The 57,671-nt window shown below is 40.7% G+C and carries 52 protein-coding genes and 1 other RNA gene (2 of these 53 only partly in view); 24 read left to right on the top strand and 29 right to left on the bottom strand.

The genetic code is table 11. From position 1 onward, the window contains the following. Window positions 1-522, top strand: the end of a protein-coding gene (locus tag ACE1CA_RS26290) for a chloride channel protein (protein WP_413277922.1). Its footprint begins 1,404 nt before the window's first position; 522 of the gene's 1,926 nt are visible here — the last part of the coding sequence; its start codon lies off the left edge, out of view; the stop codon is at window positions 520-522. 347 nt (window positions 523-869) lie between these two features. Here ACE1CA_RS26290 and ACE1CA_RS26285 read toward each other — a convergent pair whose 3' ends face one another. Further along, a complete protein-coding gene (locus tag ACE1CA_RS26285; protein WP_413277923.1) occupies window positions 870-1,268 on the bottom strand; it encodes an AbrB family transcriptional regulator in 399 nt (132 codons plus the stop codon). A gap of 327 nt (window positions 1,269-1,595) precedes the next feature. Here ACE1CA_RS26285 and ACE1CA_RS26280 point away from each other — a divergent pair, with 327 nt between their 5' ends. The 4 genes from ACE1CA_RS26280 (at window position 1,596) to ACE1CA_RS26265 (ending at window position 5,459) form a co-directional block, all read left to right on the top strand. After that, on the top strand, window positions 1,596-2,039 hold the full coding sequence (locus tag ACE1CA_RS26280) for an Rrf2 family transcriptional regulator (protein ID WP_413277924.1): 444 nt from the start codon (window positions 1,596-1,598) through the stop codon (window positions 2,037-2,039). 11 nt (window positions 2,040-2,050) lie between these two features. Then, complete coding sequence (gene cbiB, locus ACE1CA_RS26275; RefSeq protein ID WP_413277925.1) at window positions 2,051-3,013, top strand: adenosylcobinamide-phosphate synthase CbiB; 963 nt, start codon at window positions 2,051-2,053, stop codon at window positions 3,011-3,013. Window positions 3,014-3,117: 104 nt separating this feature from the next. Continuing rightward, window positions 3,118-3,339, top strand: a complete 222-nt coding sequence (locus ACE1CA_RS26270; protein WP_413277926.1) for a hypothetical protein — start codon at window positions 3,118-3,120, stop codon at window positions 3,337-3,339. A 50-nt stretch (window positions 3,340-3,389) separates the two neighbouring features. Further along, complete coding sequence (locus tag ACE1CA_RS26265; protein ID WP_413277927.1) at window positions 3,390-5,459, top strand: thioredoxin domain-containing protein; 2,070 nt, start codon at window positions 3,390-3,392, stop codon at window positions 5,457-5,459. A 142-nt stretch (window positions 5,460-5,601) separates the two neighbouring features. Here ACE1CA_RS26265 and ACE1CA_RS26260 read toward each other — a convergent pair whose 3' ends face one another. From ACE1CA_RS26260 to ACE1CA_RS26250, 3 genes are all read right to left on the bottom strand, one after another. Next, complete coding sequence (locus ACE1CA_RS26260) at window positions 5,602-5,991, bottom strand: four helix bundle protein (RefSeq protein ID WP_486517546.1); 390 nt, start codon at window positions 5,989-5,991, stop codon at window positions 5,602-5,604. A 167-nt stretch (window positions 5,992-6,158) separates the two neighbouring features. Beyond that, window positions 6,159-7,988, bottom strand: a complete 1,830-nt coding sequence (locus ACE1CA_RS26255) for a peptidoglycan D,D-transpeptidase FtsI family protein (protein ID WP_486517545.1) — start codon at window positions 7,986-7,988, stop codon at window positions 6,159-6,161. A 57-nt stretch (window positions 7,989-8,045) separates the two neighbouring features. After that, window positions 8,046-8,504 (bottom strand): hypothetical protein, encoded by a 459-nt coding sequence (locus tag ACE1CA_RS26250; protein WP_413279982.1) that lies wholly within the window; start codon window positions 8,502-8,504, stop codon window positions 8,046-8,048. Window positions 8,505-8,843: 339 nt separating this feature from the next. Between ACE1CA_RS26250 and ACE1CA_RS26245 the strand changes: the two genes are divergently transcribed. The 4 genes from ACE1CA_RS26245 to glgB all read left to right on the top strand — a co-directional run bounded on the left by ACE1CA_RS26245 (window position 8,844) and on the right by glgB (window position 13,171). Further along, window positions 8,844-9,062: a hypothetical protein gene (locus tag ACE1CA_RS26245; RefSeq protein ID WP_413279981.1), complete on the top strand. Its 219-nt coding sequence runs from the start codon at window positions 8,844-8,846 to the stop codon at window positions 9,060-9,062. Between the two features lie 206 nt (window positions 9,063-9,268). Further along, the gene (locus ACE1CA_RS26240) at window positions 9,269-9,934 is read left to right on the top strand and encodes a glutathione S-transferase family protein (RefSeq protein WP_413279980.1); all 666 of its coding nucleotides are present in this window, start codon (window positions 9,269-9,271) and stop codon (window positions 9,932-9,934) included. A gap of 454 nt (window positions 9,935-10,388) precedes the next feature. Continuing rightward, the gene (locus ACE1CA_RS26235; protein ID WP_413279979.1) at window positions 10,389-10,640 is read left to right on the top strand and encodes a glutathione S-transferase; all 252 of its coding nucleotides are present in this window, start codon (window positions 10,389-10,391) and stop codon (window positions 10,638-10,640) included. Between the two features lie 215 nt (window positions 10,641-10,855). Beyond that, a complete protein-coding gene (glgB, locus tag ACE1CA_RS26230) occupies window positions 10,856-13,171 on the top strand; it encodes a 1,4-alpha-glucan branching enzyme (protein WP_413279978.1) in 2,316 nt (771 codons plus the stop codon). A 152-nt stretch (window positions 13,172-13,323) separates the two neighbouring features. On the opposite strand, the gene ACE1CA_RS26225 is transcribed toward glgB, so the two are convergent. The 7 genes from ACE1CA_RS26225 to htpG form a co-directional block, all read right to left on the bottom strand. After that, entirely contained in the window at window positions 13,324-13,842 is a 519-nt protein-coding gene (locus ACE1CA_RS26225; protein ID WP_486517544.1) for a pilus assembly FimT family protein, read from the bottom strand. Window positions 13,843-13,959: 117 nt separating this feature from the next. Next, window positions 13,960-14,517, bottom strand: coding sequence for a pilus assembly FimT family protein (locus ACE1CA_RS26220; RefSeq protein ID WP_413279976.1), 558 nt, complete (start codon window positions 14,515-14,517; stop codon window positions 13,960-13,962). Between the two features lie 49 nt (window positions 14,518-14,566). Continuing rightward, window positions 14,567-15,595 (bottom strand): prepilin-type N-terminal cleavage/methylation domain-containing protein, encoded by a 1,029-nt coding sequence (locus ACE1CA_RS26215; RefSeq protein ID WP_413279975.1) that lies wholly within the window; start codon window positions 15,593-15,595, stop codon window positions 14,567-14,569. Window positions 15,596-15,633: 38 nt separating this feature from the next. After that, window positions 15,634-16,332 carry a hypothetical protein gene (locus tag ACE1CA_RS26210; protein WP_413279974.1) on the bottom strand — a complete coding sequence of 233 codons (699 nt, stop codon included), beginning with the start codon at window positions 16,330-16,332 and terminating at the stop codon, window positions 15,634-15,636. Window positions 16,333-16,346: 14 nt separating this feature from the next. After that, a complete protein-coding gene (hpsA, locus tag ACE1CA_RS26205) occupies window positions 16,347-20,930 on the bottom strand; it encodes a hormogonium polysaccharide biosynthesis protein HpsA (protein ID WP_413279973.1) in 4,584 nt (1,527 codons plus the stop codon). Between the two features lie 758 nt (window positions 20,931-21,688). Then, the gene (rpmB, locus tag ACE1CA_RS26200) at window positions 21,689-21,925 is read right to left on the bottom strand and encodes a 50S ribosomal protein L28 (protein WP_413264900.1); all 237 of its coding nucleotides are present in this window, start codon (window positions 21,923-21,925) and stop codon (window positions 21,689-21,691) included. 134 nt (window positions 21,926-22,059) lie between these two features. Beyond that, the gene (htpG, locus tag ACE1CA_RS26195; RefSeq protein ID WP_459563677.1) at window positions 22,060-24,039 is read right to left on the bottom strand and encodes a molecular chaperone HtpG; all 1,980 of its coding nucleotides are present in this window, start codon (window positions 24,037-24,039) and stop codon (window positions 22,060-22,062) included. Window positions 24,040-24,237: 198 nt separating this feature from the next. On the opposite strand from htpG, the gene ACE1CA_RS26190 reads away from it, so the two are divergent. The 3 genes from ACE1CA_RS26190 to ACE1CA_RS26180 are packed head-to-tail and all read left to right on the top strand — an operon-like array spanning window position 24,238 to window position 27,239. Next, entirely contained in the window at window positions 24,238-25,224 is a 987-nt protein-coding gene (locus ACE1CA_RS26190; RefSeq protein WP_413279971.1) for a glycosyltransferase, read from the top strand. Window positions 25,225-25,228: 4 nt separating this feature from the next. Beyond that, the gene (locus ACE1CA_RS26185) at window positions 25,229-26,230 is read left to right on the top strand and encodes a glycosyltransferase (protein WP_413279970.1); all 1,002 of its coding nucleotides are present in this window, start codon (window positions 25,229-25,231) and stop codon (window positions 26,228-26,230) included. A 25-nt stretch (window positions 26,231-26,255) separates the two neighbouring features. Beyond that, complete coding sequence (locus tag ACE1CA_RS26180; RefSeq protein WP_413279969.1) at window positions 26,256-27,239, top strand: glycosyltransferase; 984 nt, start codon at window positions 26,256-26,258, stop codon at window positions 27,237-27,239. 5 nt (window positions 27,240-27,244) lie between these two features. Here ACE1CA_RS26180 and ACE1CA_RS26175 read toward each other — a convergent pair whose 3' ends face one another. From ACE1CA_RS26175 to ACE1CA_RS26155, 5 genes are all read right to left on the bottom strand, one after another. Next, window positions 27,245-28,411 carry a glycosyltransferase gene (locus tag ACE1CA_RS26175; protein WP_413279968.1) on the bottom strand — a complete coding sequence of 389 codons (1,167 nt, stop codon included), beginning with the start codon at window positions 28,409-28,411 and terminating at the stop codon, window positions 27,245-27,247. 1 nt (window position 28,412) lies between these two features. Then, window positions 28,413-29,369 (bottom strand): hormogonium polysaccharide biosynthesis glycosyltransferase HpsE, encoded by a 957-nt coding sequence (gene hpsE, locus ACE1CA_RS26170; protein ID WP_413279967.1) that lies wholly within the window; start codon window positions 29,367-29,369, stop codon window positions 28,413-28,415. A 1-nt stretch (window position 29,370) separates the two neighbouring features. Then, a complete protein-coding gene (hpsE, locus tag ACE1CA_RS26165; protein ID WP_413279966.1) occupies window positions 29,371-30,348 on the bottom strand; it encodes a hormogonium polysaccharide biosynthesis glycosyltransferase HpsE in 978 nt (325 codons plus the stop codon). A gap of 53 nt (window positions 30,349-30,401) precedes the next feature. Further along, the gene (clpB, locus tag ACE1CA_RS26160; protein ID WP_413279965.1) at window positions 30,402-33,035 is read right to left on the bottom strand and encodes an ATP-dependent chaperone ClpB; all 2,634 of its coding nucleotides are present in this window, start codon (window positions 33,033-33,035) and stop codon (window positions 30,402-30,404) included. A gap of 236 nt (window positions 33,036-33,271) precedes the next feature. Further along, complete coding sequence (locus ACE1CA_RS26155) at window positions 33,272-33,538, bottom strand: YciI family protein (RefSeq protein ID WP_413279964.1); 267 nt, start codon at window positions 33,536-33,538, stop codon at window positions 33,272-33,274. A 38-nt stretch (window positions 33,539-33,576) separates the two neighbouring features. Here ACE1CA_RS26155 and ACE1CA_RS26150 point away from each other — a divergent pair, with 38 nt between their 5' ends. From ACE1CA_RS26150 to ACE1CA_RS26140, 3 genes are all read left to right on the top strand, one after another. Further along, the gene (locus ACE1CA_RS26150) at window positions 33,577-34,125 is read left to right on the top strand and encodes a 2'-5' RNA ligase family protein (protein WP_413279963.1); all 549 of its coding nucleotides are present in this window, start codon (window positions 33,577-33,579) and stop codon (window positions 34,123-34,125) included. A gap of 53 nt (window positions 34,126-34,178) precedes the next feature. Further along, on the top strand, window positions 34,179-34,661 hold the full coding sequence (locus ACE1CA_RS26145; RefSeq protein WP_413279962.1) for a DUF29 domain-containing protein: 483 nt from the start codon (window positions 34,179-34,181) through the stop codon (window positions 34,659-34,661). A 135-nt stretch (window positions 34,662-34,796) separates the two neighbouring features. Continuing rightward, complete coding sequence (locus ACE1CA_RS26140) at window positions 34,797-35,537, top strand: DUF429 domain-containing protein (protein WP_413279961.1); 741 nt, start codon at window positions 34,797-34,799, stop codon at window positions 35,535-35,537. A gap of 66 nt (window positions 35,538-35,603) precedes the next feature. On the opposite strand, the gene glgP is transcribed toward ACE1CA_RS26140, so the two are convergent. The 3 genes from glgP to ACE1CA_RS26125 all read right to left on the bottom strand — a co-directional run bounded on the left by glgP (window position 35,604) and on the right by ACE1CA_RS26125 (window position 39,741). Then, window positions 35,604-38,243, bottom strand: a complete 2,640-nt coding sequence (glgP, locus tag ACE1CA_RS26135) for an alpha-glucan family phosphorylase (protein WP_413279960.1) — start codon at window positions 38,241-38,243, stop codon at window positions 35,604-35,606. Between the two features lie 114 nt (window positions 38,244-38,357). Next, the gene (locus ACE1CA_RS26130) at window positions 38,358-39,422 is read right to left on the bottom strand and encodes a pentapeptide repeat-containing protein (RefSeq protein ID WP_413279959.1); all 1,065 of its coding nucleotides are present in this window, start codon (window positions 39,420-39,422) and stop codon (window positions 38,358-38,360) included. Window positions 39,423-39,540: 118 nt separating this feature from the next. Continuing rightward, a complete protein-coding gene (locus ACE1CA_RS26125) occupies window positions 39,541-39,741 on the bottom strand; it encodes a ribbon-helix-helix domain-containing protein (protein ID WP_413279958.1) in 201 nt (66 codons plus the stop codon). Window positions 39,742-39,867: 126 nt separating this feature from the next. Here ACE1CA_RS26125 and ACE1CA_RS26120 point away from each other — a divergent pair, with 126 nt between their 5' ends. Next, a complete protein-coding gene (locus tag ACE1CA_RS26120; protein ID WP_413279957.1) occupies window positions 39,868-40,203 on the top strand; it encodes a hypothetical protein in 336 nt (111 codons plus the stop codon). 122 nt (window positions 40,204-40,325) lie between these two features. Here ACE1CA_RS26120 and ssrA read toward each other — a convergent pair. Beyond that, window positions 40,326-40,718, bottom strand: a transfer-messenger RNA (tmRNA) gene (ssrA, locus tag ACE1CA_RS26115). 182 nt (window positions 40,719-40,900) lie between these two features. Beyond that, window positions 40,901-41,113 carry a hypothetical protein gene (locus ACE1CA_RS26110; RefSeq protein ID WP_413279956.1) on the bottom strand — a complete coding sequence of 71 codons (213 nt, stop codon included), beginning with the start codon at window positions 41,111-41,113 and terminating at the stop codon, window positions 40,901-40,903. Window positions 41,114-41,289: 176 nt separating this feature from the next. Here ACE1CA_RS26110 and ACE1CA_RS26105 point away from each other — a divergent pair, with 176 nt between their 5' ends. From ACE1CA_RS26105 to ACE1CA_RS26095, 3 genes are all read left to right on the top strand, one after another. Continuing rightward, on the top strand, window positions 41,290-42,453 hold the full coding sequence (locus ACE1CA_RS26105) for a GNAT family N-acetyltransferase (protein WP_486517543.1): 1,164 nt from the start codon (window positions 41,290-41,292) through the stop codon (window positions 42,451-42,453). 95 nt (window positions 42,454-42,548) lie between these two features. Next, complete coding sequence (locus tag ACE1CA_RS26100; RefSeq protein WP_413276076.1) at window positions 42,549-43,247, top strand: metallophosphoesterase family protein; 699 nt, start codon at window positions 42,549-42,551, stop codon at window positions 43,245-43,247. Between the two features lie 39 nt (window positions 43,248-43,286). Further along, window positions 43,287-43,928: a type I restriction endonuclease gene (locus ACE1CA_RS26095; protein WP_413276075.1), complete on the top strand. Its 642-nt coding sequence runs from the start codon at window positions 43,287-43,289 to the stop codon at window positions 43,926-43,928. Window positions 43,929-44,037: 109 nt separating this feature from the next. Here the strand turns inward: ACE1CA_RS26095 and mutS are convergent, their stop codons facing one another. The 4 genes from mutS to ACE1CA_RS26075 form a co-directional block, all read right to left on the bottom strand. Continuing rightward, window positions 44,038-46,728 (bottom strand): DNA mismatch repair protein MutS, encoded by a 2,691-nt coding sequence (gene mutS, locus ACE1CA_RS26090; RefSeq protein WP_413276074.1) that lies wholly within the window; start codon window positions 46,726-46,728, stop codon window positions 44,038-44,040. A gap of 120 nt (window positions 46,729-46,848) precedes the next feature. Beyond that, complete coding sequence (locus ACE1CA_RS26085) at window positions 46,849-47,016, bottom strand: hypothetical protein (protein WP_413276073.1); 168 nt, start codon at window positions 47,014-47,016, stop codon at window positions 46,849-46,851. A gap of 45 nt (window positions 47,017-47,061) precedes the next feature. Next, on the bottom strand, window positions 47,062-47,502 hold the full coding sequence (locus ACE1CA_RS26080) for an NUDIX hydrolase (protein WP_413276072.1): 441 nt from the start codon (window positions 47,500-47,502) through the stop codon (window positions 47,062-47,064). Beyond that, complete coding sequence (locus ACE1CA_RS26075; protein WP_413276071.1) at window positions 47,499-47,885, bottom strand: hypothetical protein; 387 nt, start codon at window positions 47,883-47,885, stop codon at window positions 47,499-47,501. The genes ACE1CA_RS26080 and ACE1CA_RS26075 overlap by 4 nt, the downstream gene beginning before the upstream one ends. Window positions 47,886-48,136: 251 nt before the next feature. Here ACE1CA_RS26075 and folD point away from each other — a divergent pair, with 251 nt between their 5' ends. Next, window positions 48,137-49,000: a bifunctional methylenetetrahydrofolate dehydrogenase/methenyltetrahydrofolate cyclohydrolase FolD gene (gene folD, locus ACE1CA_RS26070; RefSeq protein ID WP_413276070.1), complete on the top strand. Its 864-nt coding sequence runs from the start codon at window positions 48,137-48,139 to the stop codon at window positions 48,998-49,000. Between the two features lie 99 nt (window positions 49,001-49,099). On the opposite strand, the gene ACE1CA_RS26065 is transcribed toward folD, so the two are convergent. Then, on the bottom strand, window positions 49,100-49,984 hold the full coding sequence (locus ACE1CA_RS26065; protein ID WP_413276069.1) for a carbohydrate ABC transporter permease: 885 nt from the start codon (window positions 49,982-49,984) through the stop codon (window positions 49,100-49,102). A 19-nt stretch (window positions 49,985-50,003) separates the two neighbouring features. Here ACE1CA_RS26065 and purN point away from each other — a divergent pair, with 19 nt between their 5' ends. Further along, complete coding sequence (purN, locus tag ACE1CA_RS26060) at window positions 50,004-50,666, top strand: phosphoribosylglycinamide formyltransferase (RefSeq protein WP_413276068.1); 663 nt, start codon at window positions 50,004-50,006, stop codon at window positions 50,664-50,666. 265 nt (window positions 50,667-50,931) lie between these two features. On the opposite strand, the gene ACE1CA_RS26055 is transcribed toward purN, so the two are convergent. Next, a complete protein-coding gene (locus ACE1CA_RS26055) occupies window positions 50,932-51,357 on the bottom strand; it encodes an SH3 domain-containing protein (RefSeq protein ID WP_413276067.1) in 426 nt (141 codons plus the stop codon). Window positions 51,358-51,807: 450 nt separating this feature from the next. Continuing rightward, window positions 51,808-53,382, bottom strand: a complete 1,575-nt coding sequence (locus ACE1CA_RS26050; RefSeq protein ID WP_459563554.1) for a B12-binding domain-containing radical SAM protein — start codon at window positions 53,380-53,382, stop codon at window positions 51,808-51,810. Window positions 53,383-53,777: 395 nt separating this feature from the next. Here ACE1CA_RS26050 and trpS point away from each other — a divergent pair, with 395 nt between their 5' ends. The 3 genes from trpS to ACE1CA_RS26035 all read left to right on the top strand — a co-directional run bounded on the left by trpS (window position 53,778) and on the right by ACE1CA_RS26035 (window position 56,828). Next, window positions 53,778-54,785, top strand: a complete 1,008-nt coding sequence (trpS, locus tag ACE1CA_RS26045) for a tryptophan--tRNA ligase (protein ID WP_413276065.1) — start codon at window positions 53,778-53,780, stop codon at window positions 54,783-54,785. A gap of 23 nt (window positions 54,786-54,808) precedes the next feature. Continuing rightward, window positions 54,809-55,732 (top strand): methylenetetrahydrofolate reductase, encoded by a 924-nt coding sequence (locus ACE1CA_RS26040; protein WP_413276064.1) that lies wholly within the window; start codon window positions 54,809-54,811, stop codon window positions 55,730-55,732. A gap of 97 nt (window positions 55,733-55,829) precedes the next feature. Then, on the top strand, window positions 55,830-56,828 hold the full coding sequence (locus tag ACE1CA_RS26035) for an ADP-ribosylglycohydrolase family protein (protein WP_413276063.1): 999 nt from the start codon (window positions 55,830-55,832) through the stop codon (window positions 56,826-56,828). Between the two features lie 34 nt (window positions 56,829-56,862). Here the strand turns inward: ACE1CA_RS26035 and ACE1CA_RS26030 are convergent, their stop codons facing one another. Continuing rightward, window positions 56,863-57,671: the 3' portion of a hypothetical protein gene (locus tag ACE1CA_RS26030; protein WP_413276062.1), read on the bottom strand. 13 nt of this gene lie beyond the right edge of the window; only the last 809 of its 822 coding nucleotides appear in the window; its start codon lies beyond the right edge, outside the window; the stop codon is at window positions 56,863-56,865.

The following is a 57,671-nucleotide window of genomic DNA, read 5'->3' as shown; positions in this document are numbered from 1 at the left end:
GTAAATTTGAGCAAAAACCTAAATCATGAGGTTTTAAAACAAATGCCTGTGTCGGCGGCTATGCAGCCACCTAAGTTGCTACTTCCTGATTCTCTACCTGTTTTGGAGGCTGGTGTTTCTTTAACAAATCATCACTGCCATACGGCTTTGGTGGTTGATGAGCAAGAGCAGTTAATTGGTTTGGTTACTCTACAAGATATTAATCGAGCGATCGCACGCACCGAAACAAGTCCCTCTGGTTATAATATCCTTGACCAAAAATTGGCTGATATTTGCACCAGAGAGATACTTTACGCTTACGAAGATGAATCTCTAGCTGATGCCTTATCCCGTATGGCAGCGCGTGGTTTGCATCAGCTACCAGTAGTAGCGCCAGATAATCCTCAGCAAGTTTTAGGTTTATTGGAACAGGATGGGATTAATTTAGCTTGTACTGTAGCAATTACTCATCAAGCTATTAATCGTTACCTGCCCATGTTGGCTCAAGAGTTGCCTGTGTCTAAAGCTAAACAAACCGTTTGAACACTTTCAACGCTGCATCATTACAATCAAATAAGGTATCTTTGTTTCGATCGGGAAGTTTTGCTCAGCCTGACGGCTAAAAGCGAGTTCCCGGTCTTTTTTATTGAGAAGCAGCTGCATTGCGTAAAGTTTTCACTGACAAATGCTTTGCTTCACAATGTATTTTTCCGAGAATTTGCCGATATTGACAATCCAGCAATTATTCTCTAGCGTCTTTAAAGATGCAGTTTAATTTGTTCTCGGTTTCGGTTACTTAACTTAGAAATATTTGAGCTTCTCTTCAGCCAAGATTTTTGTGAGGTTGTGGCGTTACAATCTACTTTTACTATCTAACTACTTAGGGGAAATTATTCCTCTTCCGCAGGATTTCCATCACTATCAATTTGGCGTAATCGAATGTGCTTGCGTCCTAAAGCAATTTCAAACTCATCTCCTGGTTGCAAACCCATCTGTGATGTGTAAGCTGAACCAATTAATAAGTTACCGTTAGATTGTACGCTGATTCGATAGCTGGCACTGCGTCCGCCACGACCATTTCCACCTTGTTTGCTGTCTAACTGAACGCCTTCGGCATCAATCAGAGCATTCAAGAATTTCATCATGTTTACACGCTCTACACCATTTTTAGTAACAGTGTAGTAACCGCAGGCTTTTGCCTTTTCTTCTTTGCTTAGGTTGTCTAGCTCTTTGACTTTCTTTAAGAGAGCTTCTCCTACTAAGGGTTCGATCTTTTTGCCTTTATTCATTAACTTGACTCAAAAAGAATTGCTTCAACTAGTTTATAGTATCGGAGCGTGAGTTGTGTTTTGCTATGCTTAGGAAGCGATCGCTTTTTATCAGCTCACAAATCTATCTTATATCGTTAGCTGTAAATTGTTCAAGATAGTAAAGGTAAATATTGATGATATTTTGCTGGGGATTAATCAGCTGACTCTTTTAGAGGAGAGTTAGATAAACTTGATAGATAATCACTGTCGATCGATCGAACTACCTACATCTATCTTATGGATGGTGGTTGCTAAAGGAAATTATTCAATAAATCTGCGGAAAATTTTCAATATTGTAAAGTAAAGATGAAGCTGACTACTAAAGGACATTACAGTGTAAAGGCACTCTTAGATTTAAGTCAAAAGCCAGGATATGGGCCGACTTCTGTCAAAGCGATCGCTAAACGGCAAGAAATCCCCGCCTCATATTTAGAAAAGTTACTTATAGAAATGCGGCGTGCGGGGATAGTAGAATCAGTACGGGGATCGCAAGGAGGATATAGATTAGCTAATTCCCCGGATAAAATTTCATTAGGACAAATTTTAGCAGCAGTTGGAGAAACAATTGAGCCGCTACCCCGCCACTCTCCCGATGCCAAAATAGCTGAAGATTGGGTAACGTTTACTATCTGGCGACGATTGCATCAAAAATTAAAAGAAGCACTGTACAGTATTACCTTAGAAGACTTATACTATGATGCCCGAAGTTGGCAAGCAGCTTTAGGGGAAGAAACAAGTTTTATTGTTTAGTCATTAGTCAGTTGAGTAATAATCAAGTAATTCTAACGATCGCAGCCACACTAGACTATTTAATAGGAGATCCTTGGGGATGGCCTCATCCAGTGCGGCTCATGGGATGGATAATTTATAATTTGCAAAAATTTATCGAGAAATATTTGCACCATCCTGTCATACAACGAAGTGCTGGGATTGGATTAGCGATCGGATTAGTAACTATCAGCGGAATCAGCGGTTGGTTAATCGTCCAAGCAGCCCAAAGGTTACATCCTTTATTAGGAAATATAATAGCAAGTATTTTACTAGCAACTTGTTTTGCCGGACGTAGCTTAAGAGCAGCAGGAGAAGAAGTATTACAAACACTTAACGAAAAAGACATCGCCGCTGCTCGTGCTATTTTAAGTCGATATGTTGGACGAGACACCGAACAATTAACCGAAACAGAAATTTTCCGGGCAGTTTTAGAAACAGTCACCGAAAATGCTACCGATGGAGTGATGGCACCGCTGTTTTATGCTATTTTAGGTGCTTTTTTACCAGGAGTGGGAAGCGTTCCTTTAGCACTTGCTTATAAAGCTGCCAGTACTCTCGATTCAATGGTAGGTTATCGAGAATATCCTTATATATATATAGGATGGTTTAGTGCCAAACAAGAAGATATTCTCACCTGGCTACCCTGCCGATTATTAGTTATCACCCTAGCAATTTTATCTGGTAGACCTTTGTATGTTTGGCAAATATGTCGTAGGGATGCCAGGAAAGATTCTAGTCCTAATTCTGGCTGGAGTGAGTGTGCTTATGCTGCCGTGCTCGGCGTACAGTTAGGAGGTACTAATTGGTATCGTGGGGTAGCGAAACAGAAACCTTTATTGGGAGATCCAATTTACCCAATTACTGCCGATAAAATTAAACAAGCAACCTTACTTACTCGCTATTGCTTTCTGATTTGGTTAGCGATCGCCTTAATTATTTTAAGTTGGTTCTAGGAACAATATTCAGATTTTACTTGTCAGCTTTTCCATCACCCCAGTAAAATCGCAACGGTTGATTACCCAACATGGGTATTTCTCCAGTCAAAGAGGAGTGAGTAATGGTAAAAAGATTATGGCAAGCCGTAATTCTAACAATAATAATTAAAGTGCTTGCCTCAACTAGTTCACCGAATTTCTCTAGCATTACTTCCGCAAGAGTAACTCATGCTAGTAAAACTTCTATCACTTTACTCTATCGCTGGGTAGATTGCTTAAGCGATAAGCTTAACAGCAAGCTAGGCGATCGCTTTACCAAACAATTTGATAATCCCATTGATTAACTGCACGCTAAACTTCTAGAAAAGCTAAACATTCCAGGAAGTCAGCACTCATGACCAATCGCCTTGCCCAATCTCCCAGTCTCTACCTTCGCAAACACGCTGAAAATCCCATAAACTGGTGGTTTTGGTGTGACGAAGCTTGTGCTATCGCCCGTCAGGAAAATAAACCAATTTTCCTCTCGATCGGCTACTCTAGCTGCCATTGGTGTACCGTCATGGAAGGTGAGGCATTTTCCGACCTGACTATTGCCGAGTACATGAATGAAAATTTTATCGCTATTAAAGTCGATCGTGAAGAAAGACCTGACCTAGACAGCATCTATATGCAAAGTCTACAAATGATGACTGGGCAAGGTGGTTGGCCTTTAAATGTATTTTTAGACCCCCATACTTTAGTACCTTTTTATGGTGGAACCTATTTCCCCCTAGAACCTCGCTACGGAAGACCCGGATTTTTGCAAGTTCTCCAAGCAATTCGCCGTCATTATGACACGGAAAAAGCTAAAGTTGATTCTGTAACCGCAGAAATTCTCGGTTATTTACAACAGTCAGCCAGTGCAGTATCTTCTGCTGGTGTGGAAATTAGTACAGCTTTACTAGGTAAAGGTTTAGAAACAAACACAGGTGTCCTGAGTCATAGTGGTTCTGGGCCAAATTTCCCGATGATTCCTTACGCAGAAGTAGCATTACGGAGTACCAGGTTTAACTTAACTACCAAATATCCCGTAAAACAACTCTGTACTCAAAGGGGTTTAGCTTTGGCACTGGGAGGTATTTTCGATCATGTAGCTGGTGGTTTTCATCGCTACACGGTTGATGGGACTTGGACAGTGCCGCACTTTGAGAAGATGCTCTACGATAACGGTCAAATAGTCGAGTATTTGGCAAATTTGTATGCTTTGGGAATGCAAGAAGTAGCTTTTACCAGAGCTATTTCACTCACAGTACAATGGCTAACTAGGGAAATGACTGCCCCAGAAGGTTATTTCTGGGCTGCCCAAGATGCTGATAATTTTGCCGACCCAGAAGACTTAGAACCAGAAGAAGGTAATTTTTATGTCTGGAGTTACTTAGAATTACAAAATTTATTATCTCCAGAAGGATTTACCGAAATTCAACAGTATTTCACCGTTACAGACGAAGGAAATTTTGAGGGAACTAACGTTTTACAAAAGCGTGACCCTAGCCCTTTAACTAATACTTTAGAATCAGCGTTTGCCAAATTATTTACTGTTCGTTATGGGGCTGCACCAGACCAAGTAAAAACTTTTCCCCCCGCCCGAAATAACCAAGAAGCGAGAACGAAAAAATGGCCTGGGAGAATTCCTCCAGTCACCGATACGAAAATGATTGTGGCTTGGAATAGTTTAATGATTTCTGGTTTAGCCAGGGCTGCTGCTGTATTTGAAGAACCTTATTATTTAGCGCCAGCAGTACAAGCAGCTAAATTTATTTTAGAAAATCAATGGGTAAAAGACCGTTTTTATCGAGTCAATTATGAAGGCGAAGTGGCTGTTTCCGCCCAGTCTGAGGATTATGCCTTCTTCATTAAAGCATTGTTAGATTTGCATCAAGCCACATTAGGAATTGAGCAAGAAAATCCTCAATTTTGGTTAGAAAAAGCTCAAAGATTGCAAACAGAATTCGATGAATTTTTGTGGAGTGTGGAATTAGGAGGATATTTCAATACTGCTAGTGATGCTAGTGAGAATTTGTTGGTAAGAGAGAGGAGTTATATTGATAATGCTACTCCTTCTGCTAATGGAATTGCGATCGCCAATCTAGTCAAATTAGCCCTGCTAACAGAAGATTTAACATATCTCGATCGGGCCGAGCAAGCCCTCCAAGCCTTTAGCGAAATCATGAACAAATCCCCCTCCTCTTGCCCCAGTTTATTCACCGCCCTAGACTGGTATCGTAACTACACCTTAATTCGCACCAATAGCGAAGAACTAAAATTCCTCAAACAACAATATCTCCCCACCGCAGTCACAATTTTGACCGACGAACTACCACCCGGAACAGTCGGCTTAGTTTGCCAAGGACTCAGTTGCACAGAACCCTCAAAAAATCACGAACACCTATGGCAAAAAATACAACAGAGCTTAAGTAGAGGATAGAGAATAGAGGCAGGGGAGCAGGGGAGCAGGGGAGCAGGGGAGCAGGGGAGCAGGGGAGCAGGGGAGCAGGGGAGCAGGGGAGCAGGGGAGCAGGGGAGCAGGCAGGGAGGGATTGATTGATTGGATTGTAATTTTCTGAGCATCAATGTCTCATTAACCAAGGAGATGGGTTGTTAATCATGTTCACTAACATACCAAGAATGTTGTTGTAACTTCGGTAAAGCTCTCTTCCCTGCTGAACTTCTAAATATTGACATTTGACGGCAAACTCTATCCAGCTTTGAGTTTCTCCTGCTTCTGCTTCCGAGTCGCTTAATTTAGCAACAAATGCCGCTTGATAACGACGTTTACGCCATGCTTCTGCTAAGTTAGCACATACAGAACGTGAAGAACGACGAATTTGATCGGTGAGTGAGAAACGTTCTTCTATAGGAAATTTCTTACTCAACTCAAAAATTTGCATCGCCACCTCAAATGCCAACTGGTAAACTTCCAAATCTCGGTGACTCTGGATAGGTCTCTTTGGATTCATTTAAAACAATAGAAAATTACTTTTTCAATATCTTAATACTAAATCATCTGCTCCCCTGCTCCCCCGCTCCCCTGCTCCCCTGCTCCCCTGCTCCCCTGCTCCCCTGCTCCCCTGCTCCCCTGCTCCCCTGCTCCCCTACTCCCCTGCTCCCCTACTCCCCTGCTCCCCTACTCCCCTGCTCCCCTACTCCCCTGCTCCCCTGCTCCCCTGCCCCCCTGCCCCCCTGCTCCCCTGCTCCCCTGCCCCTCTGACGGATATGCCTCCAGACTTTGAGGATTAGAGGGGGGAATTTTCTCGATATTGATTAAAGATTGCATAACTAATTTCACTATTGGGGCAGCTACCGCAGCACCAGAACCACCTTTTGGTTCATCTACTACCGCTGCAACTACGTAACGGGGAGATTCTAGAGGCAAAATAGCCACAAAACTGGTAACTTTTGCCTCGCTGTAACCACCATTAGGACTGGCTTTTTGGGCTGTACCTGTTTTACCAGCTATTCGATAGCCAGGAATTTGGGCGGCTCTACCAGTACCTTTCGTAACTACACTTTCCATCATCTCTGTAACTATTTTGGTAGTGTTCGCAGAGAACACAGCTTTCGGTGGAGGTAATGTAGGTTGCCAGGTAAGTTCGTCTTTGGAGTTATATAAACCTTGAACCACGTGAGGGGTGACTAACTTGCCACCGTTAGCCAGGGTAGCTGTCAGACGGACTAAGTGCAAGGGAGTGATAGAGAAACCTTGACCAAAAGCAGCAGTAGCGGGTTCAATGGGTAAGCGAGTAAAAATGCGTTCTGGCTTGAGTTTGCTATTGGCTCTAAAGGGAAGGTCACTTTCTACAGCTGCTCCAACTCCCAAACGTTTTAGCCAGCTATAGTAAACTTTCGGCTGGAGAGTTTGCATAATTTGTACCATGCCGACGTTGCTAGAGACCTCAAGAATTTTAGTTACATTGACTCTGCCATGTCCTCCTCCCCCAGCATTTCTAATCACTTTGTTACTAACTTTAATCGCGCCACTGTCTGAAAAAACGCTGTTGGGTTCAATGGATTTATTTTCTAGAGCAATTGCGACATTTATCGGTTTAAAAGTGGAACCTGGTTCGTAGAGGTCTGTTATTGCCCAGTTTTTGTAGAGACTTTTACTATAGTTAAAAAATTTGTTGGGGTTGTAGGTAGGCTCGGCAACCAATGCTAACAAGGAACCATCCCGCGCATCCATGACAATTACTGTACCTCGTTTAGCTTTGAATTCAGCCATTTTTGTTTTCAAGGCAGTACGGGCGGCACGTTGCAGTCGCACATCTATTGTTAGTGTTAAACGGGTATCGTCAGCGTTGAATAAGCCTTGGGGGGCATAGTCTGGCATGACAGCACCGTTGCCAGCCCGGTTTAATCTGAGTAGTTTTAAGGAACGTTCCAGTAAGGTTTCCTGGCTGTACTCTAATCCTGCTTGTCCTTTGTGATTGTCGTCAACGTAGCCAACGATATCGACTGCGGTTTCTTTTGTGGGATAAAGGCGGGAGTAGTTTTGAATTAGTTCTAAGCCATCTTGCCTCATGGCTGTAATTTTATCGGCTATTTCTTGTCCGATTTTATCTTTTACGCGAATGCCAGTTTCGGCGCTGTTAAATTTGGTTAGAAGTTCGGCAGTTGATAGTCCTATGAGGGGAGATAGTTGGTTGGCAATTTCTTCTTTTGTTTGTCTGCGAAAGATTTTGGGGTGAGCGTAGAGGGTGTAGACTGGACGATCGACTGCTAATAGGTTATTGTTGCGATCGACTATGGAACGCCTTGGCACAAAGGGACGCAGGGTAATCTCTTGCTGCTGCTTGGCATAACTTTGTAAAAGTCGCCTTTGGATAACTTGCAACCGAAACAGATTCCAGCACAATCCTAAACCTCCTAAGAGCAAAATCACCCACACAAGTACTAAACGGATTTCTTTTGGGTCTTTGATTACTGTTGGTAGATAATTAGCTCCAAGTCGCTTCATATTTGAAAAGGAGGAAGGATTTGATTTAGCCATAGTAAATGATTTTAGTTTTGCTGCTTAGTAGCCTAGTGGAGCAGGGTTACTTCTGGAATTAGATGCTGAGTTGATTGAAGTATTGGGATTTTTAGTAGCTGGTCTTTGGGGTGCTGCTTCTAAGAATAGGTTATTTTCCGGTTTCGGTGGTATTAATCCTTGAGTTTTGGTTTCGGCGATTTCTGCTAGTTGATTCTTTCTTTGTTCTTCATCTGTAGTTAGTTCGCGTTCTTTTCTTTGTAGGGATTGTAGTTTTTGGTATTCCCGATTCCACTGTTGTTGTGAGTAGACTATAGCAGCATAAGATGAGAGTGTAGCACTGATTAAGATAAAGGCGATCGCTGATGTATATCGCTGGGATGTAATTAACCATCGCAGCCAAATTGGTACTGCTGGCGATAAAGTACTGAGCTTCGATTTTGCCAACCTTTGTGATGAAATTTTGCTTTGGGATACAATTTTAGACTTAGGCGCAAATGACATATATCTATTCTCCAAAAGGGATCGATCTAGACTTAATCATAGCTAGATTAACTTGACAAATTTCCATTTCTGAATCTGGCTATCGCTCGGTGAATCAGGAATCTCCCGTTACATCCGTAGGATTAACAGTGAGAGTGTCAATGTGCTATACTGTAATGTGGAATGTGGCCTAAGCTAAGCGAAAGAAAAGATTTTACTTTTTACGCTCGCTAGACTAGATGACCAGCTTCGTAGTCAGATTTGACCGTTGTAGCATGAGCTTGACGGCTAGGCTTTCGATGTTATTATCTTTATCTAGCAGGTACTCAAATCTGCATTAATTAACTTCAAGAGGAGTGTATGAATAAAAAATTTTTGACAGTGATTTTAGGACTTGGCTTGGCTTTTACCTTGGCAGCCTGTGGTGAGCAAGCACAAGAAAGTCCGGCATCACCTCCAGCAGGAGGAACATCCCCAGCAGCAAGTCCATCTCCCGCAGAGACATCCCCAGCAGCAAGTCCATCTCCCGCAGGGACATCCCCAGCAGCAACACCCACAACTAGTCCAACCTCTCCTTAAGGAATTGCCAACTCTTCATTAGCTCTCGCAGGCTAGATATTCATATTTTTGGCAATAGCAATTCTTCGCTGCCTTAAGCGTGGATGATTTCATGGCAAGAGATTCTGCTTCTTTTATGAGTTTTATGGGATAAGGTACAAGGGTAAAGGCAGAAAAACCTTTACCCTTGACCAATTTTTAGTTTAGTGACAGTAGCTGTATTTTTAATGCTTTTACTACAGTTTAGTACTTCCCATTATTGTCGCAAGGCGCGTTTAGCATTGGGATATAAAGGAATTAGCTACGAAGTGGAGAATTTAACGCCTGGGTTGCATCGGTTTAAGTTAAAACCGATTACGGGCTTAACCACTGTACCAGTTTTAGTACCACAACAGTCGGGTAAACCTGAGTGCATTGCAGATTCTACCAAAATATTCAAGTTTTTGGAATCTTACCAACCTGAACCAAGTTTATTACCAAAACCTGAGCAGCAAACAGCAGCTTGGATGTTAGAAGATTGGTTAGATGAAAGTATTGGCACTGCCACTAGATTTATTTATTATGATTTTCGGGCTGGGGAAGGAAAGCAAATCGACCCTTCTTGGTTTAGTCAAGTTTTAATTCAGGTAGTGCGTCGTCAGTATCAGATAAATGAAGCTACGGTAAATCTGGCAAAAGAACGGGTCAAATTGGCATTAGCAGTATTAAAACCTTGGCAAGAGCAACCTTATTTGGTGGGAGACAGTTTAAGTGTGGCAGATATTGCTGCTGCTGCGTTGTTGAGTCCTTTGGCTTTAATTCCTGAATATCGAAAGGAGTATCCTTGGTTGTTTGCCAGGATAAAAGAAATTCACGAAATTTGTCGAGAGCCATTGCCACCAGGATTGGATTAGGCAGGGGGGACAAGGGGACAAGGGCAAGTTATGAGTTTTGAGTTATGAGTTTTAAGTTATTAATTCAAAACTTAAAACTTAAAACTTAAAACTCTTAACTAACTAAGGGACAAGGGGAATTTTAGGACTTACGCTCACTTCCCGGTTTTTGAACGTAATTGGCTTATTTCAGCGTCAGGGTAGTAACGAAAAACCGGGTTTTTTGGCTTATGGTGCGTAAGTCCTAAATTAAATAGGTATCAAGTGAATGTTCTACAGATTGGGAAAGATAGTGGCTAGCGGTCTAAAATCGGAGATTTTGCTGAGGAAAGGGAACAGGCAGAGGGCAGAAGGCAGAAGGCAGAAGGCAGAAGGCAAAATTCTCCTTGTCCTCTTGTCCTCTTGTCCTCTTGTCCTCTTGTCCCGGTTTAGGTTAGTAGTTGGGGCTGCTGTGTGGGTAGGGTGTTTTTCGAGTGTGGTGGAAGCCCTGCCGCCACCGGAGGATATGCCGGAGGAGATTTTGCGGACGGAAATTATTACGGAGGCGCGATCGCCGATCGATGGTAAACTTTTGAGTGCAGCTGAGTATGCTGAATTAATAGCATCTCTACAATTAGATTCCCCACCTGAGCCAATGGTTAGTAGCGATATCAAGTATTTGCTTTTTCTGCTGCGTTTGCGATCGCAAATCCGTCTAATTCTACCGTTTTTAGATTTTAGTTTTTAGACTTTGCCCTCGTACCCAGGTCGAACCTGGGTATGAGACTTGGGAAATTCTACCTCCCAGGCTGCTTTGTAAAACGAGAGAGCCAACTACCAACTACCAATTACCAATTACCAAACCAAAAGTGTGTAAAAAAATGTATTAAATATAAACTATTTCTAGACGACTCTCCCGATCAAACCAACTTAGTTAAGTCGATATTTAGGTAAGGTAGCCTCATGTCCATAACCATTGCCCCAGAGCAGATTGACAGAATTGTTTGGAATCAGCATCACGACCCCTTTGAAGTATTAGGGCCTCATACGATAGAACAGAATGGCAAAACCGTCTGGGTGGTGCGAAGCTACTTGCCCAATGCAGATGCAGCCTGGGTAATTCTACCGGAACAACGGAAAGATTATCAGATGCAGCCTGTACACAATCCCCACTTCTTTGAATGTCTCCTTGATGATGTCACAGAACTAGCAAACTATCAGTTGCGGGTCAAAGAAGGAGACCATCAACGGGTTATCTATGACCCTTACGCTTTTCGTTCTCCCCATATCACAGAGTTTGATATTCATTTGTTTGGCGAAGGAAATCATCACCGAATTTATGAAAAGTTAGGCGCACACTTAACCGAAGTTAATGGGGTCAAAGGTGTGTATTTTGCCGTTTGGGCACCAAATGCGCGAAATGTTTCTATATTAGGTGATTTCAACTGGTGGGATGGGCGCAAACATCAGATGGCAAGGCGGGTAAATGGGATTTGGGAACTGTTTATCCCTGGAATTGGTGTGGGAGAGCATTACAAGTTTGAGATTAAAAATCATGCGGGTCACATTTACGAGAAAAGCGACCCTTACGGCTATCAACAGGAAGTTCGACCAAAAACCGCTTCCATTGTTACCGATTTAAGTAACTACACCTGGAACGACGAAGAGTGGATGGAGAAGCGGCGTTACACAGAACCTTTGACTAAACCAATTGCGGTTTATGAATGTCATTTAGGTTCTTGGTTACACGCTTCTTCGGCGGAACCTGCTAAGTTACCTAATGGGGAGATTGAACCTGTAGTTATTACCTCCGAACTTAGACCTGGGGCGCGGTTCCTGACTTATCGGGAGTTGGCTGAGTATTTGATTCCTTATGTCAAGGAATTAGGTTTTACTCACATTGAATTGTTGCCTGTGGCAGAACATCCTTTTGATGGTTCTTGGGGTTATCAGGTGACAGGGTTTTATGCGCCGACTTCTCGCTTTGGTAAGCCGCAAGATTTTATGTATTTTGTGGATAAGTGCCATGAGAATGGGATTGGGGTAATTGTGGACTGGGTGCCGGGACACTTTCCCAAAGATGGTCATGGTTTAGCTTTCTTTGATGGGACACATTTGTACGAACACGCTGACCCCCGGAAGGGCGAACACAAAGGTTGGGGAACTTTGGTGTTCAATTATGGTCGCAATGAGGTGCGGAATTTCTTAGTTGCGAATGCGCTGTTTTGGTTCGATAAGTACCACATTGATGGGATTCGGGTGGATGCGGTAGCTTCGATGATTTATTGGAATTACTGTCGTCCTGATGGGGAATGGGTGGCTAATCAGTATGGTGGTTGCGAAAATATTGAGGGTGCGGATTTTCTGCGCCAGATGAACCACGTAATTTTTAGTTATTTCCCTGGTATTCTTTCTATTGCTGAGGAGTCTACTTCTTGGCCGATGGTTTCTTGGCCTACTTATGTGGGTGGTTTGGGCTTTAATTTGAAGTGGAACATGGGTTGGATGCACGATATGTTGGATTATTTCCACATGGACCCTTGGTTCCGTCAGTTCCACCAAAACAATGTTACTTTCAGTATTTGGTATCACCACAGCGAGAATTTTATGCTGGCGCTGTCTCATGATGAGGTGGTGCATGGTAAGAGTCCGCTGATTGGGAAGATGCCTGGTGATGAATGGCAGAAGTTTGCTAATGTGCGGGCTCTGCTGGCTTATATGTATGCTCACCCTGGTAAGAAGACTCTGTTTATGAGTATGGAGTTTGGTCAGTGGAGTGAGTGGAATGTTTGGTCGGATTTGGAGTGGCATTTGTTGCAATATGACCCTCATAAGCAATTGAAGTTGTTTATGACGGAGTTGAATTATTTGTATCAAAGTGAACCTGCGTTATATACTCAGGATTTTGGTCAGGAAGGGTTCTACTGGATTGATTGTAGCGACAATCGTCATAGTGTGATTTCGTTTGTCCGCCGTGCTAAGGATTCTGATGAGTTCGTTGTGACGGTGTGTAATTTTACGCCGCAACCTCATAGTCATTACCGGATAGGTGTGCCGCAACCAGGTTTTTATAAGGAGTTGTTCAATAGTGATGCCCGGAAGTATGGTGGTAGCAATATGGGAAATTTAGGGGGTAAGTGGTCTGATAATTGGGGATACCATAATCAGCCTTATTCGCTAGATTTGTGTTTACCGCCTTTGGGTGTGTTGATTTTGAAGTTGCAACCTCCAGAAGCGAAGGAAGAGGATGCGGTGGATGTGAAAGCTACTGAGTCTTAAGCAGTAAAGCTAGTTTGTTGTAATATTAATTTTTTGTGACGACTTTAGTCGTTCTTTTGGGAAATATTACGACGTAGGGACACGGCATGAAAGAGATAACGGTAAGAATTGCAAATATTGATGATGCCGTGTCCCTACCCTCACCAACGGACTTAATTTTGGCAATCTCTGTCGCTACTTGTACGTAGGTTTCCGATTAAGGTGGAGACAAATACGCAACGACTGGCACCATTGGTAGTTCCGCGAGAAACAAAAGTGATTCTGCCTAGTTGTCCGTTTACCCAGTAGTTGGGTTTGAATTGTACGCTATAAACTCCTCTCTGATTCCTTAATGTTGAATTGAAGATAGTAATTTTAGTAGCGTCTTCTCCAGTGAGATTGTTCCATATCTGGTTTGCTTCGGATTGACCTTCTGGACTTAGAGACCATTGTACGCGCCCATTCACGTCCCGAAAGCTGGCTTGCCAAATTCGCTTTTCTCTTCTAGCGTTAGCTTGGGCTTGTCTCATTGTGCTTAAAGCTTCTGCTTGTGCAGCATTTAGACGCAACAAATTCAACAAATATGACAAACTGGGTGCCATAATTGCAGCTAAGATGCCAACTATCATAAAAATAACTAAAATTTCTAATAGGGTATAACCCAGGTTTGATTTATTGGATGAGAATTGCATTGGTAAAGACCAGTAAACGCACCTGATTTATTTTTTCATTCAGGTACGTTTTAATACAACCGTGACTTTACGGATAATTGTAGAATATTCAATTTTCTTCTCCGTCAATTGTATGATTTATTGGTTGCAATCATTATCCTTGCCTGTGCGGACTGCTCCTAGTAAAGTGGCAACATAGACGCAGCGTCTTGAGCCATCATTTTGATTCCGAAGTTTTAATGTGATTTTCCTAACATCAGCATTGGAGTCTGCTGGTGCCAATCTTGGATCGACCCAGCCATTGGATAGAAATGCTACCCGATAAAAACCATTGTCAAGGTTGGAAGAAGCGGTGTCTATTTGCACTACCTTGGAGTCTGTTTCAATGAGATTGTTCCAAGCTCCTTGCGTGTTGCAATTATCTGCTGTATCTCTTACAGGGCTGACAAACCATCTGACTTGATTGTTCTCATCTTTAAAGCAAGCTTGCCAAGGGACTTTTTGTTGTCTGGCTTTGGCTTGAGCTTCGCGGATTGCTGACATTGCTTCTGCTTGTGCGTCAGCGAGGCGTTGTCTGTTGAGCATTGCTAAGAAGCTCGGCGCTGCTATTGTTGCTAAAACAGCAACTAATACTATGACTACTACCATTTCCAGTAAGGTAAAACCAGCTTCTTGCTGTTTTTTTATTCGCTTCATTTTTTTATCCTTTTTTGATATCTAACATGGCAGAAATTTCTGTCGAAATTTAGGGTTTTTTATCGATAACTCCACGAGCAATGGCTCCGGCTCTCACTGTCAAAAGTGGTTGTGTATCGTTAGCATTGACCCTACCAATAGGATTACCTCTAAGGAAAAGAATCACGTCTTGGTTAAGTTTCTCTTGTTGGTTAGTTCCGGCAACAGTACCCAAAGTTTTTATGCAAACGTAGAAGCTATTACTTCTATTATTTGAATTTAGGTCTGGTATGCGTCTGTAAGTTGGGTTATTGCTGGGGTCGGTGCTGTAGAAGGGGCTATTAGGGTCGCTAGAAGTACAAGTTTCAACTTGACTAGGGTTGATGCTTTGATTTTCAGGATCGTCTACAAAGTCAACTAAAACTGCTTGCATGGTTCCAGCCCCCTGATTTGCTGCACTACCACCAGGGCTACCATTTACATTGGGCCAATTCTCGAAACTACTTTCTTCGGCAGGGTCTCTATAACCATTAGTTTTGCCAAGACTGGGAAGGCTAGGATATTTGTTGAAAGCATATCTGATGATTCTAGCTTTGCCTCTCCATTTCGGATCGTTGGCAGGGTTTTTGGCAACGTAATAGACTATCAAACTATATGCACGTCGTCTGATTGTGACTTGCTTACATTCGGCATCGTTATCACCACAGTTAGAAGGTAGGTCAGCATCATTAAGTCGTTGAGCTTTCCAAAAGGCTAAGACTGGTGTGGCAGTTGCACCATTGAATTGGGTGGGAATAAAATTTTGGAGACGATCGCTATTACTTCTTTGTTGATCAACTTTGTCGTAGATGTAAACAGCTTCTCTTAAATCATCAACGATAAAATTTAGGGCTGTTTCCATTTCTCGTTGAGTTTCTGCTCTGGCGTATTCTCGTCGATCGGTTTGTAATAAATCAATTACGAAAGATAATAGAGCGGTAATAATTACTGCTGATATGAGAATAGTTACCAAAAGCTCTATCAAAGTAAACCCGTGTTTTTTGTGACGCTTACGGGAAAGCGGTAGTGTTTTTAGGAGAGTTTGCCAAACTTTTGTCATAGTTTTTGATTCCAATTTTAATTACCCTGAGATACTAATTATTGAGGGCATAATGGATTTTGATTTGCTCTAATGATGTCGTTGTAATTGTTTCGGGAGTTTTGAGTATCGCTGAGAACTACTCGGCTGTACAAGGTTATTAATGGTTTACTGCGCTGACTACCTTCTGCTGATGTAAAGCCGATCGAAGCGCGTTTTATTTGATTTGGAGTTTGTCCTTCATAGTATCTATAGACTCTTACTCCTAAATCGAAAGCAACTGGTCTGTTGGTGTTTGGGTCTTGAATTCCATCATTGCGGAATGCTTGCACCCAAAAATCAGGTTGGTTCTGGTTACTTAAATTACTATCTGCACCTCTATCGATATCAACAGCTTGTCTGGATCGATCGAAGGGTACACTCGCATTACAGATTTGGCCTGTTCCACCTACGTAAGCTGGCGCTATTCTATTCAAGTCATCCCTGGTGTAATTACCTGTTTCAACTAAGCGCCGTACTTCGTCAATTTTACCTTGGGCTAACTGTCTGGCTTGTTCTGCTCTACGGCTTTGGACTCGCGTCGCAACTGAGAGCATGATTGGGGGAGTGATAGCTGAAATGACTGCTGTGACAACTACAATTGCCACTAAACATTCCAGCATTGATAATCCTTGTTGAGAGCCTTTGCTCTTAAAGAGCAAGGCTTTCACTAAGGCGAGTTTTTGGGTTTTAAAGTGATAGGTTTTCCTTGCTAACATTTGAGATTACCTCTTTATGGGCATTCTTGGTTAACTTGTGCTTGGCTTTCCAGTCCTTGGCTAGTATCTCCAGCTATAGCCTTGCGTAAGTTACAGATATAGGGGTCGTTTGCCTTTGGTTCTTCATAAAACTCGCTTCGAGGTGTTTCTGCGGTGATGAAACGTCTGGACAATGGGCCTGCGGGAGCATACTGAAGTGCTACATCATAACCCCAGAGACGGTTGGGTGGGCGGGAGTGGAAAGCTCTTTCCGCAGCATCGGGATTTAGATCTGGCTCAAAGGCATCTTGGTCGTAAGATGCTGTGCTGTAAGTACTGAAGTTCAATTGGATGAATGAACCGCGAATTTTTAAATCTCTACCATTCCAGTTTTCCAAGAATCGAGGGAAGTTGTTCAAACCACCGTTACCTTGATTTTCTCTAGCTGGTACTGTACCCCCGACTATAACAGTGTTAATTTCAGTTCTGGTTGCTGCGTTGAGGTTATCTCTTCTGGTGTCCGCGCTTAGATCTGCATCTACTATTACAGGAAGTGTTTGGTTTTCAGGACGGCAGTAGTTAATTGGAGGTGCTTGATTTTGACAATGGCGAGGGTTGCCATCCCGAAAAATTTTAATCGAACTTGCAGATGACACTTCGCTAGCGGAACCATCTTCCCGAATCCAATATATAGGACTAACGGGAGGAGAGGTTCTAGGATTACTACCCAAACCTCGGTAAGACATATTGCCATTGTTTCTTAAACCGTCTTCTATGGTGCCATCAACAAAGTTATTGGACAAAGTGTATAAGGCATCAGTGAGAATTTCGGCTGTTCGCCAAGTGTCGCCTCCTGTTGTAGCAAAGTTGGAGTTTAAGTTGTCTCGAGTGTAAAAGTTACTGAAGTCGTCATTCAGAGTTTGAGTAAATTCTTCTTGGCTGTGAAGGTTAAAGTTCCCTAGAATGGCAACTGGATTATCAGAAATAAACGTGATACCACGAGGATTACTTTGCTCTCGTCTTAAGTCTTCACCATTTCTCAGGCGGAAGCCATAAGTGCGACGATCGGGATCTGGATAAAAGTCTACAGGTTTGGGTGATATGCCATTATTTTTTACTTGTGGATCTGTAGGATTTTCGGTGCTTCTCGCATCACTTTTGATTGGACTGTTAGGGTCTGTGTAATCGCCACCATTTGGTCTGGCGATCGCATCTTCCCGCACAGCATCTTCCCGGAACGCATAGATAATCCCAGTTCTGGGAAACCAGTTATCGGCGTTTTCGGGGGGGACGGTGTTCTGTCTGAGTCGGTTTAAGTCAATATCCAGAAATCTTGTAGACAACATTTCCCGACCATCAAAAACACCTTTGTCTAAAAAGGGAACGTACAGATCCCCGGTTTCTGGTCTTGTGATTTTAAAAGTGTCAGGATTGAGAGTAACATTAGGCGAACCACCTGTAGGCAAAATCCATTCTCCCGTATTTTTGGGTCTAAACTGATCGGCGAGACTTGCGATGTTAACTTGTTCAAAGTTTCCGTTAATAGGAATGTCATTTGCGCCAGTTGTGCGATCGATGTATGGTTCAGTGTTTGGTTGAGTAATTCCTGCTCCACTTGTGCGATCGTGGGTATCAGTTGGGAAAACGTAATACAGAGAAGGAAATTTAGGTTGCGTTGAGCAGAAAGCAGTTGCTAAACGAATGAACCTCTTTTCATCGTCTTTAGTTAGAGGAGTTCCATAACCAAAAAAGTTGTTTCCGGTTGCTGATGAAAAATCACAGCCTGAATTAAAAGTTTTAAAGTTAGTAACGTCGTCTCCCAATTTGGTATATATTTTGCCACCAAACTCAAAGGTTTCTGCCGGAGAGCCGACGGGGACATCCCCAATATACTGGACTACGTATTGGTATTTGTTAGGTTGTGCGGGTAAAGGAGTAGAGGTAGGAAAACCACGCAGCTTTGATCCAGGTGAAGCAGCAAAGCCAAATTTGCGATCTCTAGCTATTTGTTCTCTTTGATTAATAAGTAGAACTAATTTTTTATCGTTCGCTGAGAGTGTGAGTTTGCTAATGTACATATCAGGTGTTGTACCATCAGCTAAACCTTTGTCTGCACCACTTCCCAAATCTGCTTGCAATGCTGTATTTAAAGTTTCTAGCTCTGTTCTATTAGCAGCATACTTATCCTTATCGTACTTTTCAAAATAATTAACGTTGTATGCCAACATACCCAACGCACAACCAGCAGTGTGCATATATGACTGGTCTGCAAGGCTCATTTGCCCATCTAGGGGATTGTTTGCTGGGTCTTGAATAGCGCGACGTAAGTTGGAGAAGTTGCCCCACATAGCCAAATAGGGATCGGGGTGAACGCGCCCTCCTTCCTGTGTGGGAGGAAAGGCACCAGACTTAGTGTTGCTTACGTAATCTCCAGCAAAATTACCGAGATTTTTTAAGGCTTTTCGGATCTCACTACCACTGTTTTGAAACTCGCTTCTCGGAGCAATGTTAAATTCCCAACCGTTGGTTCCTCGACCTGTGAAGAAGTCGCTGATTAACCCATTGGGATCATATTGATAGTAGTAAGAATTAGGATTACCAGTTCTAGCAGCCAAACTAAAGTTTTTACTATTGTCGATGGTAGTTTGAGTACCTGGATGAGCGGTAGTAGCCAGACAAGCTACAGGGAAGTAACCTTTATTATCACCTGGCATATAGATGTAGTGATAAACTGCCGTTGCTTGTACTGCTGCTAAATTGTCTCTTAGACTGCGGCGCTGTTGTTGTAAGTGAGGAATACCTGTAGGATTACTTGGAGGATTTGGCAGCTGTGATTTATATATGGGGTAAAGAGGATCGAATTCATTGGCATCACTGCCCCTGTTAAGCTGGGTATCATCTCCATTAAAGTCAGTAGTTCCCCAGCCATTGGTATTACCTAATTCTAACCTTTGCCCAACCAGAATTCGCAAACCTTCCAATCTGGCTCGGCGTTCCCAATAGCCATCTAAACCTATTGTTTTCCGTTCGTCATCATTGGGTTTAGGGTCATTTCTGGTCATCTGGTCGAGTTGGTCACTGTTAAGACCTGCACTGGAGATGGGAGTGCCATTTTTACGATTGCTGTCGTTAAGCTCAAAATCGTTATCTCTTCCTTCTAGGTTAAATTTTGGTTTTGGGCCTAAGCGATCGTCTGCTCGATAAGTATCATCAACGTATGGTGGGTCTTCGCTATTTGCCCTGAGCCTTGTGTTTGTTAGTGTCTCCTCAGTTCTCCATCTATCTACACTGTACTCAATACCAGTACCACTTCCCCCGACAGCTTTCGACTTATCTTCTGTAAACAGAATTACAGGATTGAGAGCATAATCTTTCAACGAACCACTGCTCACCGAATCTGTGCCTCCGCTTATCTTGGTGGTACTGCTAGTTGAGTCTTGTGGGTCGCCATGAATGTGAACTGTGGCTTCTTGATTTCTACCACTGATACCTAACGCACCATTAACAACTTGTCCTGCAAATGAAATGGTGTTGTTGGCTTCTATTCTGCCAAGGGTGATTTCCGAGTTACTTGCAGGATTATACAAGCAAGATGTACGTGCGCTGATTAAGTAGCTTTGAATACTATCGGCATTTGTGGGGCCTAAATATAAGCTTCCTTCAGTGTGCATCGCTCCATTCCATCTAAATGGAGGAGTTGGATAGATGTGCAAATCGTAGCGGAACCATGCGCCCCATTTGTTGGCTCTGGCTAATTCTCTATCTTGTTGAAATTCTAGAGTGCTAACTGTACGATTGCCGTTGTTATTAGAAACTACTACTGCATCAACCTGAAAAGTTTTACGCAAAGAGCCAGTTCCGACCAAATCCCAGCCTGATTCTGGTGCTAAGTTAAGCCGATCGCAATCTGGATCTGCTGCCTTTTGAACGGTAATTGGGCCATTCCGAACAACTAACTTATCGGCTTTGTTTTTTGTAGCATTTGGACCGCTATCTTCTCGCTTTACGCTTGGGTTAGAAGCATCTAAAGGATCTTTTGTTTTTAAGAGAATGCTGTAAACAACTGTCTCGTTTGTTCCATTTCCATCTACGTCAGTGTTGTATTTCCAAGCTGGAGCGTTTTGACCTGCAAGCTGAACTTGGGTTTCATCAACAAATTTATAAGGGTTGTCAGCATCAGGCAGTTGTGAAATCCCATTTTGTCCGTCATTAAGAATTGCGCTTAATAACTGAGCTTCTGAAGGTGTGGTGTTAGGTAAGCGATCGTCCTTTTTAAATAAATACTCCAGTTTTGCTTTTGCTCTATCAATTGCCGGAGTAGCAGCATTATAAATTACCTGTTGGTTACGTTCGTTAATTACCTGATTGGTGCGGCTTCCGGTGCGAAACAAAATAGACCCAATTACTAAAGCCACAACTACCAGCAGTAAAGCAACTGTTGGCAACACAAAACCTGCTTTCGCATGAGCTTGTCGCCCTTTGCTAACACCGATCAGTAGAACAGTGCGTAAAAACCAATCAACTACACTCTTACTAACAGTTATTACCGAATTCCAAGTTCGTTTAAATAACTTGCGGAATGCCCTTTTAATAGTTCTAATTTGTCTGCGTTTTAACATGGCTGCTTTCCTGGCTTAAGAGAATCTGACTTCTGCATAGATTGGGAAAATGAATAAATAATTTCCCAAGTCGAAAATTAATATTTAAGAAAGATTGCGAGAAATTCATAAAAACTTTATAAAGTTTAAAGCTCTACTCTGTAATAACAATCGAACACCTCTACAACAACCGAGAAAATACGTTTTAGTACCAAATAAACCCTAGTTTTAACTTGTATGTATTTTAACGGAGCAAGAGGGAGTATCTGGAGAATAGTACTGGCTAGGATGGAAGCCTTTCCTGTGGAAAAATAAAGTTTATCTTCGCTTGAGTATTCGTTGTTGTGATTTGCCTACGGGAGGCTGTGCGATCGCGATCGTAAAGTAGTGGGAGCAGAGAAAAGACTTGTTTCATTTGCACCTACCATCAGATGACGAATCAGCTAAAAACAATATCAGGGATTTCCCGTAAATAACTACAATCCTGGTCAGGATTTTTCTTTCGTCCTTATGAAAACTTTAAACAAGTTTTACAATAGGAACTAGACCTATATTACCCACCACCCGCAAGAAACCTATCACCTCTGCGCCAGAAAATAGAGTTCTAGGGATAGAAGCGGTAACTGGAAACTCAAAACTGGAAACTTTCTGCAAAGTTTCCATAAACGACAATTCCCCCGTAAATTCCCTAGATTTAGGGATTGGGGGGATTGTAGCAAATGGCAAGTGGAACAAGAGTAACCAAGGGAAACCCTTCAGGGGATTTTCCCAAAAGCCTATTAAAACTTATTTAGATTGATTCCCGCTTCCTTTGCCATTGCTGCTAAACCTTTTTTCTCTAAAGTTTTAATCGCTTTAGTAGAAATACGAAGTCTTACCCAACGTTTACCTTCTTCCCACCAAATCCGCTTTGACTGCAAATTCACTTCTTGCAACTTTTTGTTACGACGGTGAGAGTGGGAGACGGCATAAGCATTATTGGCTTTTTTGCCAGTCAGTTGACAAACTTTCGACATACAATTCTCCAGAGTTCTGTTTTTTGGCTGCAATCTCCTATTCTGACATACTACTTAAGTTGTAGGATATGTAATTGCGCTTCAGCGCTCTCAATCCAAAAGAATTAAGAGCGCTAAAGCGCAACTACGTGCCTCTATTTGCTGGTTAGGCGAGTTAGGACTTGGTTTGATCTTTCGACGAAGGTTTTCATTGCTTCTGCGTCAAAGGCTTTTTGGGAAATCAGTGCTAAATCATAAACGTGATGACAAATCATGTTCGCTAACTCAGCATTGGGAGATTGACCTTCACCTTGGATAATACTACTTTGGCTCAAACTAACGAGATTTTGGATCAGTGGGTGAGAGGTATTTACTACTAAGGTGTGTTCTTTGGGGAACTGCGCTATTTGTTGCTGCATTAAAGCGTTCATTTCCCGCAGTCGGCGGAAGAATTCTGGTAAGAGTACCATTGCTGGTGGCGTTCCTTGGGGATCGTCTGATTTTAGCGCTTCAGTGCGGATCGTAATTTCGGGTTTGTTGAGTGCTTTCTCGAAGATTTCTTTAATTAGTTCGCTGCGAGTTTTGTTGGTTGTGCTGTCTACGATTTCCGCTGCTTTGTTTTCATCAATCAGGGTTTTATCTAAGTCAGCATCAACGCGAGAGAATTGTACATTATTCAACTCTCTCTCCAGAAAAGAGATAAAGTGAGAGTCAATGAAGGTGTCCGTCATAAATAGGACTTCCAACCCTTGGTTTTTATGCAGTTCGACATAAGTTGCTTGGGTTGCTTCGTCGCTACAGTAGAATACTCGGTTTTCATGACGGTCTTTGTTGCGTTCCAAGTATTCTTTTATGGTGGTGTAAGTTCTACCTTGTTGGTCTTTTTGAGCAGGTTTTGTAGTTACTTCTTGCCAAGGGTCGCCTTCTTGTCCTTGTACTTCTACTGTAGGTGTGTCAGCAGGTTTGGTTTCTGGTTCTCCTTGGTAGGTGGTGCGATAGATGATTATGTCTTCGACTTGCTTTTTAAATTTGTCGTCGTTCATCACTCCGTATTTGACGAAGGTGGCAATATCTTGCCAACAGGTGATGTATTCGGAGCGATTTTCTTTGTAGAGTTCGTTTAGGCGATCGCCAACTTTTTTGGCTACGAAGTCAGCGATTTTGCGGACGGTGCGATCGACTTGCAGGGCACTCCGAGAAACGTTCAAAGGAATATCTGGCGAGTCAATTACCCCTCGCATTGGTAACAAAAATCTCGGCATAATTTCTTCGCAGTGGTCGCTGACGAAGACTTGGCTACAAAATAGTTTAATTTGACCTTTTGTAACATCAACATCAGGTCGCATTTTCGGGAAGAAAAGAATGCCGTTGATTTGGAAAGGATAATCAGTATTTAGATGTACCCACAGCAAAGGGTCTTCTTGGTAAGGATAGAGATAGCGGTAAAATTCTAGGTAATCTTCTGTCTTTAAATCTCTGGGAGATTGCCGCCAAATTGCCTTTTGCTTGTTTAATACTTCTCCATCCAGCTTGATTGGTACTGGCATGAAGTCGCAATAGGTTTTTATTAATTGGCGAATTCTGGCAGGTTCGAGATATTCCAGTTCTTCTTCTTGCAAAGTTAGGGTAACAGTAGTACCCTGTTGGGTGCGGGGTGAATCTTCTAATGTAAAGTTTGGTGAACCGTCACAAGTCCAGTGAACTGCTTGGGCATCCTTTTGGTAGGAGAGGGTATCAATCTCCACTTTTTGGGCAACCATAAAAGAGGAGTAAAATCCTAAACCAAAGTGACCGATAATTGATTCCCCATTAGCCTGATATTTCTGGATAAATTCTTCGGCGCTGGAAAAGGCAACTTGGTTAATATATTTCTTAACCTCGTCAGCGGTCATGCCAATGCCATTATCTGTAACCGAAAGAGTTTTGTTGTCTTTGTCAATGGCAATTAAAATCTCCGGTTCAGCAACTTCGCCGGAAAATTCCCCAGCACGGGAAACCATTTTAAGTTTCTGGATAGCATCTACAGCGTTGGAAATTAGTTCCCGTAAGAAAACTTCATGACCTGAGTACAGAGATTTCTTGATGATGGGGAAAATATTTTCGCTATGAATAGTAATGGTACCTTGTTCGAGCATGGTCATAAGTTCAATTAGGTTGGGTATAGTTACTCCAGAATAGATTTTGCGCGATCGTTTGGTACTTTGGTTTCGGGGTTTGCCCCCAATAGGAATTCGGATTTCCCTACTGGTGAGTGCGATCGTACTAGTTTTAGTAGTTTAATGTTAGCCGATCGCATAGTTAAACAGGGAGAACTTAGGAGGTAATCAGTAAGTATGCCACTTATTTCTGTAATTATTCCAGCGTACAACAGCGAAAAAACGATTCGTGAAACTATTGAATCTGTTTTACAGCAAACTTTTTCCGATTTTGAATTAATCGTAATTAACGATGGTTCTACAGATGCAACTTTAGAAATTGTGACCAGTATAAAAGACCCGCGTATTAAGGTTTTTTCCTATCTTAATGCAGGAGTAGCTGTAAGTCGTAATCGCGGAGTTTCGCATTCATTTGGAGAATTTATTAGTTTTTTAGATGCTGATGATATATGGACAACAGATAAACTAGAAGCACAATTAAAAGCATTACAAGAAAATCCCCAAGCCGCAGTAGCTTATAGTTGGTTAGATTCTATTGATGAATCAGGTAATTTTTTGCGAGAAGGTACTCGTATTACTGAAAATGGAAATATTTATGCCAAACTTTTTTTAATTCCTTTTGTATCCAGTGGTTCTAATGGATTAATTCGCAAGCAAGCTTTTATAGAAATTGGTGGTTTTGATGAGTCCCTTGCTGCTAGTCAAGATTATGATTTATATTTGCGATTAGCAGCCCGTTATCATTTTGTAGCTATACCAAAATCGCAAATTTTATATCGCATTTCATCTGGCTCTATGTCTACTAATATTCGCCGACTGGAAGCAACCAGTTTATTAGTAAGAGAACGCGCTTTTCAGGAATCTCCTCAACCTTTACCTCCTGAGTTTAAGCAGTATAGTATTGGCAATTTTTACAAGGATTTTACCTTTAAGTTGCTGAATATGCCACCTCATAGAAAGAGAGGTTTGCAAGCAGCTAGATTGTTTTGGAATGCTGTAAAATATGACTCAGAATTACTGCGGAGGCGAATTATATGGAAAGTAGCGTTGAGAATTGCAGCAATCACAATTCTGCCATCAAAGCAGGCTGAGTTATTCCTCAATAAACTGAATAAGTTAGCAGATATTAGTACTTTGTATGTTTTCATCCGTCAGGGAGCATAAATATATGGTAATAATTTCTGTAGTTATCCCAGTTTACAATGGGGAAAAAACCATTAAAGAAACTATTGATTCAGTTTTAAAACAAACTTTCACTAATTTTGAATTAATTATTATTAATGACGGTTCCATAGATAGAACTTTAGAGATTATTTACAGTATTAAAGATGAAAGGTTAAAAGTATTTTCTTATCCCAATGCAGGTTTAGCAGCTAGTCGTAATCGAGGAATTTATTTAGCAAAAGGGCAATATATTTCTTTTATCGATGCGGATGATTTGTGGACACCAGATAAATTGGAATTACAATTAAAGGCACTTGAAGAAAATTCCGAAGCAGCGGTAGCTTACAGTTGGACTGATTGTATTAATGAAACAGGTAAATTTTTGGGTAAAGGTAGTTATTTAAGTTTTAGTGGTGATGTTCGTGCCAATCTTTTATTAACTAATTTTATAGATAGTGGCTCAAATGTTTTAATTCGTACAGAAGCTTTAAAAAAAGTTGGTTATTTTGATGAATCTCGCAAGTCGTGCGAAGATTGGGATATGTGGCTACGATTAGCATCTGGCTATAGTTTTATTGCGATATCTAAGCCGCAAGTTTTATATCGAATCTCTTCCACTTCTATGTCTACTAACCTTTTGCGAATGGAAGCAGAGAGTATGGAAGTAATTGAAAGAGCTTGCGATCGCAATCCTAGTTATTTGACAAGACTTAAGCCATTAAGCAAAGGAAATATTTATAAGTATTTACTGTTTCGATCGCTTAACTTGGCTGCAAAAAAAGATGATTGTTTAATAGCCGCTAAATTTCTTTGGAAATCTGTGAAATACGATCCCTCAATATTGCAGACAAAAGTTATTTTGAAAGTTTTATTTAAAATTATTACTATACTTTTATTACCCCCTAAAATAGCTGAATTTATGGTAAAAAAATATAAAAGATTATATGATATAGCTGCCTTACTGATATATCATAGAAAAATAATTGACTTACAAGTAAAAAATTAGCTTGCTTATAAAAGAGCTTACTTATATGCCAATTATCTCAGTAATTATTCCCACTTATAATGCCGAAAAAACGATTCAAAAAACCATAGAATCTGTTTTGAACCAAACTTTTACAAACTTTGAATTGATAATCATTAATGATGGTTCTCAAGATGCAACGAGAGAAATTTTAAGTAGGATATTAGATTCTCGGCTAAAAGTATTTTCTTATCCAAATGCTGGTTTAGCTGCGAGTCGTAATCGCGGTATTTACCATGCTTCTAGTCAGTATATTTCCTTTCTTGATGCTGATGACTTATGGACACCAGATAAACTTGAGGCGCAACTGCAAGCCTTACAAAACAATAGCCAAGCTGCTGTCGCCTATAGCTGGACTGATTGCATCGATGAATCAGGTCAATTTTTGCGTCGAGGTTATTACATTAGTGCAAGTGGAAATGTTTATAAGAAACTATTGTTGACTAATTTCTTAGAAAATGGTTCTAATCCTTTAATTCGGAAAGAAGCTTTCGATAAAGTTGGTGGTTTTGATGAATCTCTTAACTCGGCTGAGGATTGGGATATGTATTTACGATTGGCAGCTTGCTATAATTTTGTAGCTGTGTCATCTGTGCAAATTTTATATCGAATATCTGCCACTTCGATGTCTACCAACGTTTCTAGAATGGAAACAGCGTGTTTGCAAGTAATTAACAAAACATTTAATCAATCTCCTAGTTCGTTACAGTATTTGAAGCATCAAAGTTTAGCTAATCTGTACAAAATACTTATTTATAAGTCTTTGGAAGCACTGCCAAACAAAGAGAGAGGCATAGCATCTATGCGATATTTTCGGTTAGCTATCAAAAACGATTTATCTTTCCTTCGAGCTAGAGTTGTTTGGAAAGTTTTGTTAAAAATTGCGCTAATTATGCTGCTACCTCCCAAACAAGCGGAAGTTTTTTTGCATAAATTTGCACCAATTTTTAATATCACAACTATATTTGGTTACTTGCAAGTTGATAGTTGATGAATCTATGCTTTTTTCAAGTCTATAATTGTTAAATAATTTGAGACTGCTTGTTCAACGGTGAAACTTTGCGAGCGCAGTTTCAATTTGTCTGGATTTATGGGAGAATTCAAAGCTTGGTGCATAGCAGTAGCTAGTGCTGTGACATCCTGTACTGGTACTAGCCATCCGTATTTCCCTTGCTCTAAAATTTCATCTGGACCGTAGGGACAATCTGTGGAAATTACTTGACAACCGCAAGCCATCGCTTCAATCAAAACTGTTGGCAAAGCCTCCCAAACGGAAGAGAGAACTAACGCAGTTGCCTGACTCATATAAGCGTAGGGATTGCTGACAAATCCTGGTAAAAAAACATCGTTTTCTAAGCTTAATTTGGAGACTAAAGCTTCTAATTCAGAACGCAATTCTCCTTCACCTAAAATCAATAATTTAGCTGGAAATTGTTCACGAAACCGAGCAAAGGCATATAGGAGAGATTGATAATCTTTTTGTGCTGTTAGTCGCCCAATTGCCAGTAGGACAGGAGGTTGATTCGGTTGAAACCAAGGATGTTCTATGGGCAAGCGAGACTTGAACAATAAGTTATCATCAATTACTGGATTGTAAATTACTTGAACAGAGTTCGGTTTCAGCTTGAGACTCATTTCTAGTTCTCTAGCAAGACCTTTTGATACAGCAATAATTCCATTGGCTTGGGGATAAAACCACTGCATTATCATCGGTAGTAAAATAGGCAGGATATCTAATCTTTTAGGGCGATCGTTTAGCGATCGCTTTTCTCTTTGGAGCAAACTATTAAATAATAAAGTATGCTCGACTAAAAATATAGATACAGGAACTCTGGCGATAACTTTTGACATAACAGTAATTACATTAGCAATAGGCAGATGAGAAAATAAGTAATCTGGCTTTTCTTTTTGTAAATATTTGGCTATAGCTGGAATCAATTTCAAATAACTTTTGCTACGGTTTTCAATTCTGATTTGTAAATCGATGACTCTAACTTGAGGCGGAAATTGATTTAAGTATTCTCCTGTAAGAGAAGCAACCACTAAATCTAAGCAAATATCGTCTCGCTGAGAAAGATGATTGAGCAAGTTTAGTACTACTCTCTCAATGCCTCCTCCTTCTAAACTCTTTAAAAGAAAAGTTATTCGTTTTTGTTTATTCATGTTAGCTTTTTAGTTTTGTTGCTGATTTTTTAAATACTAAGAAAGGACTGATTAAGCTACCCCAGTAAAATTCCATTTCACAAGCAGCAATTAAATCTGTGTTTAATTGTCCTTGGTATTTGATGTAATGCAATAGAACTCTGCGTGCATTTCCCAGTAAAGTTCTAGCTATCAAAACGGGTTTTTGCCAAGGTTCAGCATTAATCATTCTTAGTTGGCAAGTTGCTAAACCGCAACCACGAGAAATTGAAAGTAAGTAATCTTTTTCTAGCCGCCAATGGGGGATTTGATGATATGTATGAAGGTCAGGATGATACCAAATTTCCCAACCTGCTTTGTGCATATATAACAATGGTTCATAGTCATCTCCTTGTACCATGACACCCGGAAGTTTACCGCTTAATTTAGGACGACTGGGAACATTTTCACACCAAGCTTTTTTGCGAACTACTAATGAAGCTGCGGGAGGAAGTCTGAGATTATCTGGATCGAATAAATGTGGTATTGAACCATGTTCTCTAATTGCTAAAAAAGCTTGAATTCTTTCAAAATTTTCTGGCGGTTTTACTTCAAATTCACCGTGAATTTGACCGCTGAAAGCTCCAGCTTTGGGATGATTTTTAGCAAAGTTGTATGCTTGAATGACCCAATCTTCAGCAGGTAGGTTATCATCATCCAGAAATCCAATTAATTCTCCTTTGGCTTCTCGAACTGCTAACAATCTGGCAAAAGCTGCTCCTTGTTCACTTTCAAAACAATATCTAAGTGGGATATGATTATGCCAGTTTGATTGATAATCTTGAATAATTTTTGCGGTGTTGTCTTTGCTGTTGTTATCTACTATTAAGATTTCCCAATTAATTTTTTCGGTGTTGGTTTGCGATCGCAACCTCTCCAACACTTGAGGCAAGCGTTTTTCACCATTATAAGTAGGTATTGCAACTGTGATATCAACCATATTACTCACTACCAAAATAGATTTTTTTGTAAATAAAAAATGGACTAATTAAACTACTTAAATATAACTGCATTTCACAAGCAGCGATTAGGTCTGTATTAACTTTATTACCATGTTTCAAGATATGTAAAATTATTTTACGCAGATCGTTAGCCATATAAGCAGGAATTACCAAGGGTTTTTGCCAAGGTTTTACACCGATCATTCTGGTTACATGACGACTCAAACCGATGCCCCGAATTAAGGAAATTAAATAACTCCTTTCTAGTCGCCAATGGGGAATTTTATGGTAAATTTCCATAGCTGGATTGTACCAAATTTCCCAGCTTGATTGTTGAATATGTGACAAAACTTCTAAATCTTCACTAGTGAGCATTTTCCCATTAGCTCTACCTGTTAAAATAAGTTTATTGGGCACGTTTTCTAACCAAGCTTGTTTGCGGACTACTAATCCGGCTGAGGGTGGCAATAACTTACTGGAAGGGTGATATAAAATTGGTTTTTCCCCCCGTTCTGTAATTGCTAAAAATGGGGCAAGTTTCTGAAAATTTTCGGGCGGTTCCACTTCGTAAAGCGGATGAATTTGACTGCCAAAAGCACCTGCTTTCGGGTGTTCTTGACTGAAAGTATATGCAGCAGCTATCCAATTTTGGGCGGGTAAATTGTCATCATCAAGAAAACCAATTAACTCACTTTTGGCTTCTTTAATTGCTCTTTGACGGGCAAATCCTGCGCCTTGTTGCTGTTCTTGGCAATATTTTAATGGGTAATTTTCTGACCAGTTTTGCTGATATTCTTTTACTACTTTTGCGGTGTTATCTTTGCTGTTATTATCAACTACTAAGATTTCCCAAGAAAAGTTTTGGGGGAGAAGTTGCGATCGCGAAGCGTGTGCAGCGCACTCTCGCAGTTTCTCCAGCACTTCTGGTAAACGATGTTCGCCATTATAGGTTGGGATAGCTAGGGTGAAGTCTGGCATAAGTCGATCGCGCTTTCTATACTAACGAAATATCCTTAACATCAGGTACTTTGTCAACTTATCATTGTTTGCGGTTGCACTATGAGAGTTTCTTTCTTACTAAAAGTCAGGCTATTATCCTCACAATCAACTACAATCGTGTCACCAGCAACAAACTTATTTTCTAACAACAATGTAGCCAAGGGATTTTCTAATTGTCGCTGAATCGCCCGTTTTAAAGGACGTGCGCCATAAACTGGATCGTAACCTGCTTCTGCTAAATGATCTTGGGCTTTTGCTGTTAGTTCAATGTTGATTTTTTGGTCAGCTAATAAGTAGTGAATTCGTTTTAATTGAATTCCAACTATTTCTCGTAATTCATGACGACTTAAGGTATGGAATAAGATAATATCATCAACGCGATTTAAGAATTCGGGGCGGAAATGTTTTCTTAATGCGTCCATGACTTGTTTTCGCATTTCTTCGTAACGGGAATCATCGCCGCTAAAATCGAGAATGCGATCGCCTCCAATATTACTAGTCATTACAATTACAGTATTACGAAAATCGACCGTTCTTCCCTGGGAATCAGTAATCCTGCCATCATCTAAAACTTGCAGCAAAATATTGAAAACATCGGGATGTGCTTTTTCCACTTCATCTAATAATACAACTGAATATGGTCGCCTCCGAATTGCTTCCGAAAGTTGTCCGCCTTCTTCATATCCCACATATCCAGGAGGCGCACCAATTAACCGAGAAACGGCGTGTTTTTCCATGTATTCAGACATATCAATTCTTACTAAAGCGTCTTCTGCATCAAACAGAAATTGCGCTAAAGCACGGGCTAATTCGGTTTTTCCTACACCCGTTGGCCCCATGAATAAAAAAGAACCAATTGGTCTTCCGGGGTCTTTCATTCCCGCCCTAGCGCGACGAATTGCTGCTGCAACTGATGATACTGCTTCCTGTTGTCCGATAACTTTTTGGTGCAATTGTGATTCTAATTGCAGTAATTTTTGCCGTTCCGATTCCAATAATCTATTAATGGGAATTCCCGTCCATTTTCCGACAATTTCGGCAATATCTGATTCGGTAACTTGTTCCCTTAAAAGGGTAGCACCTTCAGCTTGGACTTGCAAAAGTTCCGTTTCTTTTGCTTCTCTTTCCCGTTGCAAACCTTCCAATTTTCCGTATTTTAACTGCGCTGCTTTGTTCAAATCATAAGCCCTTTCTGCTTGTTCAATTTGCACCCGCAGATGTTCTTCTTCTTCCTTCATGGCATTAATTGCTTCTAAAAGTTGCTTTTCTCCTTGCCATTGGGAAGAGAGTTTTTCTTGTTCAGTTTTTAATTCCAAAATTTCATCTTCGATGCGCCGCAAGCGTTCTTGGGAAACAAAATTTTCTTCTCCTTCTAAGGAAAGTTTTTCCATTTCTAATTGCATAACGCGACGATCGATCGCTTCCAACTCTTCCGGTTTAGAAGTAATTTCCATTTTCAATTTAGCAGCAGCTTCATCTACTAGATCGATCGCCTTATCCGGCAAAAATCTATCCGTAATATAACGCTGAGAAAGCGTCGCCGCAGCTACTAATGCCGAGTCAGTAATCTTAACTCCGTGATGCACTTCGTAACGTTCTTTCAACCCCCGCAAAATCGAAATTGTATCTTCTACAGTTGGTTGATTAACATAAACTTGCTGAAATCTTCGTTCTAAAGCTGCATCTTTTTCAATGTATTTGCGGTACTCATCCAAAGTAGTCGCGCCAATACAACGCAACTCTCCCCTTGCTAACATTGGTTTAAGTAAATTCCCCGCATCCATCGAACCTTGACTATTTGCACCCGCCCCAACAACGGTGTGTAATTCATCAATAAATAGGACTATTTGCCCCTCAGAATTAGTAACTTCTTTCAGTACCGCCCGCAGTCTATCTTCAAATTCTCCGCGATATTTTGCCCCCGCCACTAAACTGCCCATATCTAAAGAAATTAAGCGGCGATTTTTCAAAGATTCAGGAACATCACCATTGACAATTCTTTGGGCTAAACCTTCGGCGATCGCAGTTTTTCCTACCCCAGGTTCGCCAATCAAAACCGGGTTATTTTTTGACCTTCTAGATAACACTTGAACCACGCGACGAATTTCATCATCTCGCCCAATTACCGGGTCAAGTTTGCCTGCTTTTGCCTGTTCGGTTAAATCCCGTCCATACTTTTCCAAAGCTTCATAACGATTTTCGGGATTTTGATCTGTAACCTTTTGATTTCCGCGAATTGTTTTAATTGTTGCTTCTAACTTTTTCCCATCTACATCATAAGCTTTCATCAATCTGCGACCAACTCTTTCATCTTCGGTAAAAGCTAGGAGTAAATGTTCGACAGAAATAAAAGTATCTTGCCAATTTTCTCTAGCTGACTCAGCGCGATCGAGCATGACATCTAAACTTTTACCCAGATATAATTGGTCTACTCTGGGAAGTTTTGGCTGAACTTTTGTATAAGATTCTAACTGTTGAAACAGGCGGGTAGGTTCGACACCTGCACGGTTGAGAATGCGCTGAGTTAGTCCTTCTTGTTCCAAAAGCGCAAGTGCTAAATGTTCTACTTCTAGATATTGATTTTGAAAGCGTCGCGCTACTTCTTGAGATTTGACGATCGCTTCCCAAGCTTTATCGGTAAATTTAGTAGCATCAGTAGGTTGCACAGTAGCTCCTTTTATTAATAAAATTTTCCGTTATCACCCGCAAATACATCTTAATGAAAACTACCGATATTGTACCTTTCCTTTTCTTTAAGCTGTTCCGCATTTAAATTGGATTGTTTGGAAACAGAAGAAAATTCGTCTAATTCTCTCCCCTGCCCCCCTGCCCCCCTGCTCCCCTGCAATCTTAATAAGTGATTTAAATGCGTGACAGCTTATTCCCAATCCCCAGTCCCCATTCACTCTACTACAACACACCATTGATGAAGTTTGTATTTAACACAACCGTTCTGCACTAAAGGATCTTGGGCGACTATTACTTTTGCTTCATCCATTGAAGCTGCTTGGAAAAGTAACATTCCGCCACCGAGTTCTCCCCAGTACCCACTTTTCGCTTGATGTCCTTTAGCGATTAAATCTTGGACGTAAGCTTTATGTGCAGGTACATATTGGTCAAAGGTAACTTTATCCACAATTCCTTCTTCTATTTTGACAAACCAAGGCATATTAATGTTAGTAAATGTAAGAGTTGGTTATTAAACTAATGATGAGTTCTAGAAGTTTGTTTTTTATTGCTTTACTGCCACCTGTAAGTATTCAGGATGAAGTCAATCAAATTAAACAGTACTTTAGCGATCGCTACGCCAGCAGTCACGCTCAAAAATCCCCTCCCCATATTACCCTACAACCGCCCTTTGAGTGGAATCGGGAATCTGTCGGAGTTTTAGAAGAGTGTTTAAGTCAGTTTGTGAGCGATCGATCCCAAGTACCCATTACTTTATCAGGATTTGCCGCCTTTGCGCCCAGAGTCATCTTTGTTAACGTCTTAAAAACGCCCGAACTCTTGAATTTTCAAGCAGACTTGACTAATCACCTAAAGATAACCTTGGGTATTGTAGACGAAAGATCTCAGGGAAGACCCTTTGCCCCTCACATGACAGTCGCTTTTAAAGACTTAACTAAACAAAATTTTAAAGCCGCTTGGCCTGAATTTCAAGATAAACCTTTTCAATCAGAATTTGTTGCCAATCAGTTAACTTTGTTGATTCATACTAATGGGCGATGGAATATTTTCAAAGAGTTTCCCTTCTAAAAAATTGGTTTCTTGTTAGACTTATGTAGAGAAGAGAAAGGGAGTTAAATAAAATGACAACTAATCAATCAATGACAATTGCAATAAAATCCCTTTATGAGCAGGATCTTTGTTTGTGGTTACAAGCAAATATAAACTTATTAAAGGAGGGAAAATTTGCCGAAATAGATTTAGAAAATCTCCTAGAGGAACTGGAAAGTATGGTAAAAAGTGAGAAAAATGCTTTAAAAGGTAATTTAAGAGTACTTCTTATGCACTTACTCAAGTATAAATATCAGCAAGAAAAACGAACAAACAGTTGGATGTACACCATTATAGAACATCGTAAACGCATCCGAGATGCCTTCAAAATCAGTCCCAGTTTATATCGGTTTTTTGAAGAGATTTTTAATGAATCTTATCAAGATGCTAGGGAACTAGCCGCAGGTGAAACAGGGTTATCTATTAAGATATTTCCCCCAGAGTCTCCCTTTACTGTAGAAGACGTTCTGAATCCTGATTTTTTACCTTATGATAATCCCGAAAATGTTGAATAATTGAATGAGATGTGTTTTTGGGCGATCGCTTTTCAGAAAAAGTACCTCAAATTCCAAGAATTTCCTTCTCTTGTTTTATGATTCTGCATTTTGAGTTATTCTCCCAGATATATCATTATAAAATTTTTTTTAATTATGAACTTTCTCGGAATAGACCTTGGTTGGAGAACTGGTGCAAGTGGTTTGTGCTGTTTAAATTGGCAAAATAATCAACTGCAATTACTCGATTTAGATCGCCGCGAATCTATTGTTGATATTCTCTCATGGGTGGACACTTTCGCACCCGTACCAACACCCGCAATTATTGCTGTAGATGCGCCAACTTTGATTCCCAATGCCACAGGAATGCGCCTCCCAGATACACTCACACATAAATTATTTCATCGCTATCATGCCGCTTGCTATCCGGCGAATTTAGGGCGACCTTTTGCCCAAAAAACTGTCGAATTCGGTTTAAGTTTAGAAGCTAAAGGTTTTGCCCACGCTGCAACAATAGAACCTCAAAAATTAGGGAGATATCAAATAGAAGTATTTCCTCATCCGGCAATTGTTAATTTATTCGGGTTAGAACGGATTTTGAAATATAAAAAAGGTAAATTAGCCGATCGCCGCAGCGAATTAATAAAACTACGCTATTATATTTTAAATTCCTTACCAACTCTACAACCAAATCTTAAATTACCTGAATTACCAGAAATTCCCCTCACAGGTTTAGCAATGAAAAGTGTAGAAGACCAACTTGATAGTTTAATTTGTGCTTATGTTAGTGCTTATTGGTGGTATTGGGGAACCGATCGCAATTTAGTTTTAGGTGATAATTCTACAGGATATATTGTAATTCCTAATTCTCTACATAATCCCTTAAAATTAACTTGATGATGTTTTTTTGAACCACAATTTTAGCCCCCTCCCCGTACACGGGGAGGGGGTTGGGGGTAGGGTTTATTGTGCCCAAAGAATCAATCCCAAATTATAAGGATTGCTAAGATATTCATGCTTAGGTAAAACTCGCAAAGACATTCCTTGCAAACCACTAGAAGTGTAGGTAATGTTGCCAGTATAGATGCTAATTCCATGAGAATCAGCACCTTGGTAATCCATTTCTGTGGGCATTCCGTTGACAATATCTCCGCTTGCGTTTAACAGTCCAGTGTAGAGTTCTACGCGCACATGATCGGAACTAATTCCTGCTAAATTAATTCTGGCTTTAACATGGACTGTTTGGTTGATTTGAATCTGTTCTCCTTCTGAAACATCAACGCTTTCAATTTTCATGTTGTACCACTGGTCAAACATTGTGTTTTTCCACTCAGCTAACTCTTTAGCAGGTTTGTAGTTTTCCGAAGTCATGGTAAAGTAGCGATCGCAAGCTGGGAAATAAGCCCTAGAAGCATATTCTCGCACCATTCTTGCCGTATTAAAATAAGGACAATTAATGCGAATTGCATCTTTCATTTTGCTTACCCAACTGCGCGGAGTACCTTCAGCATCACGATTATAAAATAACGGTACTACCTCTTTTTCAATGCAATCATAAAGTGCATTTGCTTCCACTTCATCTTGATAATTTGGATCGTCATAATCTTCCCCATGACCAATAGGCCAACCAGTGCGGACATAATCAGCTTCATCCCACCAACCGTCCAAAACACTAAGGTTTAAAAGACCGTTCATCGAAGCTTTCATTCCACTTGTACCAGAAGCTTCTCTCGGTCTTCTCGGAGTATTTAACCACACATCGCACCCCGCAATCATGTGTCGGGCAACATTTAAATCGTAATCGGGAATAAACACCACATTCCGACTCAAATTTTCTTCCCCAATTACATGGTTAATTGCTTTAATTAACTCTTTACCAGGAATATCTTGAGGGTGTGCTTTTCCAGCAATAACAAATTGCACTCTCCGCGACTTATTTCCCAACATAATTCGCTTGATGCGTTCTATATCTCGCATCCATAAAGTTGCCCGTTTATAAGTAGCAAATCTACGAGCAAACCCAATAGTTAAAACACTCGGATCGAGAACTTCTGCTGCTTGGGAAATTTGGTCTACTGAAGCACTCCTTTCCCGGAATTTTTTGACTAATCTTTCCCTGGTAAATACGATTAATTCGGCGCGACAACGTTCATGATATCGCCATAATTCTTCATCCGGTATTGCGGTTACTTTCTCCCACAAAGGATCGCTGCTAGATGCCCTTTCCCAACGTGGACCTAAATAGCGATCGTACAAACCCTGCATGACCGGAGAAACACAACTACGGGCATGAACACCATTAGTAATTGATGTAATTGGTACTTCATCCACAGGTAAACTAGGCCATAAACCTTTAAACATTTCCCGTGAAACTACACCATGCAATTTGGCAACCCCATTCACAAAAGATGCCATTTTTATTGCCAAAATTGCCATACTAAATGGCGCACTCAAATCACCAGTATTTTCCCGCCCTAAAGCCAAAAATTCTTCCTTTTGTAAACCGAATATCTCACCGTAATAACCCAAGTAATAAAGGATTTTATCAGGAGGGAACAGGTCAATTCCTGCTGGTACAGGAGTATGCGTAGTAAAAATACTACTCGCAGCAACTACCTGTTTTGCTTGAGCAAAATTTAAGCCTTGTTCTTGAATTAAAACCCGGATACGTTCTAAAGACAAAAAGGCAGAGTGACCTTCATTCTTATGGAAAGCTGTTGGTTTTAATCCCAAAGCAGTTAAAGCACGCACCCCACCAATTCCTAACATCATTTCTTGGTGAATCCGCATATCAACATCACCGCCATATAATCTGTCAGTAATATCGTGGTCGTACTTACTAGCGTTGGCATCAATGTTTGTATCGAGCAAATACAAAGGTACAGTTCCTACTTGCACCCGCCAAATTCGCGCATAAACTTTTCGCCCAGGATAATCTACTTCAATGATAATTTCTGAACCATCTGGATGGCGTTCCAGATGCAAAGGCATATTGTAAAAATCATTAATTGGGTAATGCTCAGTTTGCCAACCATCAGCATTAAGAAATTGGCTAAAATAACCTTCTTGATAAAGTAAACCGACACCAACTAAAGGTAATCCTAAATCACTAGCAGATTTTAAATGATCTCCGGCTAAAACGCCTAAACCACCGGAATAAATGGGTAAGCAATCTGTTAACCCAAATTCCATCGAAAAATAAGCGTAACATTCTGTTTGGTTAGTGGATAATGAGTCATATCTATGAGGTAAAGCTTCTGAGTCTTCTCCGCTACTTGCTACTTTTGACCCTGTACTTAACTTACGGTTTTTGTGATACCAAGTTAATCGATGGTGGTAATCTTCTAATTGTTGAGCCGCCCTTTCCATTTGGGCAATAAAACCTTCATCTTCTGCAACTTCTTGCAATCGACTTTGGGAGATTGTCCCAAGCATTAAAACTGGATTGTGGCGGCTAGATTCCCACAAATCTCGGTCTAAACGACGAAATAAATCTTTAGTATCAACGTTCCAATCCCAATGTAAGTTATAAGCTAACTGCCGCAGGGGTTCTAAGCGCGGCGGTAAGGAAGGTGTAACGTTAAATGTCCGAATTGGCTGCATCTTAAGCAGAACCTCTTGAGTCTCATTAAGGTTATTTTTACCTTAGTTCTGCCTGAAACTGGGATATCTTAACAGTTTCTTGGGACATAGTTTAAATGCTACAAGAAACTGTTGCTAGGATCGATCGCCTGAAAACTCCTCAAAAAATGCCCCTGCTTTAATTAACTCTTGCTTCATTAATAATGAAACTCCCTGGTTATTACTAAATAGCGCATTTTCAACACAAGTACCCATCAAGTTAGCACCACTCAAATTGGCACCACTTAGATTACTACCACTCAAGTTGGCATTACTTAAGTCAGCATGACATAAATCAGCACGACACAGCTTGGCAGTACTCAAATCGGCATCACTCAGATAACTACCTCTGAGATTGGCACCTTTGAGGTTAGCACGATTCAAGTTAGCGCCTCTGAGGTCAGCACCTCTAAGATTGGTATGATTCAGGTTACTATTTCTGAGGTCAGAATCTCTAAGGTTGGCACCTCTGAGATTAGCACCTTTGAAGTTGGCACGACTCAGGATAGCAACACTCATATTGCTCAAAGTCAGATTGGCATCTCTAAGATTAGCACTTCTCAGGTTTCCACCACTCAGGTCAGCACCACTAAAATCGCAATCACTCAAATCACAATTACTCAGGTTGGCACCACTCAGGTACGCACCGCTGAAATCACAATTATTCAAGTCAGCATCACTCAGGTTGGCAAAACTCAGGTTAGCACCACTAAGATCGCAATTACTCAGGTCGGCACCATTTAAGTTAGTATTACTCAGGTTAGCACCGCTCAAGTAAGCACCTCTTAGGTTGGTATTACTTAGGTTAGCGTTACTCAGGTCGCAATCACTTAAATCTGCTGCCATTAAATTGGCATGGACTAAATAAACAGAACTCAAATTAGCATCGCGCAAGTCAACGCCGCGCAAATTTCGCCTCATAACTTGCTTAGTGCGGATTTCTTCTAATAACTGCAATTTTTGGTTGCTGCTTTCTTCATCTGTGATGCTTTCCGGTGATATTTGGATATTCTGAACTAGAAAATCATTTATCTTAGTTAGTTTTCCTGACTTACAATCCGATAACAGGATATCGATATCTTTCGGAGAGGCTTTGATTACTAATTTGATACTGTTTGGTTTAACAGTAATAAGTTTAATTTTCGGGCTAATTATTTGCATCGTTGAATTTACCACTATTTCAAAAAAGAGCTAGATTTTGCTTGATTTACTGTTGAAAAGTACAGATTCTCAAGGAAATTTGAGCATCCAAATTCCAGATAAATGCTAAAGGGAAACATTACTCCTCCTCTTGATTTTTCTTGGCGGCACGTTTTTCTAAGGCTTTATCCACAAGCTTGGCAAGAATGTAGGATACAGAGCGTTCTTCTTCCTTTGCCCATTCTTCGAGGGCTTGCTTCTGTTTTTTAGAAATGTAGGTTGCAACTATCTCCAGTTTGCGCTTTCCGCCCACAGCACTATTCTCCAAAGCTACTATCACATTTTATCTCCTTACTATCTCTTAGCTTATAGTACAATACTAACATATTAAATATAATATGTGCTATTGTAGCAGTATGACAACAAGTTTACTAAAGATATGAAAATGTCAAGGCCGGAAAAGACTATGACCAGCTTAATCGAAGGATTAAAAGCTGAAGTTGCTCGTTTGAATCTGGGAACTGAATATCCAAACGGATGGGGGATGATTCGCTTTGAGGCTCTTGCTAAAGCGATCGAAGATTGGGGACAATTAGAAAAAGAACTGTTTCCAGAGATACTGTCTCTAGCCAAAGAGCATGGTATAGAAGATAAACTGCTCTGTTGGTTCGGTACGTCTGAGTTTAGTGTGTGCGTACTGGCGAGGGATGATGCCCTTGCCACCCTTGCCAATCTGGAAAAATTACCGGATAGCTCAAATTCTGAAGAGGCGATAAAGGTGATTCAGATTACTCAATGGTAGAGCTGCGTTAAGCTTTCTCTGTAAATACCAGCATTGTAATTTTTAGCTTTGCCTTTCTATAAAAAAATTAGACCACCCAATAATGGGTGGTCATATAGTTTCGGTATAGCGCTTTCGGTATAAAATGGAGCTGAGCCGAATTGAACGGCTGTCCAAACCGGGTATTTACCTCCCGCTCCTTCACAGGTTTAGCCTATCTGATCCTCAAGGCGGGAATCGTCCATTATCCCGGACAATGGGATGCTCTGGTGAGTTCTTTGCTAGTAAATCTACCAGAGACAACTTACTAGCGCATCCGTTGGGGTTGTTTCTGTATTCCTTAACGGAGTCGGTTTACAGATGCTCGTAACCTAAATTAGAGGTTATTATGCAACAGCTACTGCTGTGCGAGCAAAAGGAACGATGTTGTTTTTCGCCTTTACTTTTTTTTGAGCCCGGTATTAGCGAGAGAAGACTCACTCTCGACCTGTATCACGAGACAGCGTTCGCCGACCTGTCGAAACCATTACAGCCCCCTGTCTCACACTTCTTATTATAGTGCTTTCTTCAGTGCTGTGTGTAAAAAATATGTGAAGTTTTTTCGATCGTCTAGTAAAGTTAGGTAGCGACTTCTCTGATTTGGGTAGTAACCGAATGTTGTTTTAGGGCGATCGCACCTTGTCCGTAATACTACTTAGAAAAACCTAATCTTTATTAATTAGCGTAGCTGCCGGGAAATCATTTTTTCCAACTCAGCTTGAGTTTGATGTAAAAGCTGTTCTCGGCTGTCTACGGCTTGAGTCAAAGTTGGGACTAAGTTACGTGCTTGTAAAGCCATGTGAAGTTGGAGATGAGCTACGTACTCGCTAAAATCTTCACGAACTGTATTGTGGCGGGCTGGAAGTGATTGCAAGTTCAAAGTATTCTCCATGCTTTAATCTCAACTCTCTTAGTTCGGTAAGTCAACATGAACGAAGGTATCACGACAGTTTTGCTATCAGTAAATTCTGTAATGAACTTTAACGTTTTTTCTGATTGATTGTTGCAAAGCATAAAATTTACACTTTAATTGTTTAAATTTCTTTGCATTTCTAAGGATGAGATTGTATGAAACTTCATCGAGAATTTGGTTTACTTTCTCAAGAAGAAGCGAAACAATTAGCAGCTATTCTTGGTCAATGTTTTGCTTTTACTGACACTCAGAGATATTTCGATCGCATAGGTTTAGACAACTTTCGGGTGATTCGGGAAGGGGAAAAAATAGTTGGGGGTTTGGGTATATACCAGATGGGACAATGGTTTGGGGGTAAAAGTGTCCCAATGGCGGGACTAGCAGCAGTGGGAGTACCGCCAGAACAGCGGGGAACGGGGGTTGCTTTTGAGTTGCTGTCGCAGACGCTTCAGGAACTCCACGAAAGGGAAGTACCGATTTCAGCACTTTATCCGGCGACGCAAAGATTGTATCGCAAAGTCGGTTACGAACAGGGAGGCTATTTTTGTCGGCTGGAGGTTCCGACTAATAGTATAGGATTGAGCGATCGCACTCTTCCCATCCAACCTGTAAATCCGATCGATTACCAAATTTTTTCTGACATTTATTGTCAATCAGCCATTAAAATAAATGGCAATCTCGATCGGAACCAAGCAATTTGGTTAGGAATTATCCAGCCACGAGAACAGGAAGTAATTTATGCTTACTTGGTGGGTTCGCAAAGCCAACCAGAAGGTTATATTATTTTCCGTCAAAACTCCAAAGAATCCCAATTAATAATTTTAGATTGGGTAGCTTTGAGCACATCAGCAGCGAGATGTTTGTGGACATTTGTCGCCGATCATCGTTCTCAAATTGAAACAGCTATGTGGCGTGGTTCAATTATTCATCCACTACTATTATTTTTGCCCGAACAAACAGCCAAGGTAAAAAATTCAAGTATCTGGATGCTACGGATAATTGATGTAGTAAAAGCACTCTCAGAACGTGGTTATCCAGTAGGGGTAGAAGCTGAGTTACACTTAATGGTTCAAGATGATTTATTGACCAATAATAATGGCAATTTTATTCTCAGGGTGTCTGGTGGAAGTGGGGAAGTAACGAAGGGAGGTAAAGGCGAGTTACGGTTAAACATAAGTGGACTCTCACCTCTTTACACGGGACTTTATACACCCCACCAACTACAATTTAGTGGTTTTTTAGAAGCTTGCGATCGAGTTCTTGCCACTGCCACAGAAATTTTTGCTAGTTCTGTACCTTGGATGGCAGATTTCTTTTAATTATTTGCTCTTTTGTATTTATAGCAACTACCAAAATAATTACTGCCTTCTGTCTGTTAATCATAGTACTTCACTGTTGCCTGTTCCTTGGGGAAATGATTTTATTTGCGGGAGATCCTCACGGTGATTTTCAACCAATTATTCGGGGTGTAAAAGCTTACTCTCCACAAGCTGTAGTGTTGTTAGGTGATTGTGATTTAGATCGATCGCTTGATGAAGAACTTGCCGAAATAATAGATAAAACCGAAGTTTGGTTTATCCCCGGTAATCATGACGGCGATCAAGATAGTTGGTATGATAACTTGTTTGGGTCTAAGTTGGGCGATCGGAACTTACATGGCAGAGTAGTAGAAATTGATGGCAAAAGAATAGCAGGATTAGGCGGAGTTTTTCGCGAGAAAATTTGGCGACCTCCCGCAAAACCCAGATTTCCCACTCGCCAAGATTTACTCCGTACTTGCGGTAGAGGACAACGCTGGCGCGATAGCATACCCCGCAAACACCACGTAACTATTTTTTGGCAAGAATATGTCGCACTTTGGAAACAACAAGCAGATATTTTAGTAACCCATGAAGCGCCATCTTCCCATCGTTTCGGATTTAAAGAATTAGACGATTTAGCTTTAGCACTTGGCGCAAATAAAATGTTTCATGGTCATCATCACGAACATTATAGTAGAACAATTTGTCGGGGTAAAATTATGGTGCATGGAGTAGGTAAAGCTGGCATTTGCGACGAAAATGGCAATGTTTTAATCGCTGGCAAAGAACATTGTCAACCTCGCCTAAAATAGTCAGCAACTTGAGAATTAAGTATAGGTAAATAAGGTTAAATGCTGCAATCAATTCCGGCTAATGAGGTAACACTTCGCGAACTCAAACAGGCATTTGGGTTACATCTGGCTCAAAATCAAAACTTTTTCTCGCAGTGGTCTACTGATAATCTACCTTTGAATTTGAGTGAGGTAGAACAGCATTTGTTAGATCGGGTGAAAGCCAATTTTACGGAATTGATGGAAGATCCACCAATGCTAGAAAACAGCGTCAAAATGGTAGTGCTGGCTCCGTTACTAGATTTAGCGAATTTTTATCACAAACCGTTTCGGATTGAGACAGAAACTAGTGTTGATGTGGAGTTAGAAGATGAAGGCAAAGTGATTCGGGGGCGGATTGATGTGCTAGTGTTGAAAAATCGCTTGTGGCTGTTGGTTATTGAGTCGAAGCGAAGTGATTTTGCGGTGACAAGGGCAATTCCTCAAGCACTGGCTTATATGTTGAGCAACCCAGAGATGGCTCAACCAACGTTCGGTATGATTACGAATGGGAATGAGTTTTTGTTTTTGAAAGCGACTCGTCAACCGACTGCGGAATATGCAAACTCTAGGCTTTTTTCGTTGCTCAATCCAAGTAATGAACTTTATCTTGTGTTGCAAATTTTGAGGCGATTGGGAGAGGAGGCGATCGAAAGTTCTTAGTAATACCAATTCTCTATGAAGATGCACTTACCAACCCCTCCCCGTCTACAGGGAGGGGCTAATGATTAAGCGCAATTTTACAGAGAATTGGTATAACGATACAAAACAATCAAAATTCAGAACTTTCTTGAACATTAATTGGTTCCTCATCTGCGAAAGGAATTTCTAGATTTTTCTTAGTCGATTTCTTTTTAGTAGAACTGCGTTGATTTTGTACACCTTCCCTTAAACCCACAGCAATTTTACTATGCTTTTCTATTTGTCCCATTACTTGTTTTGCGCGTTGAATTACTACAGGAGGTAAACCTGCTAAACGTCCCGCTTCTATGCCATAAGATTTATCTGCGCCGCCCGGTTGTACTTGATGTAAAAAGACAATTTTATCGGGGAACTCTTTCACCGTTACTTGATAATTTGCCACGTTTGGTAACATAGAAGCTAATTCGTTTAATTCATGATAGTGAGTCGCAAAAATTGTTCTTGCTCTAATTTCTGTTGCTAAATATTCTGCTACCGCCCAAGCAATAGAAAGTCCATCAAAAGTTGCTGTACCTCGCCCAATTTCATCTAATAAAACCAACGATTTTGCAGTAGCATGATTTAAAATATTCGCTGTTTCGTTCATTTCTACCATAAAAGTAGATTGACCTGTCGCTAAATCATCTACTGCGCCGACACGGGTGAAAATGCGATCGCAAATCCCCAAAGTCGCCGCCTTAGCTGGTACAAAGCTCCCAATTTGGGCTATTAACTGAATTAAACCCACCTGCCTTAAATAACAACTCTTGCCACTCGCATTTGGCCCTGTTAAAATAACTAAATCTGGGCTGTTATTGGTCATTTGTTCTTCGTCATTTGTGCATCCTAACTTAGTAGAATTTGGCACAAAAAAACCAGAAGGCAAAGACTGTTCAACCACCGGATGTCGCCCATCAATAATATTAATTTCTCGCCCTTCAATCATATTTGGACGACAATAATCTTGAGCTACTGCTATCTCTGCTAAACCCCCTAAAACATCAGCAGCAGCAACAGCACGAGAAATATTGCGAATTAACTCAGCTTCTTGGGCAACTTCCGCCCTCAAACTAACAAAAATCTCATATTCCAAACGGTTTAAATCTTCTCGCGCCGTGAGAATTCGATTCTCTCTTTCCTTCAATTCCGGTGTAATATATCTCTCCTCATTAGTGAGAGTTTGTTTCCGAATATAATTATCAGGAACTTGGTCAGCTTTAGCGCGAGAAATGCTGATATAATAACCAAAAGATTTGGTATAACCTACTTTTAAATTAGAAATTCCAGTTCGAGTTCTTTCGGTTGCTTCTAAATTCGCCAACCATTGTCGATCGTCTTCCGCCTCTTGGCGCATGGCATCTAATTGAGCATTTATTTCAGGACGAATTAACCCACCTTCGGTAATATGAATTGGCGGAGATTCAACTAAATGATTATGCAATCTTTGGGCTAATTGTTCTAGAATTGGCGGAACTTTTTGTAGAGTTCTTAAATAGGGAGAACGGGCATTTTCTACTAATTTGGCTAACTCTGGTAAGCGCTTTAAAGAGTCAGCTAAAGCAACTAAATCTCTGGCGCTTGCTGTTCCTGAACCTGCACGTCCTGTCAATCTTTCTAAATCGTAGATTTGCCGTAATAATTGGCGTAATTCATGGCGCAAAGAAACATTTTCTACTAATTCTTGAATTGTATCTTGTCTAGCTCTAATTCCTTTAAGATCTAATAATGGTTGCAATAACCAACGACGCAAAGAACGTCCGCCCATTGTAGTGCAAGTTTTATCGATCGCCCACAATAAAGAACCATGAAAACTCCCATCTCTAACAGTTTGGGTAATTTCCAAATTGCGGCGACTTTGATGATCGAGAATTAAGAAATCTGTTAAAGTATAAGTGCGTAAAGGTTGCAGGGGAACTTGATTATTTTTTTGGGTATCTTCCAAATATTGTAATAAACCACCAGCAGCACGCACCGCTAAAGGGAGATGTTCGCAACCTAAACCTTCTAGCGATCGTACTTTAAACTTCTGCAAAAGTCGCTGTTTCGCTTCACCCAAAGTAAAGGGAATTTGCGGACGTAAAGCATAACAAAAATTTGGCGGTAATACATCGGGTAAATGTTCAGATTTCTCTCCCGGACGTAGTAAACTACCTAAATCGGGTGCATTAGTTGGAATCAGCACTTCCGCAGGTTGTAAACGCATTAATTCCTGAGATAAATGCTCTAAATTACTCGATTGAATAGTTAAGAATTCACCTGTAGAAATATCTGCATAAGCTAAACCCCAGTGCGTATTAGCAATAACAACTGCTGCTAAATAATTATTGCGCCGCCCTTTTAACATTCCCTCTTCTAACAAAGTTCCCGGCGTAAGAACTCGCGTCACTTCTCGCTTAACTAAACCTACAGCTTCCGCAGCATCTTCTACTTGATCGCAAATGACAACCGCATAGCCTTTTTCTACTAGTTGAGTTGTGTAACGTTCCCAAGCATGGTGAGGTACACCTGTCATCGGTACTCTACCAACTTCGCCCCCATGTTTGCTAGTTAAAACTAAATCTAATTCTCTAGCAATGGCGATCGCATCTTGGAAAAAAGTTTCAAAGAAATCTCCAACACGATACAATAATAAAGAGTGAGGATATTTATCTTTTACTTCTACATAATGCTGATACATTTTGCTGAGTTTTTCGCGATCGATTACTCGATAATCAGCATTGGGAATGTCATCTTCTTGAACTTTATTTTTTTTAGGATTTGGGGTAGATGCGGAGTAAGTCATCGCCAATAAATTAACCTTTCTATAAATTTACTATAGTTTTCAAATTTTTGCTTGTTTTGAACCGCACAGAGAAGATAAGGAAGATTTTCTATTGTATCAAGATTTAAACTTGTGTATTTCTCAAATTGCACTTCTCCTTTTCTTTTGAGTTTTCGGTGGTGGTTGCTGTGCTTTCAACTGTTCGTCAGCAGTCAAAAACTCTACCTGATAACCTTTGTTAGCATAGAAATCGCCTACTTTTTTGATGGTAGCATCCCCGATCGAATTTTTTGCAACTGCCAGCTGCATAATTCATAATTGTATGTTTCAGCATTAACCACCCCCAATAGCGAGTTAAATTTTAGTCTGTGCTTCTACAAAATCTAACAGAATTCGCTGGTGTCGATCGCCCAACGGACGCACCTCCCCCGCAACTTCCGAATAACAATTACCCCGGCGAATATCATCAACACTTAACAACCCCATATCCCAACCTTCACCTAACACTAAATCCTTTAATTCAACGGTTAACTCCCCATGAAAAACATGACGCACTACTACATTAGGATCTTCGTAATCACGGAAATGATATAAAACCGGAGGAACATAACCAATTTCTTCTTTTAATTCTCGCTTCACTGCTATTTCTGGAGGTTCATTTGGTTCCAAATGTCCGCCGAAAAAAGCCCAATAACCGGGATAAACAATAGTCGGAATGTTGTCTCGTAATTGCATCAAAAATTTGCCATCCCGGTAAAGAATTGCTACTGCTACATGAACAACTTTAGTATTCAAAGTCTCTTTTGCTCCTCTATATAAAACTCACCAAATTCTTGACCACCCGCAACCACACTTTTATATACAACCTTGCCGCGAATGGTAATTTCTTGCTTTTGTTGCGGAAAAGGCTCTTTTGTAACTACAGTAATACTGCCAGTATCGTCTTTTAATTCATAAGCTCGTTTTCCCAAAAAAGGAATTAACTTAACCACATTACCTTTTAAGTAAACAGTAGAATTAATTTGGCTTTGCTGTTTTACTTCACTAACGTTGCTTACAGGAATATCGCTAGATAAAAAACCAATTCCCGATCTGTCAACTTGGGTACAGCTGAACAATCCGCCTATTAAGAGGATAGTTGTGCTAAGTTGTAATATTTGAATTAACTCTTGTTTCATCCCAGTTTCCTAAAGCGATCGCCAGTCCACTAGATTATCCCCCTAGATAGTAACTCAAGTTGATAGATATACGATTGAGTCTGGTAATAGGTAGCAACTAGTAAAAATCCCATTACTTACTACCTACCATTAATTTCAGCAGTAGATCGCAACCGGGAAAAATCAAAAATAACTCTAAAATTCTCCATCAAACTAACCAGTATTTGCGACACTAGTAGATCCAACGGCTCCAGATTATCAATTTATTAACTATGGAAGCAAAAATATTAGACGGTAAAGCTTTAGCCCAAAAAATTCAAGCCGAGCTAAAACAGCAAGTAGAGGAATTAACACCGAAAATAGGTCGATCGCCAGGGTTAGCAGTACTCATGGTAGGCGATAATCCAGCTAGTGCAGCCTACGTCCGCAATAAAGAACGCGCTTGCGAAAAAGTTGGCATTGCCTCTTTCGGGAAACATTTTCCTACAGAAACCACCCAGGAAGAACTCAAACAAGTAATTGACGAACTCAACAAGGACGATCGCGTAGATGGCATTTTAGTCCAGCTACCCCTCCCCGATGGATTAGATTCCGTCTCTTTGCTGCATCAAATAGACCCCGATAAAGACGCAGACGGACTACACCCAGTTAACTTAGGACGCTTAGTGAGAGGCGAACCCGGTTTACGCAGTTGCACTCCAGCAGGAGTCATGCGTTTGCTCGAAGAATATCAGATTCCGCTCAGAGGTCAAAAAGCGGTAGTTGTCGGACGCAGTATTTTAGTCGGTAAACCACTGGCTTTAATGTTACTAGCTGCCGATGCCACAGTGACGATCGCCCATTCCCGCAGTCAAAGCTTAGGCGAAATTACCCGCGATGCCGATATTCTAGTCGCCGCTGCTGGACGCAAAGACCTAATTACAGCCGATATGGTCAAACCTGAAGCCATTGTAATAGACGTAGGCATCAACAAAGTCACCGACGAAGCAGGTAAATCCCGACTAGTCGGAGATGTCAACTTTGATGCCGTCAAAACCGTAGCCAGTTACATCACCCCCGTCCCCGGAGGCATTGGCCCCATGACTGTTGCATTATTATTAGCAAATACCCTGTGGAGTTACACTCAGAAGAAGTGATTGGGGACTGGGGACAAGGGCGAGTTATGAGTTTTGAGTTTTAAGTTATTAATTCAAAACTTAAAACTTAAAACTCATAACTTTTTGCACCTCTGCCCACTATTCCTCGCCCCAAACTCGTAATTGCAGATACACCAAAACCAATGTTACTGCTAACAAAACTGTAGCCGCAGCTGCGGCATAACCAAAATCAAACTGACCAAAGGCTTGCTCATAAATATAGTAAACTAACAAATTAGTGGAATTTAAAGGCCCACCACCTGTAACTACATAAACTTGTTCAAAACTTCTTAAGGTAAAAATTGCTGTACTCACAGTAGCAAATACTAAAGTAGGTCTTAATCCTGGTAAAGTAATATGCCAAAATTGTTGCCATTCATTAGCGCCATCTAACTCCGCCGCTTCATAAAGATTGAGAGGAATGGCTTGTAGTCCAGCTAAAAATACTACTAAATTAAATCCTAATTGTTTCCAAATACTTAAGAGAATTATTACAGGCATTGCCCAAATAGTGCTGCTTAACCAAGGAATTGGACTAATACCAAAATTATTTAATAAACTATTAATTGGCCCATCATTTTGAAATAACCAACGAAATCCTAAACCAGCTGCGACTAAACTAGTAATTGAAGGAATAAAATAAGCTGTTCGTAATAGTCCTTTTAATGCGATCGATCGATTCAACAACACTGCTAAACCTAAAGGAAGAATTAAGCTAGGAATCACGGTAGCTACAGTAAAGTAAATAGTATTACCAATGATTTGCCAAAAATCAGAAGTGAGAATCAAGCGCAAATAATTTCTCGCACCTACCCAACGCACACCCGCTGTTGTAAAATTTCCCGCTGTAAAACTGAGATAAAACAGATAGACGATCGGCCATAAAATGAATACACCAAGTAATATGAGTGCTGGAGTTAAAAAAATCCATGCAGCGATCGCATCATCGTCTAGCCAGGATTTACCATATATTTTTAGCCGCAAAGTTTCCTCCCTTTTTGCTATGAATCTCAACAATACCTCAACTGATTTTACTCCTAGCTTAATTTCACCGTCGATTCCAAGTAGCCTTTTTATTCAAGGTGAACCCCTAAAATTAGGTATCATGGCTTCTGGGAGTGGCACAAATTTTGAAGCTATTGCTCGAGCGATCGCAGACAAACAGCTAAACGCTCAAATCCAAGTCGTAATCTACAACAATCCTGAAGCTAAAGTAGCAGCAAAGGCAGAACACTGGCAAGTTCCCGCAGTCCTCATCAATCATCGTAATTTTAAAAGTCGTAAAGACTGCGACACACAAATTGTCGAAACACTCCGCCACCATCAAGTAGAATGGGTGGTCATGGTAGGTTGGATGCGCGTCGTTACACCAACACTTTTAGATGCTTTTGCCAAACGAGTAATTAATATTCATCCCAGCTTGTTACCCAGCTTTAAAGGTTTAGGTGGCGTAGAACAAGCCTTAGCCGCTGGTGTACAAATTACAGGTTGCACAGTTCACATCGCTGTTCCTGAAGTCGATAGTGGGCCAATTTTAATTCAAGCTGCCGTTCCCGTCCTCCCCGATGATACCCCAGAAACTCTCCACGATCGGATTCAAGTACAAGAACACAAAATTATTGTTGCGGGAATCGCTTTAGCAGCTGCTCAATCTGCTGACTGGTAATGTTATCGTCCAGTTGATTACCCATAATGTAGAGACGTTTCATGAAACGTCTCTACATTATGGGTAATCAAACAAACGTGATAAGCTGTTCCGCATTTAAATTGGATTGTTTGGAAACAGAAGAAAATTCGTCTAATTCTCTCCCCTGCCCCCCTGCCCCCCTGCTCCCCTGCAATCTTAATAAGTGATTTAAATGCGTGACAGCTTATCACAGGTTCTTAGGTCTGAATAATGAATATTAGACTGGGGAAACACATTACAAAAACTATTGACAACCTTTTAAGAATTCACCGAAAACATAACCTTGAACTGGGCTAGAAATTTGCACCCAACCATTAGGAAAACGCCTAATAACTGTTACAGTAGTGTCATCATCCAATTGCTCAACAACTGGGCCATAAATGCGAGAACGAACGTTCAGTTTATAAACAACATTTTCATTACTCTTATTTTCGGCAACTACTTTGGCACAAGTGGTTTTAACTGTTGCTTGTGGTGATCGTGGGCGATTTGCAATTTTCCTAACGGTAGTTTTTTTGAGTGTAGTTTTTCTGACTAATCTATGAGAACGTTGGCTGACACGAGTAGTTTTTGTACAAGCATCAGAGGTTAAAGCGATCGTACCCAATATAGCCACTGTTAATAGTGCGATCGTCGTAACAGATTGCTTCCATAATTTGTTGATTTCCATAGGGTAAATCCTTTGGTAAAGTTATTCTATTGATAAATCAACCGATTATTTTGTTGATTATTTATCTATACATAAAAGATTCAGCTTTTATTAAACAATACCCTAAAAGTTGTATTTTGTCTGTTGATTACTACACAAAAACAGTAACAAAATAAAACAGGTAAAGTGAAGAAAAACAAAGAAATGTAAACCTGATATCATCACCATAGTAAAATAATCCTGGCACTAGAGATGGATTGAGTTATAAAATATTCCATCAGGAAAAAACCCAGCTTACTGGAGAAACTGGGTTAGTTTAATTAATTAAATTTAATGTCTCAGATCTTGCACCAGGGCTAAAAACCGGGTTTCTTGCAAATAGCTAACCCTGAAACCCTAGATTTTCCGTCAAGAAACCCGGTTTTTCCAGGCTTGTTGAGAATGGTGCCAGATCTGAGATGTGGCGGTAATCTAATGCACAGATGCGAGTTGATAACTCTCTTCTTCCTGGTGTTTTGCTTTTGCTTGTTTCATTGTTGCCAATTGTGTTAATAGTTGATCGCGCACTTCATAACGGTATTTAAAAAAGTGTTCGCCTACACCCAAGCTTGTCATGTAATCATAGAATAGCCGGGGTTTGAGAAGTGCGATCGCCAAAAATTGCCACCAAAAACGCCAGCGAGTCGAACGTAAAACCCCTTGTCGCCAACAAACCGCAGAAAACAAACGTAACTCCCTATAAGTAATCTTCGGCATCAACCTACCACGCCAACCATTCATCATCATAAAATGTCGGAAATTGCGTTTTAAAAAAGGCATTGGTTCGTAAATATTCCAAAACGCATCAATGTATTCCTCAACCAGTTCTTCTATAGGTCTTGTTGGCACAAAATTCATAATTGCGCCTTGGTGAAATGTTCCTAAACCATCCACCAAACGACCTTCTTTTTCCAGACGTTGCCACAATTGAGTATTTTGTAAAGCTTGCAGTAAGCTAAACTGACCTTGAGGAATTCCTGTAGCAGTAATAAACTCTTGAATGCGTTTACCAGCACCCGGACGTTCCCCATCGAAACCCATAATAAAACCAGACATAATTTGTAGTCCGGCTTTGGTAATTTTATGGCAAGATTCAACTAATGGATGACGAGTATTTTGATTCTTGTGGATGCCGAGTAAACTATCAGTATCTGGGGTTTCAATACCCATAAATAAGACAGTAAATCCAGCCTTAACCATTAACTCAATCATCTCGTCATCTTCTGCCAAATTCAGGGAAGCTTCCGTCAGCAAAATGAAAGGATAATTGCGTTCCTCCATCCAAGGAATCAAAGCTTTTAAAAATAGCTTGGCATTGCGTTTGTTGCCGATGAAATTGTCATCGACGATAAACACATAGCGATGCCAACCCATTTGATAAAGCACTTCCAATTCTGCTAACATTTGTTCGGGTGTTTTGGTGCGCGGTTTGCGTCCGTACAAGTTGATAATGTCACAAAATTCACATTGGAACGGACAACCCCGCGAAAACTGCACCGTGATTGCTAAATAAGCATCCATGTTTAACAAATCGAAGCGAGGAATGGGAGTTTGGGTAACATCTGGTTTTTCTGGGGAACGGAATATGCCTCGTTCTTCTCCCTTTTCCAAAGCTTCTAAGAACATGGGGATAGTGCATTCACCTTCATCTAAAATCAGGTAATTGGCTCCTGCTTCTAGTGCAAACTCCGGTACGGAAGTAGGAAAAGGCCCTCCGACAGCCACTTTTTTACCGAAGGCGACACCTTTTTGAATCAAGGCGCGAAAATCAGCTTTTTGCACGATCATTGCCGAGATCATGACAATATCGCACCATGCCCAATCTGCTTCGGTTTCTGGTGCAACGTTGCGATCGGCAAATCTAATTTCCCACTCTTTGGGCAGCATAGCGGCAACTGTAATCAATCCTAACGGTGGATTGGTCGATCGCAAACCCGCCAAATGCAAAGTTTCCTGATAACCCCAAAAAGAATTCGGAAAATTGGGCCAAATTAGTAAAGCTTTCATCTCTTTAACCTCTTGAAGTTGCTGAAAGTAGGGATTGGGGACTGGGGTAAGTTGTGAGTTTTGAATTTTGTAAGGGCAATTCATGAATTGCCCCTACTTTCTGCCCCCCAGCCCCTGTACTCTGTAAAAAGATTAGTAAGTTGAAAAAAGACAGAGAAAAAATGCTATAAAATGAGCTTGCTTGTGCAAGTAACCCGATTTTGCAAAAATTACCTGGTTTCCAGCTTACTTCCAATTTATTCAAAACGAACAGTGGATTTTAGTAACGTTTTGTGAAGTTTGTTTGTAGATGCTTTAAGGAAATTGCCGAAAATTTAAGAATCAAAAAATGTAAAACTAGTTAGGTGAGTTATTTAAACAACCTTTAGGCAAGTTCCAGATAGTTTAAGAAATTTATGGCGAAACAGCGAGTTCTCTCTGGGGTTCAACCAACTGGCAATCTTCACCTGGGTAACTACCTGGGAGCGATTCGCAATTGGGTAGAAGGACAGAGCGAGTACGATAACTTTTTTTGTGTGGTTGATTTGCACGCGATTACAGTTCCTCACGATCCAGCTACATTGGCGGAGGATACCTATAAAATTGCGGCTTTGTATCTAGCTTGTGGCATAGATTTAAATTATTCGAGTATTTTTATTCAGTCTCATCTTCCCGCTCACAGCGAGTTAACTTGGTTATTAAACTGCATTACGCCTTTAAACTGGTTGCAAGATATGATTCAGTTTAAGGAAAAAGCGGTGAAGCAGGGGGAAAATGTTAATACTGGTTTGTTGGATTATCCGGTATTGATGGCAGCGGATATTTTGCTTTACCAAGCTGATAAAGTGCCTGTAGGTGAAGACCAAAAGCAACATTTAGAATTAACTCGTGATATAGCAGCGCGGTTTAATCATTTGTTTGGTAATGACAAAAAAGTGTTAAAGTTACCCGATCCTTTAATTCGGGCGGAAGGTGCGCGAGTGATGAGTTTGACGGATGGGACAAAGAAAATGTCTAAGTCCGATCCTTCGGAATTGAGTCGAATTAATTTGTTGGATTCGCCAGATGAAATTCAAAAGAAAATTAAGCGCTGTAAAACTGATGCGGTGCGAGGTTTGTCTTTTGATGACTCAGAAAGACCGGAAAGCCGAAATTTGTTAACTTTATATATGCTGCTTTCTGGTAAGACTAAGGAAGAAGTTACAGCGGAATGTGCGGATATGGGTTGGGGTCAGTTTAAGCCTTTGTTAACTGAGACAACGATTAATGCTCTGAAACCGATTCAAGATAAGTATTATGCGGTGATGAATGAATTGGGTTATCTGGAATCTGTGTTGCGCGAAGGGAAGGAAAAGGCGGGTGCGATCGCCAATCAAACCCTAGCAGAAGTCAAAGCCGCAATGGGTTATTCCCAACCTGTTTAAAAAAAATCACAACTGAATGTACCATGCACAGCACGCCATACCTAAAACCTTTAAATTACTTTCGTAACGCTGTTAAAAGCGGAGAATTTTTAATTACCGCTGAAGTTTCACCGCCAAAGGGAGGTGATTCAACTTCGATGCTGAAAATGGCGCAACTTTTAAAAGGTCGAGTTCATGCGGTAAATATTACGGATGGTAGTCGGGCGGTGTTGCGGATGTGCCCTTTAGCCGCTTCAGCTATTTTGTTGCAACATGGGATTGAACCAATATGTCAGGTTGCTTGTCGCGATCGCAATCGCATCGGTTTACAAGCCGATCTCATGGGTGCTAACGCTCTGGGGATTCACAACATTTTAGCCCTGACTGGCGATCCGGTGAAAGCGGGAGATCATCCCGATTGTAAAGCAGTTTTTGATTTAGAATCTGTGCGGTTGCTGCAATTAATCGACAAAATGAATCATGGTTTTGATTGGAATGGTAAACCTTTAACTGATGGTGCGACTGATTTATTTGTTGGTGCAGCTGTCGATCCGCAATCACATAGTTGGTCAGGTTTACAGCGTCGTTTTGAGCGAAAATTACAAGCAGGGGCGCAGTTTTTCCAAAGTCAATTAATTGCGGATTTCGATCGCTTAGAAAAGTTCATGAATCAAATTGCAGCTGGTACTAATAAGCCGATTTTAGCGGGAATTTTCTTAATTAAATCAGCGAAGAATGCCCAATTTTTAAATCGTTGTGTACCGGGAATTGAAATTCCGCAATCGATTGTCGATCGCCTAGCCACCGCCAAAGATCCCTTAAGAGAAGGAATGAAAATTGCCGCAGAACAAGTGCAAATGGCAAAAGGAATTTGTCACGGTGTTCATCTAATGGCAATTAAAAGAGAGGATTTAATTCCCGAAATATTAGATATGGCAGGAATTTCATCTATAGCAAAAAGTGTGTGAAGTCAAGCCTTAAGTTTGTTGTAGCGACTTTAGTCGTATTATTTACATTAAAGGACTAAAGTCCTTACAACAAACCAAACAGTAAGGAAATATTCGCATGGATTTACTAGTAGCGGATAGAATTCGGGGAGTTTTATTTGGTCAAGCAGTAGGAGATGCCCTTGGATTTGGTACTGAATTTCTCTCCCGCGAGCAGGTGAAATTTACTTATCCAAATGGATTAACAGACTATTCTCAAATCAGATACTTTTCCAGAATTACTAATCAATTTGAGCAACTTCAAGATTGGCGATGGCAACCTGGAGATTGGACGGATGATACAGATCAAATGCTGTGTATTCTGGATAGTTTACTAACTTTTCGACAACTGAAGATTCAAGATATTGCTACTCGTTTGCAAAATTGGGCTATTACAGATGGTTTTGGAATTGGTGGGACAGTCAAAACTGTTGTTCATGACACAGAATTTTTGCTTAATCCTCATCTTGTAGCTCAAAAATATTGGGAATCTAAGGATAGAGAATCAGCCGCAAATGGCGGAGTAATGCGAACATCAGTTTTAGGAATTTGGGAATATAAAAATGCTGAAAAAGTGTGGTTTAATGCTGAACAGATATGTCGAATTACTCACGCCGATCCTCGTTGTATAGGCTCATGTGTAGCTGTATGTTTAGCAATTAGTCAACTCATTCAAGGTGTAGAAAATATAAATCAATTAGTGGATTCGATCGCTAATCAAGTTAATTTTTTCCATCCTGAAATCGAAATATACTTTGCCAAAGCAAAAGCAGATTCCCTAGAAGCTTTAGACTTAGATGAAGGTCTTAATCCCAATGAGAAATATACACTAGGCTACACACTAAAAACTTTAGGGGCAGCATTTTGGGCGCTACTTCATGCTTCAACCTTTGCAGAAGGACTTTTGGCAATTATTAATGAAGGAGGAGATGCAGATACAAATGCTGCGGTAGCAGGAGCATTATTAGGAGCAAGGTTTGGTTATCAAAAAATTGAACCTTCTTGGGTGGAAGGCTTAATTTACAAACAAGAGCTATCGGAACGAGTAAATAATCTAATCGAACTTTGCGATTATTAGTAAATTTTCGACTTAACCGAGAAGTCTAATCATCTCAACTACCAAAAGAAGATTGCTCTATTTCCTTAAGTTTTTTCTGAGCAGATAGAAGCAATTGTTGTGCTTCTTGGTAAGCAGTTGTTCCGGTTTTTACTTGCTGTAATTTATCAATAATACTTTGGATTTTGCTAACGATTTGATTGCGATCGCTTCTTCCAGAAGTATTTGCTAGTAAATATTCAATCTCTCGTTTTGCTTCCATTCGCCCTACATTAGCACGCGCCGAGCGAAATTCATCTAAAGTAAAATTCCAGCCAAACCAAAATCTATATTGAGGTTGATAACCTAAAAACCAAACAGGTAAATCATCTAAATGTTTTTGTGCTTGCTTAACTTTTTGTGCTCCTAAAACCAAATCTGCTTGACTAGTTGCTCGATTAACCAGCTGATCTGCTTGTTCTACCAGTACGATCGCTTGTCGGTAATCATAATCCATTTTCATATAACTAGGTAGGAGCAAAATCGGTGCAGTTCGCGCCACAGGCCAACGAATCATCGGATAAGGTAAGTTTAATAGCCAAACCGTGCCAGCACTAACACCTGCAATTCCCACCACCCATTTGATTTTACTCCACGCACCCGGAGGAAGATTAGCTTTAGCAGCTTTTCTGAGAACTTTGTCACTAAAATTGGGGAAAACATCGCTAATTGTATTACGCAGTTCTTCATAAGAAGCTAGATTACCATCTTGTTCTCTCAACCTATTTAATCGTTTTAGGATAATATCTCGCTGCACTTGCAGCAAAGTATCTTTTCCTACACACTTTTCCACTTCTGCACGTAAGATTTTCCCAGCACGATCGG

This window comes from Floridaenema evergladense BLCC-F167 (genome assembly GCF_041929205.2).
In the GTDB taxonomy this organism is placed as follows: Bacteria; Cyanobacteriota; Cyanobacteriia; order Cyanobacteriales; family Aerosakkonemataceae; genus Floridanema; species Floridanema evergladense.
This window is presented reverse-complemented; position numbering and strand designations above follow the sequence as displayed.

What these genes read in the sequence shown, in the direction of transcription:
- ACE1CA_RS26210 (WP_413279974.1), bottom strand. Translation starts at nt 16,332, where the DNA reads ATGTTAGCAAGGAAAACCTATCACTTTAAAACCCAAAAACTCGCCTTA.
- purN (WP_413276068.1), top strand. Translation starts at nt 50,004, where the DNA reads ATGAATCTCAACAATACCTCAACTGATTTTACTCCTAGCTTAATTTCA.
- ACE1CA_RS26140 (WP_413279961.1), top strand. Translation starts at nt 34,797, where the DNA reads ATGAACTTTCTCGGAATAGACCTTGGTTGGAGAACTGGTGCAAGTGGT.
- ACE1CA_RS26185 (WP_413279970.1), top strand. Translation starts at nt 25,229, where the DNA reads ATGGTAATAATTTCTGTAGTTATCCCAGTTTACAATGGGGAAAAAACC.
- ACE1CA_RS26100 (WP_413276076.1), top strand. Translation starts at nt 42,549, where the DNA reads ATGATTTTATTTGCGGGAGATCCTCACGGTGATTTTCAACCAATTATT.
- ACE1CA_RS26255 (WP_486517545.1), bottom strand. Translation starts at nt 7,988, where the DNA reads ATGAAGCGACTTGGAGCTAATTATCTACCAACAGTAATCAAAGACCCA.
- ACE1CA_RS26270 (WP_413277926.1), top strand. Translation starts at nt 3,118, where the DNA reads ATGGTAAAAAGATTATGGCAAGCCGTAATTCTAACAATAATAATTAAA.
- ACE1CA_RS26095 (WP_413276075.1), top strand. Translation starts at nt 43,287, where the DNA reads ATGCTGCAATCAATTCCGGCTAATGAGGTAACACTTCGCGAACTCAAA.
- ACE1CA_RS26260 (WP_486517546.1), bottom strand. Translation starts at nt 5,991, where the DNA reads ATGAATCCAAAGAGACCTATCCAGAGTCACCGAGATTTGGAAGTTTAC.
- ACE1CA_RS26050 (WP_459563554.1), bottom strand. Translation starts at nt 53,382, where the DNA reads ATGAAAGCTTTACTAATTTGGCCCAATTTTCCGAATTCTTTTTGGGGT.
- ACE1CA_RS26120 (WP_413279957.1), top strand. Translation starts at nt 39,868, where the DNA reads ATGACCAGCTTAATCGAAGGATTAAAAGCTGAAGTTGCTCGTTTGAAT.
- ACE1CA_RS26245 (WP_413279981.1), top strand. Translation starts at nt 8,844, where the DNA reads ATGAATAAAAAATTTTTGACAGTGATTTTAGGACTTGGCTTGGCTTTT.
- ACE1CA_RS26075 (WP_413276071.1), bottom strand. Translation starts at nt 47,885, where the DNA reads ATGAAACAAGAGTTAATTCAAATATTACAACTTAGCACAACTATCCTC.
- ACE1CA_RS26040 (WP_413276064.1), top strand. Translation starts at nt 54,809, where the DNA reads ATGCACAGCACGCCATACCTAAAACCTTTAAATTACTTTCGTAACGCT.
- ACE1CA_RS26280 (WP_413277924.1), top strand. Translation starts at nt 1,596, where the DNA reads ATGAAGCTGACTACTAAAGGACATTACAGTGTAAAGGCACTCTTAGAT.
- ACE1CA_RS26110 (WP_413279956.1), bottom strand. Translation starts at nt 41,113, where the DNA reads ATGGAGAATACTTTGAACTTGCAATCACTTCCAGCCCGCCACAATACA.
- ACE1CA_RS26240 (WP_413279980.1), top strand. Translation starts at nt 9,269, where the DNA reads ATGCTTTTACTACAGTTTAGTACTTCCCATTATTGTCGCAAGGCGCGT.
- mutS (WP_413276074.1), bottom strand. Translation starts at nt 46,728, where the DNA reads ATGACTTACTCCGCATCTACCCCAAATCCTAAAAAAAATAAAGTTCAA.
- hpsE (WP_413279967.1), bottom strand. Translation starts at nt 29,369, where the DNA reads ATGGTTGATATCACAGTTGCAATACCTACTTATAATGGTGAAAAACGC.
- ACE1CA_RS26190 (WP_413279971.1), top strand. Translation starts at nt 24,238, where the DNA reads ATGCCACTTATTTCTGTAATTATTCCAGCGTACAACAGCGAAAAAACG.
- ACE1CA_RS26175 (WP_413279968.1), bottom strand. Translation starts at nt 28,411, where the DNA reads ATGAATAAACAAAAACGAATAACTTTTCTTTTAAAGAGTTTAGAAGGA.
- htpG (WP_459563677.1), bottom strand. Translation starts at nt 24,039, where the DNA reads ATGCTCGAACAAGGTACCATTACTATTCATAGCGAAAATATTTTCCCC.
- ACE1CA_RS26055 (WP_413276067.1), bottom strand. Translation starts at nt 51,357, where the DNA reads ATGGAAATCAACAAATTATGGAAGCAATCTGTTACGACGATCGCACTA.
- hpsE (WP_413279966.1), bottom strand. Translation starts at nt 30,348, where the DNA reads ATGCCAGACTTCACCCTAGCTATCCCAACCTATAATGGCGAACATCGT.
- glgP (WP_413279960.1), bottom strand. Translation starts at nt 38,243, where the DNA reads ATGCAGCCAATTCGGACATTTAACGTTACACCTTCCTTACCGCCGCGC.
- ACE1CA_RS26130 (WP_413279959.1), bottom strand. Translation starts at nt 39,422, where the DNA reads ATGCAAATAATTAGCCCGAAAATTAAACTTATTACTGTTAAACCAAAC.
- ACE1CA_RS26155 (WP_413279964.1), bottom strand. Translation starts at nt 33,538, where the DNA reads ATGCCTTGGTTTGTCAAAATAGAAGAAGGAATTGTGGATAAAGTTACC.
- hpsA (WP_413279973.1), bottom strand. Translation starts at nt 20,930, where the DNA reads ATGTTAAAACGCAGACAAATTAGAACTATTAAAAGGGCATTCCGCAAG.
- glgB (WP_413279978.1), top strand. Translation starts at nt 10,856, where the DNA reads ATGTCCATAACCATTGCCCCAGAGCAGATTGACAGAATTGTTTGGAAT.
- ACE1CA_RS26285 (WP_413277923.1), bottom strand. Translation starts at nt 1,268, where the DNA reads ATGAATAAAGGCAAAAAGATCGAACCCTTAGTAGGAGAAGCTCTCTTA.
- ACE1CA_RS26220 (WP_413279976.1), bottom strand. Translation starts at nt 14,517, where the DNA reads ATGAAGCGAATAAAAAAACAGCAAGAAGCTGGTTTTACCTTACTGGAA.
- ACE1CA_RS26145 (WP_413279962.1), top strand. Translation starts at nt 34,179, where the DNA reads ATGACAACTAATCAATCAATGACAATTGCAATAAAATCCCTTTATGAG.
- ACE1CA_RS26150 (WP_413279963.1), top strand. Translation starts at nt 33,577, where the DNA reads ATGATGAGTTCTAGAAGTTTGTTTTTTATTGCTTTACTGCCACCTGTA.
- ACE1CA_RS26180 (WP_413279969.1), top strand. Translation starts at nt 26,256, where the DNA reads ATGCCAATTATCTCAGTAATTATTCCCACTTATAATGCCGAAAAAACG.
- ACE1CA_RS26035 (WP_413276063.1), top strand. Translation starts at nt 55,830, where the DNA reads ATGGATTTACTAGTAGCGGATAGAATTCGGGGAGTTTTATTTGGTCAA.
- rpmB (WP_413264900.1), bottom strand. Translation starts at nt 21,925, where the DNA reads ATGTCGAAAGTTTGTCAACTGACTGGCAAAAAAGCCAATAATGCTTAT.
- ACE1CA_RS26105 (WP_486517543.1), top strand. Translation starts at nt 41,290, where the DNA reads ATGAAACTTCATCGAGAATTTGGTTTACTTTCTCAAGAAGAAGCGAAA.
- folD (WP_413276070.1), top strand. Translation starts at nt 48,137, where the DNA reads ATGGAAGCAAAAATATTAGACGGTAAAGCTTTAGCCCAAAAAATTCAA.
- ACE1CA_RS26225 (WP_486517544.1), bottom strand. Translation starts at nt 13,842, where the DNA reads ATGCAATTCTCATCCAATAAATCAAACCTGGGTTATACCCTATTAGAA.
- ACE1CA_RS26250 (WP_413279982.1), bottom strand. Translation starts at nt 8,504, where the DNA reads ATGTCATTTGCGCCTAAGTCTAAAATTGTATCCCAAAGCAAAATTTCA.
- ACE1CA_RS26085 (WP_413276073.1), bottom strand. Translation starts at nt 47,016, where the DNA reads ATGCAGCTGGCAGTTGCAAAAAATTCGATCGGGGATGCTACCATCAAA.
- ACE1CA_RS26215 (WP_413279975.1), bottom strand. Translation starts at nt 15,595, where the DNA reads ATGACAAAAGTTTGGCAAACTCTCCTAAAAACACTACCGCTTTCCCGT.
- ACE1CA_RS26265 (WP_413277927.1), top strand. Translation starts at nt 3,390, where the DNA reads ATGACCAATCGCCTTGCCCAATCTCCCAGTCTCTACCTTCGCAAACAC.
- trpS (WP_413276065.1), top strand. Translation starts at nt 53,778, where the DNA reads ATGGCGAAACAGCGAGTTCTCTCTGGGGTTCAACCAACTGGCAATCTT.